The 55498-nt window shown below is 67.3% G+C and carries 58 protein-coding genes (1 of these 58 cut by a window edge); 20 read left to right on the top strand and 38 right to left on the bottom strand.

Annotated elements, in window-relative coordinates:
- The 3 genes from gspD to gspG form a co-directional block, all read right to left on the bottom strand.
- Window positions 1-1586, bottom strand: partial view of a type II secretion system secretin GspD gene (gene gspD / locus E1J50_RS05550; RefSeq protein WP_132251228.1) — the 5' portion only. Its footprint begins 781 nt before the window's first position; the window shows 1586 of its 2367 coding nt (coding positions 1-1586); its start codon is at window positions 1584-1586; its stop codon lies beyond the left edge, outside the window.
- A 184-nt stretch (window positions 1587-1770) separates the two neighbouring features.
- Window positions 1771-4995 (bottom strand): AbfB domain-containing protein, encoded by a 3225-nt coding sequence (locus E1J50_RS05545; protein WP_165937793.1) that lies wholly within the window; start codon window positions 4993-4995, stop codon window positions 1771-1773.
- Between the two features lie 49 nt (window positions 4996-5044).
- Window positions 5045-5488: a type II secretion system major pseudopilin GspG gene (gene gspG / locus E1J50_RS05540; RefSeq protein ID WP_132251224.1), complete on the bottom strand. Its 444-nt coding sequence runs from the start codon at window positions 5486-5488 to the stop codon at window positions 5045-5047.
- Between the two features lie 183 nt (window positions 5489-5671).
- On the opposite strand from gspG, the gene E1J50_RS05535 reads away from it, so the two are divergent.
- The gene (locus E1J50_RS05535; RefSeq protein ID WP_245516442.1) at window positions 5672-6472 is read left to right on the top strand and encodes a hypothetical protein; all 801 of its coding nucleotides are present in this window, start codon (window positions 5672-5674) and stop codon (window positions 6470-6472) included.
- A gap of 27 nt (window positions 6473-6499) precedes the next feature.
- Here E1J50_RS05535 and E1J50_RS05530 read toward each other — a convergent pair whose 3' ends face one another.
- The gene (locus E1J50_RS05530) at window positions 6500-7051 is read right to left on the bottom strand and encodes an SCO family protein (protein ID WP_132251222.1); all 552 of its coding nucleotides are present in this window, start codon (window positions 7049-7051) and stop codon (window positions 6500-6502) included.
- 87 nt (window positions 7052-7138) lie between these two features.
- Here E1J50_RS05530 and E1J50_RS05525 point away from each other — a divergent pair, with 87 nt between their 5' ends.
- The gene (locus E1J50_RS05525) at window positions 7139-8071 is read left to right on the top strand and encodes a type II secretion system minor pseudopilin (protein ID WP_165937792.1); all 933 of its coding nucleotides are present in this window, start codon (window positions 7139-7141) and stop codon (window positions 8069-8071) included.
- Window positions 8072-8097: 26 nt separating this feature from the next.
- Here the strand turns inward: E1J50_RS05525 and E1J50_RS05520 are convergent, their stop codons facing one another.
- From E1J50_RS05520 to E1J50_RS05495, 6 genes are all read right to left on the bottom strand, one after another.
- Window positions 8098-8730 carry a prepilin-type N-terminal cleavage/methylation domain-containing protein gene (locus E1J50_RS05520; RefSeq protein WP_132251218.1) on the bottom strand — a complete coding sequence of 211 codons (633 nt, stop codon included), beginning with the start codon at window positions 8728-8730 and terminating at the stop codon, window positions 8098-8100.
- Entirely contained in the window at window positions 8723-9100 is a 378-nt protein-coding gene (locus tag E1J50_RS05515) for a PulJ/GspJ family protein (protein WP_132251216.1), read from the bottom strand. Before E1J50_RS05515 ends, E1J50_RS05520 begins: the two co-directional genes overlap by 8 nt.
- The gene (locus tag E1J50_RS05510) at window positions 9097-9570 is read right to left on the bottom strand and encodes a GspH/FimT family pseudopilin (protein ID WP_132251214.1); all 474 of its coding nucleotides are present in this window, start codon (window positions 9568-9570) and stop codon (window positions 9097-9099) included. Before E1J50_RS05510 ends, E1J50_RS05515 begins: the two co-directional genes overlap by 4 nt.
- 804 nt (window positions 9571-10374) lie before the next feature.
- Window positions 10375-12348, bottom strand: coding sequence for a glycosyltransferase family 2 protein (locus E1J50_RS05505; RefSeq protein WP_132251212.1), 1974 nt, complete (start codon window positions 12346-12348; stop codon window positions 10375-10377).
- A gap of 5 nt (window positions 12349-12353) precedes the next feature.
- Complete coding sequence (locus tag E1J50_RS05500; protein WP_132251248.1) at window positions 12354-13565, bottom strand: hypothetical protein; 1212 nt, start codon at window positions 13563-13565, stop codon at window positions 12354-12356.
- Window positions 13566-13603: 38 nt separating this feature from the next.
- Window positions 13604-15418 carry an HlyD family secretion protein gene (locus E1J50_RS05495; RefSeq protein ID WP_132251210.1) on the bottom strand — a complete coding sequence of 605 codons (1815 nt, stop codon included), beginning with the start codon at window positions 15416-15418 and terminating at the stop codon, window positions 13604-13606.
- 1111 nt (window positions 15419-16529) lie between these two features.
- Here E1J50_RS05495 and E1J50_RS05490 point away from each other — a divergent pair.
- Window positions 16530-16961: a hypothetical protein gene (locus tag E1J50_RS05490; protein ID WP_132251204.1), complete on the top strand. Its 432-nt coding sequence runs from the start codon at window positions 16530-16532 to the stop codon at window positions 16959-16961.
- A gap of 251 nt (window positions 16962-17212) precedes the next feature.
- Here the strand turns inward: E1J50_RS05490 and E1J50_RS05485 are convergent, their stop codons facing one another.
- From E1J50_RS05485 to E1J50_RS05440, 10 genes are all read right to left on the bottom strand, one after another.
- A complete protein-coding gene (locus E1J50_RS05485) occupies window positions 17213-18043 on the bottom strand; it encodes a glycosyl hydrolase (protein ID WP_132251202.1) in 831 nt (276 codons plus the stop codon).
- Between the two features lie 128 nt (window positions 18044-18171).
- A complete protein-coding gene (locus E1J50_RS05480; protein ID WP_165937791.1) occupies window positions 18172-19845 on the bottom strand; it encodes a DUF4214 domain-containing protein in 1674 nt (557 codons plus the stop codon).
- Window positions 19846-20230: 385 nt separating this feature from the next.
- Entirely contained in the window at window positions 20231-21352 is a 1122-nt protein-coding gene (locus E1J50_RS05475) for a glycosyltransferase family 4 protein (RefSeq protein WP_165937790.1), read from the bottom strand.
- Between the two features lie 114 nt (window positions 21353-21466).
- Window positions 21467-22621, bottom strand: coding sequence for a glycosyltransferase family 4 protein (locus E1J50_RS05470; protein WP_132251196.1), 1155 nt, complete (start codon window positions 22619-22621; stop codon window positions 21467-21469).
- A gap of 196 nt (window positions 22622-22817) precedes the next feature.
- Window positions 22818-24293, bottom strand: coding sequence for an oligosaccharide flippase family protein (locus E1J50_RS05465; protein ID WP_165937789.1), 1476 nt, complete (start codon window positions 24291-24293; stop codon window positions 22818-22820).
- 95 nt (window positions 24294-24388) lie between these two features.
- Window positions 24389-25666 carry a hypothetical protein gene (locus E1J50_RS05460; RefSeq protein WP_132251191.1) on the bottom strand — a complete coding sequence of 426 codons (1278 nt, stop codon included), beginning with the start codon at window positions 25664-25666 and terminating at the stop codon, window positions 24389-24391.
- 99 nt (window positions 25667-25765) lie between these two features.
- Entirely contained in the window at window positions 25766-26692 is a 927-nt protein-coding gene (locus tag E1J50_RS05455) for a glycosyltransferase family 2 protein (protein ID WP_132251189.1), read from the bottom strand.
- Complete coding sequence (locus E1J50_RS05450; protein WP_132251186.1) at window positions 26689-27741, bottom strand: glycosyltransferase family 2 protein; 1053 nt, start codon at window positions 27739-27741, stop codon at window positions 26689-26691. The genes E1J50_RS05455 and E1J50_RS05450 overlap by 4 nt, the downstream gene beginning before the upstream one ends.
- A 112-nt stretch (window positions 27742-27853) precedes the next feature.
- Window positions 27854-29260, bottom strand: coding sequence for a GumC family protein (locus tag E1J50_RS05445; protein WP_165937788.1), 1407 nt, complete (start codon window positions 29258-29260; stop codon window positions 27854-27856).
- A gap of 212 nt (window positions 29261-29472) precedes the next feature.
- Window positions 29473-30168, bottom strand: coding sequence for a sugar transferase (locus tag E1J50_RS05440; RefSeq protein WP_132251181.1), 696 nt, complete (start codon window positions 30166-30168; stop codon window positions 29473-29475).
- Window positions 30169-30650: 482 nt separating this feature from the next.
- On the opposite strand from E1J50_RS05440, the gene E1J50_RS05435 reads away from it, so the two are divergent.
- Window positions 30651-32084 carry a mannose-1-phosphate guanylyltransferase/mannose-6-phosphate isomerase gene (locus E1J50_RS05435; RefSeq protein ID WP_132251179.1) on the top strand — a complete coding sequence of 478 codons (1434 nt, stop codon included), beginning with the start codon at window positions 30651-30653 and terminating at the stop codon, window positions 32082-32084.
- Between the two features lie 249 nt (window positions 32085-32333).
- Window positions 32334-32630 carry a hypothetical protein gene (locus E1J50_RS05430; protein ID WP_132251177.1) on the top strand — a complete coding sequence of 99 codons (297 nt, stop codon included), beginning with the start codon at window positions 32334-32336 and terminating at the stop codon, window positions 32628-32630.
- 18 nt (window positions 32631-32648) lie between these two features.
- Here E1J50_RS05430 and E1J50_RS05425 read toward each other — a convergent pair whose 3' ends face one another.
- Complete coding sequence (locus E1J50_RS05425; protein WP_245516440.1) at window positions 32649-32915, bottom strand: pilus assembly protein PilZ; 267 nt, start codon at window positions 32913-32915, stop codon at window positions 32649-32651.
- Between the two features lie 410 nt (window positions 32916-33325).
- Between E1J50_RS05425 and E1J50_RS05420 the strand changes: the two genes are divergently transcribed.
- Both E1J50_RS05420 and E1J50_RS05415 read left to right on the top strand, forming a co-directional pair.
- Window positions 33326-33970 (top strand): response regulator transcription factor, encoded by a 645-nt coding sequence (locus tag E1J50_RS05420; RefSeq protein WP_132251175.1) that lies wholly within the window; start codon window positions 33326-33328, stop codon window positions 33968-33970.
- A gap of 120 nt (window positions 33971-34090) precedes the next feature.
- Window positions 34091-34306: a hypothetical protein gene (locus E1J50_RS05415; RefSeq protein ID WP_132251173.1), complete on the top strand. Its 216-nt coding sequence runs from the start codon at window positions 34091-34093 to the stop codon at window positions 34304-34306.
- A gap of 59 nt (window positions 34307-34365) precedes the next feature.
- On the opposite strand, the gene E1J50_RS05410 is transcribed toward E1J50_RS05415, so the two are convergent.
- Window positions 34366-34602 carry a hypothetical protein gene (locus tag E1J50_RS05410; protein WP_132251171.1) on the bottom strand — a complete coding sequence of 79 codons (237 nt, stop codon included), beginning with the start codon at window positions 34600-34602 and terminating at the stop codon, window positions 34366-34368.
- 223 nt (window positions 34603-34825) lie between these two features.
- On the opposite strand from E1J50_RS05410, the gene E1J50_RS05405 reads away from it, so the two are divergent.
- Window positions 34826-35173, top strand: a complete 348-nt coding sequence (locus tag E1J50_RS05405) for a hypothetical protein (protein WP_132251169.1) — start codon at window positions 34826-34828, stop codon at window positions 35171-35173.
- 162 nt (window positions 35174-35335) lie between these two features.
- On the opposite strand, the gene E1J50_RS05400 is transcribed toward E1J50_RS05405, so the two are convergent.
- On the bottom strand, window positions 35336-35569 hold the full coding sequence (locus E1J50_RS05400) for a hypothetical protein (protein ID WP_165937786.1): 234 nt from the start codon (window positions 35567-35569) through the stop codon (window positions 35336-35338).
- Between the two features lie 166 nt (window positions 35570-35735).
- Here E1J50_RS05400 and E1J50_RS05395 point away from each other — a divergent pair, with 166 nt between their 5' ends.
- The 3 genes from E1J50_RS05395 (at window position 35736) to E1J50_RS05385 (ending at window position 38014) form a co-directional block, all read left to right on the top strand.
- Entirely contained in the window at window positions 35736-37121 is a 1386-nt protein-coding gene (locus E1J50_RS05395; protein WP_132251165.1) for a methyl-accepting chemotaxis protein, read from the top strand.
- Window positions 37122-37251: 130 nt separating this feature from the next.
- Window positions 37252-37632 (top strand): hypothetical protein, encoded by a 381-nt coding sequence (locus E1J50_RS05390; protein ID WP_132251163.1) that lies wholly within the window; start codon window positions 37252-37254, stop codon window positions 37630-37632.
- A gap of 73 nt (window positions 37633-37705) precedes the next feature.
- Window positions 37706-38014, top strand: coding sequence for a hypothetical protein (locus E1J50_RS05385; protein WP_132251161.1), 309 nt, complete (start codon window positions 37706-37708; stop codon window positions 38012-38014).
- Window positions 38015-38036: 22 nt separating this feature from the next.
- Here E1J50_RS05385 and E1J50_RS05380 read toward each other — a convergent pair whose 3' ends face one another.
- On the bottom strand, window positions 38037-38363 hold the full coding sequence (locus tag E1J50_RS05380) for a hypothetical protein (RefSeq protein WP_132251159.1): 327 nt from the start codon (window positions 38361-38363) through the stop codon (window positions 38037-38039).
- Between the two features lie 222 nt (window positions 38364-38585).
- On the opposite strand from E1J50_RS05380, the gene E1J50_RS05375 reads away from it, so the two are divergent.
- The 3 genes from E1J50_RS05375 (at window position 38586) to E1J50_RS05365 (ending at window position 40303) form a co-directional block, all read left to right on the top strand.
- Window positions 38586-39317 (top strand): helix-turn-helix transcriptional regulator, encoded by a 732-nt coding sequence (locus E1J50_RS05375; protein ID WP_132251157.1) that lies wholly within the window; start codon window positions 38586-38588, stop codon window positions 39315-39317.
- Window positions 39318-39410: 93 nt separating this feature from the next.
- A complete protein-coding gene (locus E1J50_RS05370) occupies window positions 39411-40067 on the top strand; it encodes an acyl-homoserine-lactone synthase (RefSeq protein WP_132251155.1) in 657 nt (218 codons plus the stop codon).
- Window positions 40068-40105: 38 nt separating this feature from the next.
- Window positions 40106-40303 carry a hypothetical protein gene (locus tag E1J50_RS05365; RefSeq protein WP_132251153.1) on the top strand — a complete coding sequence of 66 codons (198 nt, stop codon included), beginning with the start codon at window positions 40106-40108 and terminating at the stop codon, window positions 40301-40303.
- Between the two features lie 380 nt (window positions 40304-40683).
- Here E1J50_RS05365 and E1J50_RS05360 read toward each other — a convergent pair whose 3' ends face one another.
- The 7 genes from E1J50_RS05360 to E1J50_RS05330 all read right to left on the bottom strand — a co-directional run bounded on the left by E1J50_RS05360 (window position 40684) and on the right by E1J50_RS05330 (window position 45225).
- Entirely contained in the window at window positions 40684-40935 is a 252-nt protein-coding gene (locus tag E1J50_RS05360) for a DUF6894 family protein (protein WP_132251151.1), read from the bottom strand.
- A gap of 277 nt (window positions 40936-41212) precedes the next feature.
- Entirely contained in the window at window positions 41213-41944 is a 732-nt protein-coding gene (locus E1J50_RS05355; RefSeq protein WP_132251149.1) for a Crp/Fnr family transcriptional regulator, read from the bottom strand.
- Window positions 41945-42131: 187 nt separating this feature from the next.
- Window positions 42132-42383, bottom strand: a complete 252-nt coding sequence (locus tag E1J50_RS05350) for a hypothetical protein (RefSeq protein WP_132251147.1) — start codon at window positions 42381-42383, stop codon at window positions 42132-42134.
- A 38-nt stretch (window positions 42384-42421) separates the two neighbouring features.
- Window positions 42422-42649, bottom strand: a complete 228-nt coding sequence (locus E1J50_RS05345) for a hypothetical protein (protein ID WP_132251145.1) — start codon at window positions 42647-42649, stop codon at window positions 42422-42424.
- A 23-nt stretch (window positions 42650-42672) separates the two neighbouring features.
- On the bottom strand, window positions 42673-43326 hold the full coding sequence (locus E1J50_RS05340; RefSeq protein ID WP_132251143.1) for a hypothetical protein: 654 nt from the start codon (window positions 43324-43326) through the stop codon (window positions 42673-42675).
- A 43-nt stretch (window positions 43327-43369) separates the two neighbouring features.
- Entirely contained in the window at window positions 43370-43639 is a 270-nt protein-coding gene (locus E1J50_RS05335) for a hypothetical protein (protein ID WP_207919152.1), read from the bottom strand.
- A gap of 350 nt (window positions 43640-43989) precedes the next feature.
- A complete protein-coding gene (locus tag E1J50_RS05330; RefSeq protein ID WP_245516439.1) occupies window positions 43990-45225 on the bottom strand; it encodes an adenylate/guanylate cyclase domain-containing protein in 1236 nt (411 codons plus the stop codon).
- A 232-nt stretch (window positions 45226-45457) separates the two neighbouring features.
- On the opposite strand from E1J50_RS05330, the gene E1J50_RS27140 reads away from it, so the two are divergent.
- Window positions 45458-45607, top strand: a complete 150-nt coding sequence (locus E1J50_RS27140) for a hypothetical protein (RefSeq protein ID WP_165937785.1) — start codon at window positions 45458-45460, stop codon at window positions 45605-45607.
- A gap of 188 nt (window positions 45608-45795) precedes the next feature.
- A complete protein-coding gene (locus E1J50_RS05325; protein ID WP_132251141.1) occupies window positions 45796-46416 on the top strand; it encodes a class I SAM-dependent methyltransferase in 621 nt (206 codons plus the stop codon).
- Window positions 46417-46515: 99 nt separating this feature from the next.
- On the opposite strand, the gene E1J50_RS05320 is transcribed toward E1J50_RS05325, so the two are convergent.
- Together E1J50_RS05320 and E1J50_RS05315 are read right to left on the bottom strand one after the other, a co-directional pair.
- Window positions 46516-47691 (bottom strand): MFS transporter, encoded by a 1176-nt coding sequence (locus E1J50_RS05320; protein ID WP_132251139.1) that lies wholly within the window; start codon window positions 47689-47691, stop codon window positions 46516-46518.
- A 106-nt stretch (window positions 47692-47797) separates the two neighbouring features.
- Entirely contained in the window at window positions 47798-48037 is a 240-nt protein-coding gene (locus tag E1J50_RS05315; RefSeq protein WP_132251137.1) for a hypothetical protein, read from the bottom strand.
- Window positions 48038-48131: 94 nt separating this feature from the next.
- On the opposite strand from E1J50_RS05315, the gene E1J50_RS05310 reads away from it, so the two are divergent.
- Both E1J50_RS05310 and E1J50_RS05305 read left to right on the top strand, forming a co-directional pair.
- On the top strand, window positions 48132-48776 hold the full coding sequence (locus tag E1J50_RS05310; RefSeq protein WP_132251135.1) for a DUF47 domain-containing protein: 645 nt from the start codon (window positions 48132-48134) through the stop codon (window positions 48774-48776).
- 8 nt (window positions 48777-48784) lie between these two features.
- Complete coding sequence (locus E1J50_RS05305; protein WP_132251133.1) at window positions 48785-49792, top strand: inorganic phosphate transporter; 1008 nt, start codon at window positions 48785-48787, stop codon at window positions 49790-49792.
- 119 nt (window positions 49793-49911) lie between these two features.
- On the opposite strand, the gene E1J50_RS05300 is transcribed toward E1J50_RS05305, so the two are convergent.
- Window positions 49912-51081: a hypothetical protein gene (locus E1J50_RS05300; RefSeq protein WP_132251131.1), complete on the bottom strand. Its 1170-nt coding sequence runs from the start codon at window positions 51079-51081 to the stop codon at window positions 49912-49914.
- 85 nt (window positions 51082-51166) lie between these two features.
- Window positions 51167-52186 carry an SDR family oxidoreductase gene (locus E1J50_RS05295; RefSeq protein ID WP_132251129.1) on the bottom strand — a complete coding sequence of 340 codons (1020 nt, stop codon included), beginning with the start codon at window positions 52184-52186 and terminating at the stop codon, window positions 51167-51169.
- A gap of 302 nt (window positions 52187-52488) precedes the next feature.
- Here E1J50_RS05295 and E1J50_RS05290 point away from each other — a divergent pair, with 302 nt between their 5' ends.
- Both E1J50_RS05290 and E1J50_RS05285 read left to right on the top strand, forming a co-directional pair.
- A complete protein-coding gene (locus E1J50_RS05290; protein ID WP_132251127.1) occupies window positions 52489-53175 on the top strand; it encodes a PspA/IM30 family protein in 687 nt (228 codons plus the stop codon).
- A 36-nt stretch (window positions 53176-53211) separates the two neighbouring features.
- Window positions 53212-53484, top strand: a complete 273-nt coding sequence (locus E1J50_RS05285; protein ID WP_132251125.1) for a YiaA/YiaB family inner membrane protein — start codon at window positions 53212-53214, stop codon at window positions 53482-53484.
- A gap of 42 nt (window positions 53485-53526) precedes the next feature.
- Here the strand turns inward: E1J50_RS05285 and E1J50_RS05280 are convergent, their stop codons facing one another.
- The 3 genes from E1J50_RS05280 to E1J50_RS27765 form a co-directional block, all read right to left on the bottom strand.
- Window positions 53527-53730: a DUF2934 domain-containing protein gene (locus E1J50_RS05280; protein WP_132251123.1), complete on the bottom strand. Its 204-nt coding sequence runs from the start codon at window positions 53728-53730 to the stop codon at window positions 53527-53529.
- Window positions 53731-53781: 51 nt separating this feature from the next.
- The gene (locus E1J50_RS05275; RefSeq protein ID WP_132251121.1) at window positions 53782-54696 is read right to left on the bottom strand and encodes a manganese catalase family protein; all 915 of its coding nucleotides are present in this window, start codon (window positions 54694-54696) and stop codon (window positions 53782-53784) included.
- A 195-nt stretch (window positions 54697-54891) separates the two neighbouring features.
- The coding region (locus tag E1J50_RS27765; protein WP_207919151.1) for a sulfur globule family protein at window positions 54892-55498 on the bottom strand (607 nt) is incomplete at its 5' end.

Below are 55498 nucleotides of genomic sequence, written 5' to 3'. Positions count from 1 at the left end.
TTGAGGCGCGAGCCGCCGTTGGCGAGGAACCACTGCACGCCGAATTCGAGGCTGTCGTTGAGGGTCACCTCGGCGATCACGGTCTCGAGGAGGACCTGCGTCGGCATCGCGTCGAGGCGGCCGAGGATCTTGAGGATCTTGTCGTACTGGTTGCGGGTGGCCGAGATGACGAGGCTGTTGTTGGCCTCGTCGGCCACGATCCCGATCAGGTCGCGCCGGGGGCCGGCTCCGCCCGCGCCGATTCCAGGGTCGCTGCCGGAGCCCGCCCATCCCGCCCCGCCGTACCCGCCTGCCCCGGCCAGCGCCCCCGGCGGATCGATCCCGTAGCCGGCACTCGGCCCGAACCCGGTGCCCGCCGCGCCGAGGGAGTCGAGCCCGCGCGACGGCGGCGTCGCGGAGAGGCCGCCCGTGCCGCCGAAGCCCGCAGGCGAGAGGCCGTTGCCGAGGCCCGGCGCCCCGCCGAGCGGGACCGCTGCGGAGCCGGGGCCGCTCCAGCCGTAGCCCCCGCCTCCCGGGGCGCCGTAGGTGGCGCCCGCGAGCCCAAAGCCCTGGCCGCCGAAGCCCTGGCCGCCGTAGCCCTGATTGGCCATTCCGGCGCCGGTCTCGGCGGCGACGACGCCCTGGAGCACGGAAGCGAGGTCCTTCGCCGAGCGGTTCTGAATCCTGTAGACGAAGAGCTGGCGCTCCCGCTCGGCGGCGAGATCCTCGAGGCGCGCCACCCATTCGCGGGCGCGATCGAGATAGGCGGCCCGCGCGCTCACCACGAGGATGGCGCTGAGCGGCTCGTTCGGCACGAAGCGGATGATGTCGCCGCTGGCGGTCGCCTCGGCAGCGAAGATCTGGGTGAGATCGCGGGCGATCGCCGCCGGGTTGGCGCTGCGCACCGGCAGGATCGCCGTCGACATGCCGCGCATCCAATCGACGTCGAACACCGCGATGGTCTGGCGCAGGGCCTGGATCTGCGCGGCATCGCCCGACAGGATCAGGAGATTGCGGGCGCGGTCGGCCCGCAGCACCACCTCGCGGGGCGCCACCGCGGCGAGGATCGCCTGCATCTCCGCGGCGGAGATCCAGCGCAGGGGAACCGCGTGGGAGCCCGGCCCGGCCTCCGCTGCTTCGGCGAGGCGGCGGACCGGAGCGAGGCCGCCCGGCGCTCCGGCCGGCAGGATCTGGGCGCTGCCGCCGCGCCGCCGCAGGACGGCGCCGCGGCTCGCGAGGGCCGTCTCGAACAGGGCGAGGAGGGTCTCGCGCCGGACCGGACCGCCCGTCTGGAGCGTCAGGCTGCCGGTCACCCGCTCGTCGATGGTGTAGCCCCAGCCGAGGGTGTCGGCGAGGACGGCCTTGGCCGCCACGGCGACCGGCACCTCGACGAGGTTGAGGCTGACGGCGCCGCCGGGGATCGGGGCCGCCTGCGCCGCCTCGCCGCCGATGAACTGGTCGGTGCCGCGGCGCAGGAGCGGCCGCCCCGACGCCGGCCCGAGCCCGGGGGTGCCGATCGCCTCGGGCTCGGCCGCGTCCGCCGTCGGGCCGAGGAGGGTCGCGAGGAGGAGGGGCGCGAGGAGAAGGGCGCGTGCTGACCGTCCCATCCGCTCCCTCGCACCGACCAAACCGTACCTCGCCTCAGTCCAGTGCTAGAGATTTATGGTTAATCTGGCTTTAATTGCGCCCCCATCCCAAGCATTCGGCCTTCAGAAGAGGCGATATACTATTTTCGGTTGCATATCATTGCCCATCAACTACTCGAGCGATGCGGACAGGGCCCGCACTCGTTCAGCGCGCCGCGGCGGTCGCGGTCATGACCTCGCAGCTTTTCACGGTGCCGTAGATGGGGTCGCCGAACACGCCGTTGTTGCAGCCGACCGAGCCGTTCACCGTCCGCGTGGCGTACTGGCCCTTTGCCCCGTAGCGAACCGTCTGCGTGCCCGTGACGGAGCAGGTCCCCCCTTCCGGGGCGCAGGCCGTCCAGCTCGCGGCCGGCGCGCTCGCGGGCGGTGAGGCCGGTGTCGCACCCGGGGTCTCGGAGAGCGGCGGCGCTTCGCAGAAGGACGCGTCCTGCCGGAACGCGGCGGTGCCGTCGTTCTGGCGCATGAACACGCCCCCATTCTCCCGGCGCAGGTAATGGCCCCGCCAATCCACCGACTCGTAGCTTTGGCAGCTGCCGCTGCAGGAGCAGGCGCCGGCGAGCGCCGGGAGCGGCGTGAACGTCGCCCCCGCCTTGAAGATCGCGCCGCCGTCATTCGGCCCCTGCCAGATCTGGAACGCCGCGTGCCTCAGGTATTGGCCGGGATTGAGTGCGGATTCGAAGGAGACGCCGCTGCCGTTGAGCCCCGCGACCTTGCGATAGGTCGCGCGGTTGCGATCCGCACGCGTCGCGGGAGCGGTCAGGCGCACGCCCGCATCCGTGCTCGTGACGTACTGAGCCCGGTCGGCGCTACTCTGCAGGCTCAGGGGGCCGGTGAGGCTCGCGCCCCCCTCGCCGCCGAGGGCGGCCCGTTCGCAGAAGGAGGCGGATTGGATGAAATCGGCGGAATCCTGCCTCGGGTCGATGCAGAGCTGCCCGCCGCGGTTCCGGATGAAATAGCCCGGCCAACTCACCGATTCGTAGGACAGGCAGGCGCCGCTGGCGCATCCGCAGGATGGGGCCAGGGCGGCGCGGCGCGTGAAGCTCGCATCCGCCTTGAACGTCCCGCCGGCCGTCTCGCCGCGCTGGTAGATCGTGAACCACGCGTGCATCAGATGCTCGGCCGGCTTCGCCACCGAGCGGAAGCTCACCCCGGAGCCCGACAATCCGGGGATCAGCGTGTAGGCGGCCGCGGCCTTGTCGGCGGCGCTCGTCGCCTGCGCGGCGGCCACCGTCAGGTTCGCATCGACGGGACGCGCGTAGTAGCCGGGCGTGCTCGCCGATTCGAGGCTGACGGCATTCGTCGGGAGCGGCGGAACGCCCGAGCCGGTCGACGGAGGGGCGTTCGCCGTAGCTACCGTCCCGTTGCGGCAGAGCAGGCCGATCCGGTTGCCGTTGGCATTGCCCTCGCCGAACAGGCCATAGGCCGAGCCGCCCTCCGGGCACGGCGAATCCGCGGCGGCATTGCCGCCGCCATTGCCCACGGCCGCGAGCTTCGCGCCGCCGCCGGCCGAGCCGTTGGCGGCGTTCATGGGGCTGCAGGTGACCACGAGTTGCGTCGCCTGCTCGCTTGCCTGGCCGCCGATCGCGGTGATCGCCTGATCGCGCGGGCAGTCGCGCGTGAAGGGCGGGCGGCCATCGAGGCCGGCGCCGAAGCTCCGGGGATTGGCGGTCCACCGGCCTCCGGCCGCCGTGACGCAGCGCGCGCCAACGCCGCCGATGCCCGCGTCGGCGGTCCCGTAGAGGCCGGCCATCACCTCGCCGTCCTCACACCGGATGTTCCAGAGGCCGCCCCGGGTGGTCCCGACGGCGGCGGTCCAGCTGTTCGAGAGGCGCGAGCCCGGTGCGATCCGGTCGTCGGCGCCGGTCGGCACCGGCACCTTGACCATCCGGCCCTCGGAGGGGACTCCGCGACCGTCGAGGACGAACAGCATGTAATAGCCGGGGGTCGCGACGACGGTGTTGGCGGGCGCATCGACGCTGAGCGTGTTGCCGTTCGCGCGGAAGCCGAGTTCGATGAAGCGCTGGTCGAAGTTCATCGAGTGCGTGACAGCTCCGGCCTTGACCAGCGTCACGCGGGAGATGCCGCCGCTGCCCGTCGCGCTGACCTGGAAGCTCTGGCCGAGCGTCAGCAATCCGGGCGCGGCCGTGATCGCGGGCCGAGGGGCCGGGTTGCCGGCATCGTCGAGAAGGTAGCCCGGCGTGTAGATCTCGACGTCGCGGTTGGTCTCGGGCCCCGGGATGCCGCCGCCGCCCGAGAGGACGCGGCCATCCGGGAGCAGGATCGCGACCGAGTGGTAGAGCCGCATCTTCGCTTGGCGCGCGTCCTGACGCCACGTGCCGGTGCGGGGATTCCAGATCTCGGCCACGTAGGCCGGTCCGCGCCCGTCGTTGTCTCCCGCGGAGCCCCCGGTCATCAGGACCTCGCCGTTTGGCAGGACCGTGGCCGTTCCCCAGTGCCGGGGGAAGGCCATCGGCTCCGTCTCTGTGACGACCGGGGCGCTGCCGGTGATGTCGATGAGGGTCGCGGCGCGGCTGCCCTCCGTGGTCACGGCGGTGTTGTAGGGGCTGCCACCGCCGGCCTGGAGGATCCTGCCCGGCTGGTACATGACGGCGGTCGAGGTCGCGCCCCAGTTCGAGCGGTTGAAGGGCTGCAGCCCGGAGATGCTGCCCTGGCCCGCGACGTCGAGGTAGAACATCGCCTGCCCGGCGATGGTGAAGAGCTTGGAGCCCGAGACGGGCCAAGCGTGGACATAGTTCGCGCGCCCGTCGGCCGCGAGGCGGCCGTAGGCGTCCGCATTCGCGGCGCCCGGCAGTTCCGCCCAGCCCTGGCCCGGCGTGTAGAGCTCCGGGACGATCGAGTGGGTGTCCCAGCCGACGATCGTCATGCCCCCCTGGATCGCGATGCGGCCGTCGGGCATCGTCGTGAGCGTCGCGTACCAGCGCGGATAGCGCATGAAGCCGACCGTGCGCGTCTTCAGGGATTGCGAGTCGTAGAGGGCTGTCCCGGTGAGGCTGACGCCGCCCGCCGTCATCGCCACGCCGTCCCAGGACTGCAGCATCAGGCCGGCGCAGAAGCTGTCAAAGTTCAGGTTGTTCGCGAGCGTGAGATGGGAATCGGCCCCTATTCCACGCTTCGGCTCCCAGAGATCGAATTCGAGCCCGGACTGATAATCCCCCGCTGGCGAGCCGTAGGTCAGGAGGCGCCCGTCCGGCATGATCATCGCGTGAATCGGGATGCGCGGCCAGGGGATCACGCCGGACCAGCGACCCAGCGAGGCAGCCTCGGCGACGGGGACCGCGAGCAGGCAGGCGGCGAACGCGGACGCGCCGAGCGCCGCCCATCGCATCGGGGCCGAATTCCGCTTGGTCATGGCCGGATTCCTACGCTGGACATCATTCGGATCGGGGAATGAGCATTCGTCAGTGGCTCGCGACATCCGCCCTGTCGCCGGAGCCGCCCGCCTTGCCATCGGATCCCAGCGAGTAGACCTCGTAGGGCGTGCCGCCGAGGCCGGGCGAGCGGTAGAGGTACGGATGGCCCCACGGGTCGGTCAGGCCGCGCGCGTCGCGCAGATAGGGGCCGCGCCAGCCAGCGCCGCCGGGCGGCTGCGTGACGAGGGCGGCAAGTCCCTGACCCGTCGTCGGATACACCCCGCTGTCGAGGTAGTAGAGTTCCACCGCCTGGGCGATGTTCTTGACCTGGATCCGCGCCGTCTCGCCCTTGGCCCGCCCGAGATAGCCGAGGACCTGTGGCGTCACCATCGTCGCGATCATCCCGATGATCGCGAGGACAACCAGGAGTTCAACAAGCGAGAAGCCGGATTCGGATGTCTCGCGCCGCCCTCTCGCAATCCGCCTCATCATCCATCCACACGCAAAGGTTGAATTACTTCTGTATTTCAACTTTTATACCAGACACCCGTAAACAAACTCTCTGGTCAAAGCCCGATAATATTCCGGCTTACGCCGACTCGGAACGCGGTATTGGAGATTTGTTCACGGGCTCGGGCCGATGGTCGGCGGGGGCGAGGGGAGCGCGGCGGCACGATGAGGACGGGACAGCTCTTCCTCGCGGCAGCGCTCCTCACCGGCCTCGCTGCAGGGCTGCCGGCCTGCTCGGCGGCCCTGAGCGCCCCGCTCGCCCTGCCCCTGCCGGACCCCCTGCCGCCCGTGCGGCTGCTCACGCTGCTCGTCGGCCTCCACCTGATCGGCCTCTGCTTCGGCCTCGGCGGAGCGACGATGCTCGATTTCTGGATCCTGCGCTGGATGCGCTGGGGCGGGATGCCGCCCGAGATCGAGCGAACGTTCCACTTCATCAGCAAGGTCGTCGCGGTCGGGATCGGCCTGCTCTGGCTCTCCGGCCTCGGCTTCCTCGCCCTCTACAGCGTCGAGTCGCCCGAGAAGCTCGCCAACCCGAAGCTGTGGGCGAAGGTCACGATCGTCGCGGTGCTCACGGTCAACGGCGCGCTGATCCACGCCCTCGTCCTGCCGAGCGTCCTGCAGGACGTGCGGCGCCCGATGCTGGCCGGCGTCTCCCGCGTCGAGACGGGCGTCTTCCTCGCCTCCGGGGCGATCTCGGGCGTCTCCTGGTACACCGCCTTCGCGCTCGGCCTCGTGCGCGAGTTGAACGACCGGGTGCCGATGGCGCTGCTCCTCGGCCTCTGGCTCACGGCGCTCGCGGCCGCCTGCCTGGGGGCGGCCATCCTCTGGCGGCACCTGCGCCGCGCCGCGGCGCGCGGGTCCCGCCTCCGGTCGCCCCTCGACGAGCGGGAGCCACGCCCCGACCCGATCCCCACGCACCGGTTCGTGATCGTGCGGGAGCGGCCCGGTGCGGCAGCGACGGCCTGATCGGCGATGAGCGCGCGCCGACCTCGATCACCCGCCGAGAGCCGCCCGGATGCGCGCCGCGAGGGCGTCCGGCGGGAGGTCGTGGCGCACCCGATCCGGGCGCCCGCCCTCCGGGCGCAGGAGAAACAGGTCGGTGGTGTGATCGACCGCGTAGCCCGCCACGCCTCCGTCCGGATGCCGGACGATCAGCGCGCCGAGGCCCCAGGCGAGGTCGTCGATCGCCTCGACGGATCCCGTCAGGGCGAGGATGCGCGGGTGGAACGCGTCGAGGTAGGCCCGCAGAACCGGCGGCGTGTCCCGCACCGGATCGGCGGCAACGAGGATCGGCGCGACGCGCTCGACGAGTTCCGGCGGCAGCCTGTCGAGGGCGCGGCTCAAGGTGTCGAGCGCGGTCGGACAGGCATCCGGGCAGTGGGTGTAGCCGACGTAGAGGATCCGAAGCCGGCCCGCGAAAGCCTCCGCCGCGACGGGCGCGCCGTTCTGATCGACGAGGCCGGAGGGAAACGTCTCGGCTCCGGCGGACCAGGACAGCGCGAGGCCGGCGGCCACGATGAGGGCGCGGAGGCGGGCGAGCGGCATCGGATTCGTCCAGCGCCCGGTCACGGGCGGGTGCGCGCCGAGGGTCCCGCCGGCATGGTTAGCGGCCGGTTAACGGGTCCGCCGGCCGTGCGGCGGCCGCTTGCCGCGACCGGACCGGACACGCGGGAGGCGTCGCAAGCCGGGTTCGTCCTGCCGACCGTGCTCGCGGTCCTCATCGTCGTGTCGGGACTCGCCGCGGCGATCACCCTGCGCACCCGCGCCACCCTCGCCCTGACGGCGGCGGCCCGAGACCGGATCGTGCTCGACGCGGAGACGGACGGGATCGTGAACCTCGTCGGCCTCTGGCTCGCACAGGAGGCGCGCGGGCGGGCTCCGGCCTCCGGCCTGCCGCTCGACGGGCGCGCGATCCGCTGCCCCCTCGACGCGGGCCGCACGGTCACGGTCGCCGTGCAGGACCAGGGGGGCCTGATCGACCTGAACGCCAGCCCGCGCCCCGTGCTTGAGGAGGCGCTGCGCCGGCTCGGGATCGGTGCGGGGGACGCCCTGGCGGTCGCAGCGCAGATCGTTGATTTCCGCGACCCGGACGACATCCCCGAGCCGAATGGGGGCGCCGAGAGCCGCCGCTACCGCGAGGAGCGCCTCGGCTACGGGCCGCGCAACGCACCCTTCGCGAGCCCCGACGAGATCGACCAGCTGCCGGCCATGACGCCCGCGACCTACGCGCGCCTGCGGCCCGCGCTGACCGTGCACGGCGGAACAGCCGGCTTCGACGCCGCGCGCATGGAGTGGCGTCTCGCGCCGCTCCTGCCGGCGGACGCGCTCGGCCCGCTCGCGGCCTCGCGCCCGTCCGACGGCATCCGGTTCGAGGTGACAGCGATGGTGGTGGCCGGCCGCGGCGCCCGCTCGATTCGGGCGGGGATCGTCGCCCTCGACGACCCCGCCCGGCCCGCGGGCGCGCTCCTCTCTTGGCGGCGTCCCACGGAGTGGAGCGCGGGCGAGCCGCTTGCCGGCCATGCGGCCTGCGGACCGATCGTCGCCCTGTTCGGGGCGGCGGGCTGAGTATCCCGCTCCCCCGCGACAAGGCGCTAGCGGCCGGCCGCGACCGGCACGAGGAGCGGCATCCAGCGCCGCCCGTCCTCCGCCGGAAAGGCGACCTCCACGGAGACCAGCGCCGGCAGGCGGTCCGGTGTGGTCCAGGTCTCGCCCCAGCTCGCCAGCGGCGTCGGCCCGCGCCGGCCATAGTAGCGCACGCGCAGGGCGGCGATGCCGCGCAGAAGCGGCTCGGCGAGGACAGCCTCGGCGGCTGCACCGCGGTCGAGCCCGCGCCGCTCCAAGAGATCGAGCCCGCGCGCGCCGGCCGCGGCGGCGAGATCGACCCGAACCTGCCCCCCGGTCTCGACGAGGCGCTCGGCCGCGGTGACGAGGGTGACGCCGTCCGGCCGGCCGGAGAAGGTCGCGCGGCGCCCGCCGGCCACCTCGCCCACGGCGTCCTCCAGCGTCCGGCGGAGATGATCGCGCGCAGCCTGCACCGCAGCCTGCCGTTCCGCATCGGCGAGGAGGCGTGCGACCCGCGTCGCCGTCCAGACGCCCTGCAGCAGCAGGAGGGAGAGCAGAGCGACGAGGGCGAGAGCTACGAGCATCTCGACGAGGCTGAAGCCCGCCTCGTGCCCCGTCCCGGAGCGCGGACGGGACCTCCTTCGATCGCCGGGCTCAGCCACCGGAGACGATCGTGCGCAGGAGGAGCCGACCGGGCGCGGGGCCGGCGCGCAGCATCACGCGATACGAGCCGGTGCCGATGGCCGCCCGCCCGAGCGAGGCGCCCGCATCCTCGACGATGAGGAGGTAGGGCGTGCCGTCGCGGAGCCGGCCCTGGCGCGCTCCGGGGACGAGAGGCCCGGCCGCGAGCGCGGCGATCAGGGCTGCCGCCTCCTCCGTCTGCCGGAGACGGTCCCCGGATCGGACGAGGCGGGATGCCGATTCCCCGAAGACCTGGAACGCCGCGATCATCGTCAGCGAGGCGACGGCGAAGGCCACGAGGACCTCGACGAGGCTGAAGCCCGCCTCGCCTCCATCGGGCGACGCGCTCACGCGCTGCTCCCACGCCGACGCCGCACGGTGCCCGTCAGCCCCTCGACCTCGACCTCGCGGACCTCGCCGCCCCGCCTCAGGCGGAAGATGCCGCCGCTGCTGCGGCCGTCCGGCAGGAAGCGCACGATCGACCCGCGGACCCGTGCGTTCCGCGCCGGCACGAATACGACCGCGATGTCGGCTCCCATGGACAGAGGCGGGCTCCCGGTCTCTCCCCGAAAGACGCGCGCCTGCGGATCGAATTCGAGAGCCAGCACGGCATTGCCGCGGATCGCCGCGGCACGGGTCAGGACGAGTCGCTCCGCGAGGGATTCGGCGAGCCCCTCGACCGCCCGGTCGGACCCGACCCGGCTCAGCACCGGGCCGGACAGGATCGCGGCGAGGGACAGGATCGCGAGAACGCCGAGCATCTCGACGAGAGAGAAGGCGCTCTCTCCGGAGCGAAACGGGGTGGGGGGAGGAGCGTTCACGTCGGAATCACCGGCGTCGATTCGGCCCGGCAAGTGGAGCAGATTGCCCCTAACACCCGATTGATGCGGGCGGCCGCCCGCAGGCTCCTCGTGCGTGGCCCAGCGCACAGTCCTTTCCAATTAGACCAAGGCCGGAAATCGTACACAACCTGCATCGCGCGCTCGATTCAGCGGCCCATTGTTGCGGTGCAACAGCTGAGCCGTTAAGCATGATCCGTTGATCAGCAAACGAGGACTTACGCGTCACGGCTCGGCCGTGATGCGTGTGGGCGGCCGGCAGAAGGCTGAGGCTCGCGATCGGAGGCTGAATGAGACTCAACATTCTCGCGACATCCGCTGTTCTTGCGGCCATCGTGACCTCGCTGACGAGTGCGCTGACGCCATCCGCACGCGGGCTCTGGGACAAGGAGAAGGACCGAGCGGCTTGGGCACGCCTGAGCACCTCGGTCTGCCTGGACTGTGAAGCCGGACGGCCCATGCGCGGATCGGCACTCACAAATCCGCTGGACGTCCTGGCAGCCTCACCGAAAGCCTTCGAGACCCAGGTCGCGAGCCTCGTTCGCCGGCCCGCGGCGCGACCTGCCGCGGCCCGGCGAGCCGATGCATCCGCTCGTCGGCGCTCAGCTCAGCGGTATGCGAGCAAGAGGCACCGAGCGCGGCCGCACGAGGCGGGCTTGAAGCGCGCTCGCCGCATCCAAGTGGTGGGCAGGAGCGATGCGTCCTTCCGTGAGGAGCGCGAGGAGGAGAGCCAAACGGGCTCCGCCCTGCTTCTCCAGGATCGGGACTAGTGCTTTGATCCTCGCATTAAGCTGCGCGGAAGCAGCGGTGTGCGAGACCTCGCAGCGCGACACCGAGGCTCGCCGTTCGGGCGATGGGATCGACGGCCGTGGTGTAGAGACGAAGGATGAGGGCCTTGCGCTGCGCCGGCTCCGGCTCGAGGCCGAGGCCCACGGCATTGCCGTTCACATGCTCGACACGGGCGACGATCCAACCGGCACGCTCGACGTAGAGGTGCAGGCGCATCGCGGGCACGAGCGTCGGTGCCCCGGAGCGAAGGTGCAGGATAGCGGAACCCATGCCGATGCGGTCGATGGTGCACGCGTGTGCCTTGCCGTCCAGGCCGATCCAACTCGCTTCGTCGATGCGGAACGCCTCGGGCTCACGGGGCCGCTCGAAGCAGACGAGGAGCGCGACGAAGGTGAACATCATCGCAACTCCAGCCCAGAGCAGGTTGAAGTAGTCGAGCGGTGAGATCTCGCTGGCGCCGGAGGGCGAGACGAACGACCAGACGATCGAGCCGGCCGACAGGAGCGAGATCGCGCCGAACCCGGCGGCCATCCGCCAGCGCACCATCGAGACGGATCGGTCTCCGCCCTTGTCCGTCACCTTGAACGGCCGCCCGAAAGGGCGGATCGCGGCCGAGACTAGGGTCAGGGTTATGGCGAGCGCCGTCATCGTATGGGTGACCTCCATGAACAGAGGCAGCGTCCGCCCACCCGAGACCCAGCCGCTGTAGATCCAGAGGGCCATCAGGGCGGGCAAGCCGTAGCGCAGGAAGGAGAGATAGTCGGCGTAGAAGGCCGGCATGTCGAAGAACCAGTAGATCGACGGCGCCACGAGCATCAGGACGATGAACGGCTTGCACAGCCAGTTCAGTATGCCGTGCAGGTAATGCAGGCGCTGCATCAGCGTGTAGTTCGGCCCCAGAAACGGCCCGACCTTCAGGAGCGCCACCTGGATGGTGCCGAGGCACCAGCGGGTGCGCTGGGTGATGTATTCCGGCAGCCCCTCGGCCGAAAGACCGGCGCTGAGGCGCTCGTTCAGCCAGTGCGTCTCGTAGCCGTCGCGCATCAACGTGTAGGTCAGGTTGATGTCTTCGCAGATCGCATCGTGCGGGAACCCGCCTGCGGCCGTGACCCGGTCGCGCCGCACCAGAAACGAGGTGCCGACGCAGAAGGCACAGCCCCACGCGTCCTTCGCCGGCTGGAACACGTCGAAGAAGATGCGCTGATCGTCGACCCAGGCCTCCGCAGCCATCAGGTTGTGCTGGATCGGATCCGCGTTGAAGAAGAATTGCGGCGTCTGCACCACCGCCGCCCGCTCGTCGTGGAAGAGCCCGACGGTGCGGCGCAGGATGTTCGGCGCGACAGCGAAATCCGCGTCGAGGACGAGGATGATCGGCGCGTTCGTGCGCCCCGCCGTATGGGCGAGGGCGTTGTTGAGGTTGCCGGCCTTGGCGCCCTTGTTGTCGGGCCGCGTGACGTAGTTCGCGCCGACCCGCTCGCAATAGTCCTTGAGCCAGCCTCGCCGGGTGTCGTCGCAGACCCAGACCGTCGCGTTGGGATAATCGACCGCGAGGGCCGGGATGATCGATTTCTCGACGACTTCCTGAGGCTCGTTATAGGTGCAGATGAAGATGTCGACTGCGGGCCAGTCGCCGCTCTCAGTGAGCCGCGCCTCCTCGCGGTCGGCCTCGGACGCGCGATCCTTGAAGCGGAACAGGATCACGATCGACATCAGCGTGTAGAGGATGGCCACCATCTCGAACGAGAAGAACAAATAGGGCCACAGGTGATCGAGACCGGGCTCGAAGCGCGGCAGGGTGTCATGCCAGCGCCACGCGGCGTAGCAGAGGATCAGGGTCGCGGTCGCGGACCCGAACAGGATGCGGGCCGCGGCGCTTGCGCGATCGAGCAGCCCCGCCATGACGAGGAGGCCGAGCAGGATGCCGATATCGGTCGTCAGGACCGCGGAGACGTCGGGGGACGAGGGAAACATGACGGCTAATCCACGCTCCGTCCGGTGAAGGGATTCCAGCCGAGGGCCGCGAGCGCCCCCCAGGCGGTGGCGCCGAGATGCGGGCGCCGGTGGTAGAAGAAGTCCGGTTCGGGGCTGGCAGGGCCGATCGCGATACCGGTGGTGATCCGGGGCTCGCGTGCCGCGAACAGGTATCCGGACGGAGAAACCTGGCCGGACAGCGTGGCGAGGAGGCTTCGCGCATCCTCGGTGCGTCCCAGGGCCTTCAGGGTCAGGGCGGCCTGTGCCGTGCCCTCCACCCAGAGACCGTCGCGATCTTCGTTGAAGTCGAAGCCGCCCGGGACCGCGAGGCGCTCCTGCGCGCCGGCAATCGCGCGACGCCAGGCATCCGGCGGCGTCGCGACGCCGAGAAGCGGCCAGAGTTGCGTGTCGAGGGCGAGGTGCTCCAGGGGCTGCAGGCTTCCGTCCGGTCGCGTCCCGAGCCGGAACAGGCCGGGCCCCTGCGCGAAGGCAGCGTCGAGGAAGCCTCGGGCGATGCGAGCCGCCTCGGCGCTCTCGGCGCTGCCGTTCAGGCGCAGGAGCCACGCGGCGAGGGCGTGAACGTCGAGATTGTGCTCCGTCGATTTCCATTGAAGCTTCGTCTGGGACGGGTCGAAGCCATCGACGCCCCCCGAGAAGCCCGCGGGCTCGCGCTGATCCCGCGTGTTCGCCGTAATCCAGCCGAGCATCCGCTCCGCTCCCGCGCGGTAGCGCCGGTCGGAAGCGTCCTGATCGAGCGTCAACAGCGCGAGCGCCGCCCAGGCGACGTTTCCGGTCGCCGTTCCGTCCTGATAGGCATCCTCGGCCCAGAGCTTCTGCCGTGTATCCCACCAGCCCGGCAGGGCCGGAGGGCCCGCTTCGAGGGGACCTGCGCGGTAGGCGTTCCGGACACGGCCATCGTGGAAGGTCCGATCCTGATCGAGAGCCTGCAGCAATGCGTCCCCGATTCGTCGGGCTGGCTCGCGCGCGCCGCACGCCGTCAGCGCGATGGCGGCGAGTGCGTTGTCGTAGGTGAAGGCCGACTGGCGCAGTGCTGGCGGAAGCGCCTGTTGATCGGGTCCAGGCCGGTAGCTCACGAGGAAGACCGGCCCGCCCTCCTTGCCGCCCGCCGTATCGACGGCGGAGGCGAGCGCAGCACAGAGCGTTCGCGCGAGCGGCCCCTCGCCGACCTCCGGTTTGGCTTCAGCCAGCCGGGCCATCATGACGAGCGTGAGGAGGCTGAGGGCGACGCGGCCGATCAACGGGCGTTCTCGACCCGACGTCCGTCCTTCTCGGTGGCTTGGGCCGGGGCAGTCACTTTCGGAGCCGAGGCCTTCTCGACGAGCGCCGAGACACCCCGCGTGACAAAGCTCACGGTGCGGCCCGCGCCATCCGAGACGGCCCCCCACGCGTCCTTCGCCTCCGGCGAGGTGACCGTCCGCACCACCGACGCCGAAGCGGTGGACACGCCGCCGGCGACAGCGTTGAGGGCGTTGCCTGCCTCCTTGCCGGTCAAGCCATCCGCGACCGTCTTCCACGCGACGGAGGCAGAGGGCAGCCAGCTGTTCTCGCGGGTGATCGTCACCCATTGGCCGACCGAGCAGGGGCTGCTCTGCGTCGGCGCGAGCACGCTCGCCGCCGGCCGGGCCGCTTGGTCGCGGTCGATGCTGACGAGGACGTACATTTCCCGTCGCTCCGTCTGCGGGAACGGGACGGCGTATTGCTCGTCGGTCTTGTCGCTCGTCTTCGGCAGGATCTCACTGACCGTGCCCCGGCGAGGACCGTCCGGGTCCGATCCCGAGATCCGGACCGGGGTGCCGACGGCAAGGTCCTGCGCCTGCCGGTACGAGAAGATGCCGACCACGAAGGACTGATCGCAATCGATCAACGTCGCCACGGAGTCGCCGGGATTGACGTGGCGGCCCGGCGCCACTCCCAGGTTCATCACGACGCCGCCGTTCATGGCGCGCATCTGCGCGTCGGTGAGGCTGTCCAGCCGCTTCTTCTCGGCGTCGAGGAGCATCTTCTGCGCCTTGAGGCTCGACGAAAGCTGGCTTTCCTCGATCGCGAGACGCTGCGCATCGAACGCGAGATCCCGACGCTTCTGGGCGAGCACCGCGAGGCTGTTCAGCTCGTTGCCCACGAAGACGCCCTTCTTCACGCCCTCCAGTTGCGCGAGCTTCTGGTTCAACTTCGCCGTCTCGGCATCCTTGTCGAAGCGGGCAGCCTCCAGCTTGTGCTGGGTCGGCCGGAGAAGATCGATGCTGGCGGTGTTTCGATCGACCATCGCCTGCTGTCGGTCGACCACAGCCTTCGTCGACTGGCCCTCCGCATCTGCCGACGAGACGCGAGCGCGCGCTTCGGCGACCTCGCCCTGTAGCCGGGCGGCCATCTGCTCGGTCTGTTGGCGGATCTCGCCATCGAGGGCCGCGACGTAGCGAAGGTCGGACTCCTTCTTCTCGCGGGCTGCGATGAGGGAGCCCTCGAGTTCGTCGACCTTGCTGTCGAGGCCGATCAACGTGCTGCGATCGACGCGGCCGTTATGAAGATAGGCGACCGCTTGACCGGGTTCGAGCCGCTGACCGACACGGCCGAGGAGATCGGTGACCTCGCCGGCGATGGGTGCCGTGAGGAGCGTGATCGGCGCATTGATGACGGCCCGGTCCGATTGATCGGCGAGAAGCGGCGGCAGCGTCGCTGTGGTCATCAGGAGGGCCAGCACGCCCGCGACCGAATACGAGGAGATCCGGACGATCCGGGTGTGCGTCCTGTGGCGGTTGGCTTGCGCTGAGCGGTCGGACGCTGCGCCGGCGTCTGAAATGGGCTTCTGCGGCATCGAAAGCTCCGGCAGGACTTGTGATCGAAACGGCACCCGGCCGTGAGGCGGGCAAAACGGCCAACAAAGTCGATGGCATGCGCGGAAGATGAACGTCCGGCACAGACTAGGCCTGAACACGACTTCCGATTTTGAGGAGAATTTTAGATAACAGCTTTTATTGCGGTGCACAACCGCGGCAAAATTGCACATCAAAATATATTTGCTGATATATAGGCAGAACAATAACAGCCGCATCCAGTGAAGCACCGGTTACGACACAGAAGTGAATATTTAGGATTACAGGTGTTATTATAAGATTGTAATCGGATCGTGGTCCGAGGTGATTTTTAATTCCGATTTTGTTTCCAAAATTGCCGTATATAACTTGAATTAATGAATTTTATGTCGGTTTTGCTATACCTCACCTGATACTAATCGTCGTCCAACCCGAGGAACGGCACCGCACCAAAAACCGTTCCGAAAAATTAATCGGCGCTCGCCGCAGGCATGTCGTGAAACGGAGCCGCACGGGCCGGGGCCGGAGATGCGATGCGGTCATGGGACGAATTCGGATCAGCGGGTGGCGATGCTGCGCGCGGCCGATGCGGAGGCAATGCACGCTCCGCCCGACGCCCGACTCAGCACGCCCCTCAGCTTCGCGTGCCCGGCCGCTGCCGACATGCCAGACCTTGGGCGCACCATCGCTCACCGGAAGGCGTGATATGGGGGTCAAGCCGTCGGCAAACAATCTGCCGATGGCTGCGAACCGTCCCGACTGCGATGTGAGGCGGCGCGAGATCGCGATTGAAGTTGGCGAGCCCCTCGACCTGCATGGGGCCGGGCTCAGCCCCTCAGACCACCCGTCAGCAGACGATCGCCCAGCATCACCGCATGAGTCCCGGACCCGAGCTTGCCTGCGGCGTTGCCGGCGAGAAATCCTGTGTCAGCCCAGCGCGAATGCAGAAGGCCGAGATGTTCCGATCGCACATGACGAGGAGCAACAGATCCCTTCTGACCTTGACGGCGCCGCGAAATGAGATCCCGACTCGTCAGCGGGTCGGGCAGAGGGAGCGGCTTTCACCGCCCGGCGGGCACCTGCGCTTTCACAAATTCGTGTCTGCAGCCCGGCTGCACCGTACACGATCGCGACCGGCTCGCTCAGCCGAGGAGGGAGATCACCGGCGACAAACTCCTTAACGCCCGGAATTGAGAACCAAATTTCACTTTCCCATGCTGACGCCGATTGAACTCAATGTCAGATTTCACAAAAGCATCACTGCGTACGTTTAGCGACATAAATCTGTAGATTGATTGACAACTGTTCATTTGCTTTCCAATTTGACTAAAAAATTATCATGAGGCAGTCATGAATTTCTCATACGTCGAAGCAAGCCGCATCCGACAGAATGATCGTGGATCCTACAGCCTCTATGCCGATGACATCGAAGTGATTTCTGGCCTTGATCGAGAAGATTTAGCGGCATTTTACAGTTCGGTGCTTGATCCAGCTCCTGCAGAAATAGCAAGTCATCAAGCCGGAAGGCAATCCGAGTTTCTCCAAAGTCAGCTCGGAAAGAGTTCAAGCTGCCACAGGGCTGAAGCAAAGCATCCCACAAGCAGGGCGCGTCGAGGGCGCCGGCTTTCCCTTCTTCCCCACGCTGACTTGGTCAGGGCGGCGCTCCAGCAACGACCGAGCATTCATCCCCTGTCGATGGCACTGGTCCTCAAACAGGCTGGCGTGAAGGTTTATACTTTAGGTCCGGTTCGAAACATCATGGATTATTGCAGCCGACAGTAATGCACGGGATTTTTCTAACAAAATGAACCTCACTATAAGCCGCTGGCCAAATGCGGATTTCTCGATCCGCATTACAATGCTGATCGCAGCATAAGACGAAGCCGTTCCGGACGGGTGATGACGCTCCTGCAGACGATGTCTGCTGCCACCGCGATGCCGGCGTCATCTCTGATCCAACGAGACATCGGGGCTGTACGACGATCGCTCACGCAGAAGGGTATTGGCCCGCGGATGTTTGAATGCGACGTCGGTCAGGCTCTCTCACCGAAAGCCAGCCGGAAGGCTTCGCCGGTTCCGCGGTAGCGACCTCCGCTGAGCTTACCCGGATAATCCGCATCGCTGTCCCAATAACTCTGGAACAGAACTCCGTTGACACTGCACCACCGTGCCATTTCCTCGACGTAGAGCATCATGCCGTCCGTTCGCACACCCCATTCCGGAATGCAGATCGGCTTGCGCTGGCGCGAGGCAAAATCGGTCAGCCAGTCGAGACCGAAGTCGCGCGTGCGGGTGGAGTGCCAAGCCGCCAGCGGTCCCTGGGGATCGTGCGGCTGATGGTAGAAGTCCATGCCGATCGCATCGACATGCTCCGAGCCCGGAAAGGACGGCACCGGGTCACGCTGGCCCAGGTTGGGGCACCAGATGAGGCGGGCGCGCTCGGAGCAGGTTCGAAGCACGGTCGAGAATCGTCGGAACGCGCTCGCGAAGACCTCTTCCTGCCCCTGGGCGGCCCATTTCATCCAATCGCCGTTGAACTCCCAGCCGGTGCGGAAATAGACCGCGGCGTCGCGCGGCCGCGCCGCCAGAATCGTGGTCACCACGCCACAATAGATGTCGTCATAGGTTCCAGCCGCCGCCTCTGAGAGCCTCGCCCCCGACCACAGCAGGGGAACGGACCAGACGGCAGGCCTGTCGACGGCGTTGACGACCGTGTTGGCGAACCAACCCGGGGATCCTGCGAAATCCTTCAGCGATGCCTCGCCGGTATGTTGCGAGATCAGATCCACCGGCCGCCCGAGCCAAGCTTCGAAGGCCCGGACCGCCGCAGGATCGTTGCTACTGTGGATCCCGAGCTTGACCATCGATCCTCCTGTGTGAGGTTCGGCCGCTCGGAGGATGCACAGGACGGACCAGCCCTCCAATCCGGGCGCCGGTTCGAAAGCCAGCACACCGTCGCGGCAGGCCCGCTGCGACCGCCGGCGCAGCCGGATCAGACGAGGTGCCAGCCGCTCTCGATCACCGGGACCAGATGAACCTGTGCCTCGGCGCTCTCGGCGATACCCACCGCCAGATCCGCCCGCGTCGCACCGTGAGCCAGGGCGGTGAGCCAGCTTTGGGCGCCGCCCGGATCCGGTGCACGGCCGAGCGCCTGCTGGTACAGCATGTCGACGTATTGGGCATCCGTCAGAGGGCCCGGATGCCGGGCGGCATACTCGCCCGAGGCGAGAAACTCCTGCGCCATGGCCGAGAGTGACATGCCGCCCTGCGCCGAGCCAGCCCATTGCTTCAGTCCGCCCGTGTCGGGCGCACGGTCCAGCAGGGCGTAATAGAGACGGGCGACATCCGCCGTGGCCGCATCCGCCACGAAGACGCCGGCGTCGAGCGCCGGCTTCAGGTGCCCGACATGTTCCTCCGAGAAGACAAAGGCGCTCGCCACGTCGGCACGGCCCATCCCCCGGCCCAGTGCCGCGATCCAGGATTGCAGGCCGGCAGCATCTCCCTCTCGACCGAGCACCGTGTCGTAGAGTTGAGCGACGAACCCGGCACTGTCAGGAGAACCGAGCTGGGATTGCGCCTCCGGAGCGCTGAGAAATCCCTCCACGACCTCGTGCACCGTGGCGCCCCGGCTGAGCGCCATCGCCCAATCCGCCGCGCCGAGCGCGTCCGGGACGCGTCCGAGCAGCCCCTCGTAGAGGGCGTACACCGTTCCGCCGATCTCGTGAACATCGTGACTGATCGTGCCGAAATGGAGTTGCCTCTCCTGGTCGGTGGACGGGGCAACCACGGGGGCCCCGGGTGCAGGCATCCCCGTCCAACTCTCCCTCGGCGCGAAGGCGGCCTTGTACGCGGCCGCGGCGGCGGAATACTGATCCTCACTGAGCCGACCAGCGAAATCGCTATTCGAGTCCCAGTAGCTCTGGTAGAGCACATCGTGTCTCTGGAACCACTCGGCGGCTTTCTCGATGTAGGCCGCAGCGTCCGAATTGACGCCCCACTCCGAGTAGGCGGTCGGCTTTCCATGAGACGCCGCGAAGGATTCGAGCCACTGCAGACCGTAGGGCCGCTGGACCATGTAGTTCCATGCCTGCACCGGATCCTTCGAATCCCAGGTGACGTTGTAGTAGAAGTCCATCCCGACAACATCGACGTACGCGTCTCCCGGATAGGCCTTCGCCGGGTCGACACTCCCGCCAATATTCACGTTCCATTCGAACCGGAATAAGCTCGACACCGATCGGAAGCTTTCGACAAAGCTCCGAAATGCTCCAATGAAGTTCTGCTCATCACCTTCTGCTGCCCACGGCATCCAGCCGCTGTTGAACTCCTCTCCGACGCGAACATAGATGACCTCATTCGTCGGACTGGCTGCGAGCAGCCTTTGCGCAGCCTGCACATAATAGGTATCGTAAGCACCCGAGGCCGCTTCCTCCAATGTGCCGCCGTTGGCGAACATCGGAACATTCCAGTATAAGGGAAGCTTGAGGTTCGAGAACTGGCCCGCAAGCCATGAGAGACTGTTAACGTAGTCAGACCAGTCGGCCCGCCCACCGTGAGCGCGTATGAAGTCGGGCTTCCCGCCGAACCAAGCCTCGAACCTCTCGACGTCGGACGGATCGTTCCCTTCAAAAATCCCGACGGCAGTCATCTTGGCAACCCGAGTCATGAACAGCTCACAACTCTGAGATGCGATAGATTGAGAGTTCATTAAACAGACAACAAGATATCCTTTTCGGCGCCGCATTGCTGAGATTTCACCAGCAGCATTATTGCGGAGGATTTCTTTTTATTCCCGTTGCAAGATTTTTATCAGATCACCCGGTCCCGACGTGGAGGGCGGCCATTTGTCGACGCCAGTCACGCCTCGAAGCCTTGAGCCTGCGATCCGGTTGACTTGCTTCAATAGCTCGCTCGCCCCGCAAAAGATATCGGGACCACGATGACCGGCGACGTCTCCATGGGAGGGCATTCAACCGGCCTGCATTCGCGGCCAAGCTGCATACCCGATTGTCTCAGCAAATCATCGGGATCCAAGATTATTATGGAGAGGCCTAGACGCCCTTCTGAGCGCTTTTAGATTTATGATCGCGCCGTTGAGCATAGAACGACAGACGATCTTGCGCCGCGCGCCGCCATGTCATGGATCTGGCTGTCTCAAGAGCCGCACTTTTCATACGATCGAGTTTTGCGGTGTCCGTTACAAGCTGCAATATTGCCGACTGATAGTCAAGTTCGTTGTCAAGATCGACAACGATACAGTCGAATCCGTCACTCAGATCCACAGAGCAACCCGCGTTGTTACTGACGATCGGCACCACGCCATGCGCCATCGCCTCAAATCTCGACAACGACCAGCCCTCGAACATCGACGGAAACAGCGCAATTCTCTTGCTGGCAAGCAACTCCGACAATTGCGAGCGGTCGAAGCTGGGCACGATCGTGATCCGCGGATGAAGATGCGGCGGATAATTCTTCAGGATCAGGTCCGCCTCGACCTGAGTTCCGATCAGCGACAGACTGACATCGGGACAACGGTTCAGGACCTCGCTCATCGCCTTCGCCGTGTGATGCGCGCCCTTGCGCCAGGAATAATCGCCAATCTGAACAATTCCGATGCGTAACGAACGATGGTGAGCCACTGGCGGTGATGCCCCCTCAACATCCACCCCCCACTTCCCCCGAAGGATGTCGCAGCGACCGAGGCCAGCTTTGGCCACGATGTAGCCGACCTCATCATCATTCAGCGCAATGACGCAATCCGAGGAGCGAAGCGACATCTCGACAAGCTTCAATTGCAGGCCATGACGCCAGAGTTTTTTCTTGAGGGAAACTTTGCGCCCGTGGGCATCAGCATCCTGGATCTCCACCTTTGAGGCGAGGGGCTCAAGACCATGACTATGTGTGACGCGCAACGTCGTGCGGAGGGAGGACAGATTATAGGCCAACCATCCGTCGCCGGTTGATGCATCAACCACGTCGAAGCTGTTGCCAGATCGTCTCACGCGGCTCGCGAAATACAGAGGATAGATGATCTGCCTGATCGGCTTCGGAACCCAAGAGGGTAGATCATCGAAGGACAGAATTTCGACATCATGGCCTGCGTGTCGATACTCGTCTGCCATCCGCAGCACGGCCCCTGCGGCGCCTGCATTTCGGCTGAGAGGCGCGTGCACGGATAACAGGATCCTCATGACCCAGCCTCTCTAGGGCAGACCGATACTTTCACGGGGCGAGTAAGTGGGAACCCATGCCGTCACAGTCTAGCTCTTGGACTTCTCGCACCCTTATCACGGCCTAATCCTGAGGTAGACATCGGATGTCGCCTCCGCGATGTCACGCCAATCCGGTATCGACGCTGAGAGGGCGCGCAGGTTGTTCGCCATCGCCGTGCGCGTTGCCGGAGACCGAACGAGCCTCGTCAAAGCATGGCCCAACGCCGGAGCGTCTTCCTGCGGGACCAAAAATCCGTGCTCCCCATCGACGAGCATCTCTGCGAACAACCCGATATTGGATGCGACGATCGGCCGGCCCGTCGAAAGCGCCATCATCAAGACACCTGACGCATCGATCTCGCGATAGGGCATCGCGGTGATGTCGGATCCCGCCAAAATGGCCGGTATCTCTTCCTCACCCACGAAACGGAGATCCCATTTAATGAGATCTTCGACGCCGCTCGTTCGAGCAAGGGCCATCAGAGGGTCCACGTCCATCTGTGGTCTGCCCACGATATGGACGCGTATGATGGACCTCACATCATCCGGCAGATATTGAAGCGCGCGGATCAGCACGTCCACGCCCTTGTACGGCTTTATCTGCCCGAAGAGCAGTACGACGACAGCATCATCAGCCTTCTTTTCTTGCAGAGGAACGAGGCCCGTCGGCACGCATTGACCAAGCACTCCGTGATCAATCCGCGAGATCCGGTCAGCCGCCAACCCATACCTGATCAGCGTACGCCTGGCAGCGTCCGTATGGACGATGAGGTGATCGAACCTCCTCATGATGCTTATCGAGCCGAAGGCTTGCAGACGTGATTTTGGGTTGTTGTTGAAGGGAGACGAGTCATGCACAGTCAAGATGACGGGAGCGATCGTGCGAAACAATGGCACGAACCACCGATCGACGACCGGCAACGGAGTCCATTGAAAATGGATGGCGTTTGGTTTCTCTCGGCGCAGCTTGAGCCACAAGGACATCAGACCGGCTATGTGGGCGAGACCTTTTGCCAGGAGGAACAGCGTGCTCGGAAGCCGTCTCGCGACCGCCGATTGGAGACCGGGATAGAACAGCTCCCGCACGTAATCGTGGCCTGCTCCCGGTTCGGCAGGAGCGAGATGCTTGGTGTAGAGGACCACCTCATGGCCGTTCTGCTGCAATCCTTCGACGAGGGCTTTGTCGTAGGGCCAGGTGAACAGCGACGGATCGAGCAGGGCGATCTTCATGAATTCGACCTGAGCGAATCGCGGGCAGGCGCGTCCTCAGCGATGCCCAACAGGTGATTGGAAGTCCCCTTCATCGTCACGTCACCGAAACCTCGTTCCTTCGCCAAACCCGACGAGGGAGTGACAGAGGCAGAGACGGACTTTCGGGCCGCGTTCCGTCCGGCCCCTGTGGGGCCACGCCCTTGCACTCTCCGGGTCATGCGACGCCTTGGGAAGGTGCCGGTGCGATCCTCCCGCGGCCGAGATGGGCGAACGCGATGAGGCGTCGCAACGCTCGGTGATCCAGCGCGAACAGCGCGGCCGTGTACAGCAGGGCGCCGCACAGAACCATGGCGGCGAGCCGATGCGCAATCGTCCAATCGGCAAATGGCCCCCACCCGAGGCCGCGAACCAGAGCCATCATGAGAAGGGCTGCGGTAAGCGGTGCGCCGATCCCACGAAGCTGCTCCCGAACGGGCAGGCCCGTGCATCTGCGTATCAAGGCGATTTGCACCGGTACGCTCGTCGCGAGACGAAGGACCCAGACCGCCACGGCGAGCCACAGCGCCCAGGTTCCAATGCTCAACATTCCGATCACGATCGTCGCTACGGACACGATCAAGACAGGCGTGAATTTCTGCGGCGATCCGAGTGCGCTGATGAGTTCGCTGCCATAGAGTTTCGGGAAGTAGAAAATTGTCAGGAGGGCGAACACCGTCACGTAGGGAACGGCTGGCACCCATTGGACGCCGAAGACGAGTTCGACCACCTCCGGTGAGCAAGCAGCGAGCCCGAGAAAGATCGGAAAACTCAGCATGCATGTGAAGCTTACGGCTTCTGCATAGGCGCCGTTCAATGCGTCGCGATCCTGAGCGATGCCTCGGAACAAGGGTAGCGCCAGCTGGCTGGCGGCGCCCGCCAGTACATCGCGGGGCATGTCGACGATGCGGAAGGCCAGGTTGATGTAGCCGGCGGCCGTCGGACCGAGCCCGGCCGCCACCATCAGCATGAAGATGCGGACTTCCGTCATCTGGAGCGCAGTGTTGGTCAGGCTCGCGCTTCCGAACCGCATCATCTCGGCCAGACGCCGGGGCACGATGCGCAGGCGCGGCCGATGGGGTGCGAAGTACCAGAGCAACCCGCTCGCGAAGGCCCCCATCGCGATTTGCTGGGCGACGAGGCTCCAGATCCCTCCCCCACGGAGCGCCGCGATGATCCCGATACCGGCGCCGATAAGACGTCCGACCAGGGAGCGTAGGGCGAGGACGCGGAACGCGAATTCGCGGCGCTGGCGCGCCATCAGAGTTCCGCCGAGGGCCGACGCAATGAGACTCAGGCTCATCACGGAGAGAACGCGGCCAGCATCCGGTTCGCTGAACAGCCGCGAGATTGCGTCCGAGGACAGAACGCAGCCGCCGCTGAGCAACAGCGAGAGGATCAGTGAGGCGGTGAAAGCGGAATCGTAATGTTCGTCCCCCGTATCGGGCCGCTGAACGAGCGCGTCGTGAAAGAGCATCTCCACGGGCAGCGTCAGGATCTGTATGACTCCGAGCGCGACCGTGAAGACACCGAGTTCGGCTGGCGTGACAAGCCGCGCCACCACGACGAGCGTGACGAAGGAAAGGACGGAGAGACCTCCGCTTTCCAAGGCGGTCCAGACCAGCGATCGTGCTGCCTTCAGGCGCAGGGACATGATCGACAAACCTCTGCCGGCGCGGCGCGGTGTTTCGGATGGCAGGTCCGATCGGGGCATTCTCGCGAACGTCCCGAGCCTGCTCGCAGGCGTGATCAGGCAGGCTTTGGGCGCCTGCTTTCGACCGATAGGATCGGCATCTCCAAACCGGGAAAGCGAATGGATCGATTGTCTTGATTGTAGATCCCCAGAACCAAGATCAGGCTGATGACCGCCACGTCTGTCAAATACCCGCCCAGAAAAAGATACGTGACCAGCAATGGCAGAAGGAACGAGCGGTTCGCCTGTTTGAGGGTGACGTATAGAAAGCCGAAATAGCTGATGAACCCTACCAGCCCGTACTCGAACAGCAGCTTAGCCCAGGTGGGATCGAACATCAGGAACGGCATGCGTTCATAGTATGTGGTGATCGTCCCAGGTCCCTTGCCGATCAGAGTGGCGGCGAGATCGGAGAAGGTCACCCGGTCGAGCAGCGTGAACGCCGACACGAAGCGAGCATGTCCGCTCGAGTTCGGTGTCGTGAACTCGCCCATCCGGCTCGTCAGCGCGTCGATCTCCAGGGCAGTGCCGAAGAGCAGGACGACGCCGATCGCTCCGAGCGCGCCGAGGACGTAGACGAACTGACCTCGAGCGACCGTCCAGACGCAGCCGAACAAGGCGAGCGTGATCAATCCGGTGCCGGAATAGCTGCAGAGGAGCGCCGCCGCATAGATGCCAAGCCGGACCGGACGCCGCAACGTCAGCAGCTCGCAGATGGTAGCAAGCCCGACGAATTGGCTGAAGAACGCCGGCTCCGCAAAGAACACCCCGTTGCTTCTGAGGATCTCCGATCCATAATATATCGGAACGATGTTGTTGTATTTATCCAACAACATTCCCGCCGGAAAATAGAAATCGACACAGAATGCGAGCTTCGTTCCGACGATCCTTTGGAGAACGAATTGTGCTATGCCTACGACGCTGAAGAGGGCCATCACGTCGCGGAACAGGGATAACCCACTTCGGCAACCGCCCTGCGTCACAGGCCTGAAGATCAGAATGCTTTGAACGGCGCAAACGAGCGCGAGTGAGGCCGGGGAGACCTTCTCGGCACCCGCGTTCAGAACGAATGATGCCGCAGCGGCCAGGACGAAGATTGCGAAGAGAACGAATGCTTGGCTGTCGAGTCGGAGCCGGCCGCACAGCCAGCAGAGCAGGACAAGACTTGGCACGAGCGCGGTCGTGACCGAGAGGGCGTTCGCCGTTCCCGGAAGGGCGATCTTCTGAAGCAAGGTGATCGCCAGGATGATGGCGAGACACAGGCGATAGCCGGAGTTCCGGTTTCCGGCGTTGAGCGCCGGGCCTGCCAGGCGCGGAAGAGCCTCGCCGGTCATCGGATCAGGCCCCCGACACCGCAGGAGTGCGCCGAAGTTCGCGAAGCGGCACGGCTATCGGCCAATCGGGACCGGTCGCGGAGGCGGTTCCTGCATCCCTCATATCTGCCTCGGTCGGCTGATCACGCGCTGCCGTGCGAGAACGGTCATGGCCCACGCATGGAGGGATGGACGGAGGAGTTCCCGATACACAACGAAGCACGAGAACAGAGCCAGCGAAACGTTCTTCGGGCAGCGCAGGTTGATCTGCCGCGCATAGGCGGTGAAGAACTTATCGTAGAAGTACTTTGTGTAGTAAATCGACCAATAAATCCTGTCCCATTTCCTGACGCGCTGCCCGCCGTGCCTCGTCTGACTGGCGGGCAGATGCATGCTATGCACGTCGTTCGTCACCCCGATCCGATACCCCAGGGTGAAGATCTGCATCTGAAAGTCCGTCTCCTCGCGATAGCCGTTCCCGCGCGCGTAAAATCCGTCGAAGGGATGCTTGAGCAACAGATCCCGCCTCGTCAGGATGACGGCATTGGTGATCGGTTGATGGATATCGCCCGTGAATCGTGCGCCGTTGACATATTCACACAGGATCGGCCGGAACGTCGGACCTCCGCGCAGTCCGGTTCCGAACCGAGCCAGGGCTTCACCGGGCGTCTCACCGTCCATCATGTAGACGCGGCGGCCGGAGACGGCTCCGAGACTCGGATCGGCGCGAAGCTTCGCGAGGCACACGCGGGCATAACCGGCCTCGAGGTACTCATCGTCGTCGACGAACAGGATATAATCGTTGGAAGCCCGGTCGACACCGATGTTGCGGGATCTTGAAGCGCCTTGCCGCTCGGCATTCTCAATGACGACCAGAGCAATGTGTGGGGAAAGCGCGGATATCCCGTGCACGACCTCGGTCGTCTCGTCGTCGCCTGCGTCGTTCACGAAGATGATTTCGGTGACGAGATCCTGCTCGAAGTAGGAGGGGGCCACACGCCGCAGAGTGTGAGCTCGGTTCCGGGTCGGTACGACGAGAGTGATCATCGCACTCTCCTCTCCGCCCCCGAAACAGGGTTTCCCGAGACACTCCCCTCAAGCGGCGCCAGAAAAATCCTTGCCAGGAATCCAGCACCCCACGTGAGATGCATGACCGGAAGAGCGACCGTTGCGCCGATGCTGCAACGGGATCTCTCCCGACGGAAAGCGATCGCCGCCGCCGACGTCACGAGCGCAAGGTACAGACCGAGCGGCACAAGCAGGAGGGCCGCGACCGCGGGAGGCGCGAGGAGCGTCGCAAGGGGCAGCAGCCCCACATACGCGACCAGACCAACCGGGATGATTTGGCGCAGTTTCAGTCCGGCCCGATGCTTCAGGAAGTTCTGGCCACGGCCCCAGCCGTAGCGAAAGTATTGCCGCGCCAGAGAGACGGCACTCCGCCTCGGGAAGTAGGTCACTTCCAAATCGGATGCCAGCCAGATCTTTCCGGCAGCGGATCTCAGACGAAAATCGAACTCGGCGTCCTCGTTGGCAGCAAAGCGCTCGTCGTATCCGCCAAGGGCCACGAAGACCGTGCGGCGAAATCCGGCGTGGTGCCCGTGATCGACGTAACCGGAGCCGCCATCCATGCGATGACGGGCGCCGCCCGTCCCGATGACGCCGTTCGAGACGGAAGCAATCGCCTTCTGGAAGCAGGTATGCCCTGCCGTGGTCAGCCGCACGACGACGCTGTCGGCGCCCGTCCGCACCATCTCCCGCACGACATCCACCACGAAGGACGGCCGGTACCGCGCATGCGCATCGACCCGCACGATGATCTCGGAATTGGGGTTCGCCGCCCGAACAGCGGTGTTGATGCCCGCCGACTGGATGCGCCGAGGATTGTCGAGGAGACGGATCCGGCAGTCCGCCTTCATCATCTCGAAGACAATGGCACGCGTTCCGTCGGTGCTGCCGCCGTCCACGATCAGAATCTCAAGTATATTCTCGGGCGCATTCTGAGCAATCCGCTCGATCGTTTCGCGAATGTGCTCCGCCTCGTTCAATGTCGGGATGACGACTGAGGTCGGCGGTAGCCTGCAAAGCAACTCTTCCATCGTGCGACACCTCGGAAATTGCAGGGAGCCGTTATTCAGCGTGATACATGCTGTTTCCGGCGGGCTCGAAGGGCTTGAGACCTAGTCGGCAGGATCGCCGTCCATCTTTCCGCTACCGCCCGACAACCTCCTCGACCGGAAGGCTGAAACGGGCTCCGAAGCCGGCATCTCGCCGGACCGCCTCCCGAGGCGCAAAACCCTTCACCGATGCGCGATCGCCAGTCCGGAGCAGGTCCGCCAGGATCGCGCACGCGCATCCGAGCATCAGACCGACCAGAACCGCGAGGGGCATGACGATGCTGGCACGCGGGAAGATCGGGCGAATCGGCGGCGAGGCGCTGTGCACGATCTGCATCGTCGAGAGTCGTTCGTTCGAGCGCCACGCGTTCTCGATCTGCGCCTCAGCACCCTTGCGCGTATAGAGCAGGATGTTCGCCTCATCCTGCTCGACCTCTCGCTCCAAGCGAGCGAATTCGGCGGCCTTGCCGGCGAGTTGCTGGAGTTCGAGGTTCACCTGATCCAGGTCGCGCTTCTGATTCGACTCCTTGAGTCTGAGACCGGCGAGTTCGGCATTGATATTGATGATCCGAACTGCACTCTCCTGATATAGCCTGACATGGAGGAGAGGAGGATCGGCTCCGAAACTGGCCGATGGTGCGGCCGCAGGACCGCTAAAGTTGTTATCGCCGAAAATCTCAGTCGGAAGCGTAATTTTGGCTTTCAGGCTCGCAAGCTGCGTGCGAAGCGATTGAAGCTCGCCGGTATTTTTTCCAATCATATTTCGCGTGTTGGACAGCTCGGTAATGATCTTGTCACGCCTCGTCAGATACAACTTGCGCTGCGCTTCAATCGAATAGGCGCCGTTGTTGATGGAAAATTCTTCAAGGCTTTTATTCGCAGCGCCAAGCTTTTTGCGATACTCGTCCTCCTGTTCACGGAAAAACTGGGAGGCGAGAGGATTGCTCGAGAGCTTTGTGTGAAGGTCGATGAAGCTGCCCGCGATCTGATTGGCCATGTCGGCCGCTCGAACCGGGTCGCGATTGCGATAGGATATCCTGAGCAAGTCGGTGTTGGCTTCCGCATCAACGCGCAGGTTTGCCTGAACCGCCAGAGGATTCTCGTCGCTCGCATGGATGCGGGGTGCGCGCTGGAAGAGGCTCGTGATCTGGTCGAACAGGCTGGATGCCTCCACCACCTCGCCGCCCGTCGGGATGGCAGGGTTGGGATCCCCGGTCTCACGCGTCTTCATGCGCTTGAGTGCATTCACGAGCACGATGTCGCTCTGCGCGATCTTGGCCTGCGACTTCAGATAACGCTCCTGCTGCGTACCCGCACTGAAGCTATCGCCTGCCTGCTGCTTCAGGGATCGACTCTGATCGACGAAGATGAGGAGGTCTGCTTCATAGATCCGCGTCGCGAACTTCTGGACCGCGACGCCCGCAACGACGACGGCGTAGAAGACGACGATGAACAGAAGCTTGTGTCTCCATACACTCCGAAAGATGTCAGCGGCAGTCATCTGAGATCCCATTCGGTCGCCACCACATCTTGGCCGCGGTAGCCATGCGTGATCGTTCCTCGTTTCGGATCAGCTGTCGCGCTTGCGGCGCAACCCGGCAAACCTCCCCGCGCTTGGGAGACGCGCCCATGATCCGACCTCTCGGTAGAAACGCGAAGACTTCGGTATATTCGATCGGCCGCCGGCAACTCGGATCGCATTCTGCGGTTCCGTCAGTATGACCCTCTGGCGAAGAACACGGCTGGGATCGTGCGCGCGACGATGATCATGTCCTTGGCGAGCGACCATGTTTCGACATAGGCCCGATCCAGACGGACGCGTTCGGCGTAGGTCGTGTCCGAGCGTCCGCTCACTTGCCAAGCACCGGTGAGTCCCGGTCGCACGGAAAAGTAGATCGTTGCATCGTGACCATATTTCTCGATCTCGCTGGAGACGATCGGACGTGGTCCCACGATGCTCATCTCCCCCAAGATGACGTTGATCAACTGCGGGAGTTCGTCGAGGCTCGTCTTCCGGAGAAGATAGCCGATGGACGTCACACGCGGGTCGTCCTTGAGCTTGTGGGACCGCCGCCACTCATCCATGGCTGCCGGGTTATCGCTCAGGTAGCGCGTCAGTATCGCCTGACTGTCGACATGCATGGTTCGGAACTTCAAGCAATCGAAGCGCGTGTTCGAGCGCCCCAAGCGCGGGTGGCGGTAAAAAGGGGAGCCCCCGTCACTGAAACGGATCAGGATGGCGATCAAGCAAAACAGTGGCAGCAAGACAATCAATGCCGCCACGGCAACAATGATATCGAACGTCCTCTTCGAGCGACTGTCGCAGCAGCGGACGGAATCGGGCATGTGCTGCGATACGTCGCTGCGGCCCAACTCGGCATCGGACGCAACTCTGGATGGCACCAGCATGCAGCGCTCCCAAGTCTAGGAACCCTATTGGTTAACACTCACTTAACTTTCGGCATCGTTCCATGTCGCAATGCACCATTCAAGTACTAAAGATGACCAATAACGAACAATCCTTTGGCAAATTGCATTTTTATTGTTCATTACCAATGTTCGATTCCGTACGAAAGGCTGATATGGAGGACTTCATTTGCGTAAGCTGCGGGAGGTCTTTATCTGTTACCGACGTGTGGTGCGACGCGCCCGATCGCGCTCGCGAACACGATTCCCATTGCCATTCATGGTCGCCGCCTCAGGCGGGTGACTTCACTCGAGAGCCTTGGCCGGCTCGACTGTGTGCAATGCAGCGGGTATTCGGGGAGGGTGTTCGGTCGAGGGTGGAGGCCTGCCGCCTTGACCGGCGCATTGTGCGACAGTCTCGTCCTGGCGGTCTCTATGCCATGGCATCGGCGCGGTGACGGTTTCCGGTTGAGGGAAAGGACGTGATGGACCTCGATCAGAGCGCTCCGATCCTCCCCGTGATCCTGTGCGGCGGCTCAGGCACGCGCCTGTGGCCGGCCTCGCGCGAGAGCATGCCCAAGCAGTTCTCCCGCCTCGTCAGCGAGCACGCCTCCACCTTTCAGGACACCGCGGCCCGCGTCGCCGACGGCACCCGCTTCGGCCGCCTCGCCGTGCTCACCCACGCGGATGCCCGCTTCATCGTCGCCGAGCAGCTCGCCGAGGCCCGCATCCCCGCCGACATCCTGCTCGAACCCGAGCGGCGCGACTCCGCCGCCGCCGTCGCGGTCGCGGCGCTGCACGCCGCCCGCACCGACCCGCAGGCTGTCGTTCTGATCCTGGCCGCCGACCACGTCATCGGCGACACGCAGGCCTTCGTCGCGGCCGTCGAGGCGGCAGCCGTCGGCGCGCGCGCCGGCCACATCATGACGCTCGGCATCGAGCCGACCCATCCGGCCACGGCCTACGGCTACATCCACCCGGGTGAGGCGATCGAGGCGGCGCCGGGCACCTATCGCGTCGCCCGCTTCGTCGAGAAGCCGGACCGGGCCGGCGCCGAGCGCCTGATCGCGGAGGGGGCGGTCTGGAATTCGGGCTACTTCCTGTTCCGCGCCGACGTGATGATCGGCGAACTCGAGGTGCACGCGCCCGCCGTCCTCGCTGCGGCCCGAGCCGCTCTCGAGACCGCATTGCGCGACCTCGACTTCGTACGCCTCGACGCGGAGGCCTTCGGACGCGCGCCCAAGACCTCGATCGACTACGCGGTCATGGAGCGGACGCGGCACGCGGGCGTGCTGCCGGTCTCCTTCGCGTGGTCGGACGTGGGCACCTGGGACGCGGTCTGGAGCGTGCTGGAGCAGGACGCGAACGGCAACGCGGTGCGCGGCCGCGTCGAGTTGCTCGAGACCCGCGGCAGCCTCGTGCACAGCGAGGGCGAGCACGTCACCGCGGTGGTCGGGCTCGACGACGTGGTCGTGGTCTCGACTGCCGACGCGGTTCTGGTGACCTCGAAGGCGCGTTCGGGCGAGGTGAAGACGCTGGTGGAGCGGCTTCGGGAGAAGGCCTATCCGGAAGCGGACGCGCACCGGCGGATGTACCGGCCCTGGGGATGGTACCAGCGGATCGACATCGGCGAGCGCTTCCAGGTGAAGCGGATCATGGTGACCCCGGGCGGGCGCCTGTCCCTGCAGAAGCACTATCACCGGGCGGAGCATTGGGTGGTCGTGAAGGGCACGGCGGAGGTGACGCTCAACGAGCGGCTGGTGCTGGTGCACGAGAACGAGGCGATCTACCTGCCGATCGGCTCGATGCACCGGCTGACCAATCCGGGCAAGATCCCGCTGGAGTTGATCGAGGTGCAGGTCGGCTCCTACACCGGAGAGGACGACATCATCCGCGTCGAGGACGTCTACGGACGCTGAGCGCCGCGAGGCGTAGCAGCGCGGACCCGCCGCAACAGACTTGGGCGTTGGCAAAAAATTTCAGCTTTTGCGCGATAAGGACGCCTGATAACGAGAACGTTCCTCGCACCAAGTCGAGGACGAGGAAGTGGCGCGTGCCGTGAGACGTACGATGGTCGCCCTTGACGACTCCCGAGCGATGACGTCGATCTTAACGAAATCTAGGCGCGAGCACGGGACCGCGGTTTAGGTTGTTGGATGGTGCCCCTCATGTTGATTCCGGCGCTGTTCGCAGTCTTCGGAGCCTTATGCGGCCTCTGGCTCTCGGTGGTCGGAGTCGCGTTCACGACGCTCGGGCTGATCGTCGTCTGCGGGCTCGCGAGCTACGTCTTCAACGGACCCTTCACACCGCTGCTTCTGCTCGGCTGCGCCCTGTCCCTGCAGGTTGGCTACGTTCTCACAGTGGCGCTCAGGAGCCTCGTCCTGCACATGCGGAGGGCGCGGGCGGCCGGCAAGCCGGTGCGCAAGGATCAGGCGCCGGCCAAGCTCCCGAGCGAGCAGAGGTGAGCAGGCGTCGCGGCCTCCTCACCCGCCGAACTGCACCGTCAGCTTGCGCCCCTCCCGTCCCGTGACCCGGCAGGCCCGGTCGAGCGACAGGTCGGCCGATTCCAGCCGGAAGAGGTTCGGGGCGATGGAGTGCGGCTCGATCTCGAGGATCGCGCCGTCGCCCGTCAGCTCCCAGACGAGGCATTCGAGGCCGACCGGCTCGCTGTCGAACCGGATCACGCCGAAGCGGAACGCGTTCCGGCGGCCGGTCGGGGTAGTCAGAGCAGCCTCCCCGTCTGCCGGCAAGGCCGCCTGCGGACGGGCCTCCGAGAGCGTCGCCGCTCGTCGGCCACAGTGCGCTCCCACCCGGAACAGTCGCGCGTGAGCGCGCGGGCGTTGCGCCTGCAGCATGCGACGGGGACTGTGAGGCCGGATCGTACCGCCACCCGGAAAGCCTTCGGTCAGGCATCTAAGCCGTTCCTCGATATGCATGCCGTCCGCGCGCGATCCAGCGGGCCGAGCGCCCACCGTCGGAAATGAGTTTTTCGCTCGCTCCCGCCGTATCGGCTCGGCGCGAGTCGGAAATGAAACGACGGTTTCGGACCATCGTCGGAGGAAGTCTCCCACCTTGTGCCGTATCCCGCGCCCGGGCCGCGTGGAACCCTGTCGACATCCCGCGCGCTCAGGATGCCGCTCGGTGAGGACCGGTGGCGGCCATGTTGAAGCTCGCGCGCGTCGCGCTCATCGCATCCGGGAACGACGAGCGTCGGCACGCCCTTGTCGCCCTCGTGCGCGCCCGGGGTTGCTTCGTCGAGGTGATCGAGTGCTCCTCCCTCTCCGAGGCGCGCCGCGTCGTCAGTAGCCGGGCCGACGTCGCGCTCGCGATGCTCGATGGTCAGGATTTCGAGGCGGGGCGCACGGCAACCCTGCTCGACCTGCGTCTCGTCTTCCCGGGCCTGCGCGTGGTGGTGATCGCAGCTACGGACGAGCGGGATGACGTGCTCGCCTGCCTGCAGGCCGGCGCACATGGCTACCTCCCCGCGGATCTGCCGCCCGAGGCGCTCGCGGCCGCGGTCGCCAGGATCTGCGAGGGAGGCGTCTTCGTCCCGTCCTCGCTCAGCCGCCTGCCGGCGCCGAAGCCGGACGAGCGCGCGAGCGAAAGCTCGCCGCTTCGGCAGGGCCGGGACGCGGGCTTGACGGCTCGGCAGAACGACGTGCTCGGCCACCTGCGCGCCGGGCGCAGCAACCGCGACATCGCACACCTTCTCCACCTCGCCGAGAACACGGTGAAGGTTCACACCCACACCATCTTCCGCAAGCTCGGCATTTCGCGCCGGAAGGACCTGATCGACACGCCCTGATCCGAGGCGGCCCGGGAAATCTCACGGCCGCCGGAACGATTCTCTCCGCGCGCCGTCATGCCTTACAGAACCGGCGGTTCCGCGAAGCGGGCGGCGGCCGGCACCCGGAGGAACGCGCAGATGCTGGTCCACGAAGTGACCGATGCCCTCGGAGGCAGCAAGTTCGTCTTCGACGTCACCCGGCCGGTCCCGGCCTTCATCGGCGCGGAGGAGCCGGAGGAGGAGCGCACGGCCTTCCCGGCGGACGGGCGGGACAGCCCCCGCGAGCTGTGCGATCAGGCAGGGCGGCGCGCCTGCGGACGCCGATCGCCGGAGTCGATCTCCACGCGGCGCTGACCCGCATTCGGCGCGAAATCGGGGCCCCGCGCCCGTTGCCGGCCTTGAAGTAGCACAGTTCAGCCGCGCCCGATTTCCAGGCCGGCCGGCGGCAGGAAGCTCAGGTCGGCGATGGCGAGCGCGGCGCGGATCGCCTTCAGGGTCCGCTCGTCGGCGCCATCCTGAAGGGCTTCCGCCAGCAGCGCGGAGATCGCGAAGAAGAGATCATCGCGCTTCGGGTTGCCCCTCAGGAGCTGCTCGTCCTCAAGCAGCGCCGCCAATCGGACCATCATCGGGCAGGATATGTCGAGGGGCATCTACACTTGCCCGTTTATTTCCAACGCGAAAAGTATTTTATCAGTATTTCCCGGCACGAAAACCTACACTTGCGTACTAATCAGGCCTAGCTCAACCCATCGGAAGCCGGTTACAGGAGAGCACACCGGCGGCCGCATCGAGTCGGGCACCCCCGCGGGAACCGGAGGGTCGGGCTCCGCGTCATTCCAGCATCCCCGGCCCGCCCAAATGACGAGGACCGTCATGCGCGCTTCGCCCCTCTACCTGCTCGCCGCTCTCGCCCTCGCGCATGCCCTGCCGGCCCAGGCGCAGGGGCTGCCGAGCTCGAACCTGAACAGCATCAACGACGCCCTCGCGGGCCAAGCCCAGATCCGGTCGCTCCAGCAGCAGCAGCAGGCGGATCGAAGCGCGCTGCGCATGGATATGCAGCGCAACGTCCTGTTTCGGCCCGACGCCGGCTATACGGCCCCGGTGATCCTGCGGCGCGGCCACGGCTTCGGCGCCTCCGGCCCGCACCACCCGGGCGGCATCCGGAGCGGGCGCACACGGCTCGATCGCAGCCTCGACACAGGCATCTGTGTCGGCTGCTGAAGCCATCGGCATCCTTGAGCGTGGTCCCGGGCGCCGACCCCGCGCACGGCGCTGCGCCCTGATCGGACCCGCCCCGTGCGGCTCGCGCGTGAGAATGCCTGTGTCGGCAAGGCTGTGGATTCGGACCGAGGCCGAAGAGGTGTGCGCCGCCGCTGAATATGGTCAGGCCGCGGCTTCCGGCTCCCGGGTGCCATCCTCGATCGCCGCCTCGACGGGGCCGCAGAGACCCGCGGCGATCTCGGCGAAGCCACGGCCGTAAGACTTCGACACCGCTTCCCAGAAGCCCGCCCCGCCCCCGTCGGGCAGGGACTTCAGACGGAGATTGATCGCGTCGCGCGCGGCCTCGGCCAAGGCCTCGACCTCCTCGGCGGCGATCCCCATGAACCTCTGCATCATCGGCCCCCGCGAAGCGTCGCTATTCCTGCAAACGCCTCGCCGATGAAACCGATCCCCCCATCGCCTGCCTCCGTACCGACCGCATAGCCGGCGCAGCACCAACGTCAGGTAGAAATTAACGATCCAGGCTCATCCTGCCCACGAAGAATTGCGGAGGGAGCGCAGCATGTTTCGGTCGGCCATCGGGAGCTTTCGCGCATCACAGGCGCCGGCCGAGCCCCTGACATCGGAGCCGCAGCCGATCCGGGAGGAGGCGCGTCTCCTCGCCGCTGTCGAGCGGCTGATCACGAGCCAGAATCTTTCCGCCGCCGATCTGCCGGCCGGCCCGGTATCGGACGCGCTGCGCCGTCTCGAGACCGCCCGGAGTGCGAGCCGGCGGCGCGATCTCTCCGCCATCGCGCGGCTCGGCCGGGAAGCGTCGGAGGCCGCCATCAACGTGGGCTGGACCACCTACGATGTCGGCCAGATCGCGGGCTCCTCGCAGACCATCGCCAGCGCCACCGAGGAGATGGTCGCCTCGATCGCGCAGGTCGCGGAAACCTCCGAGGGCGCCGGAGCCCGCGCGCAGGAGGCGCAGGCCGCGATGACGCTCTGTCTGCGCGACGTGCAGCAGACCCGGGAGGCGATGCAAGCGATCCACGATCGGACGATGCAGATCGACGAACGCCTCAAGGTGCTCCAGGGAGCCATCGCGCAGATCGGGACGATGGCGGCCACCATTGCCGGCATTTCCGGCCAGACGAACCTGCTCGCGCTCAACGCGACGATCGAGGCGGCCCGCGCCGGCGAGGCGGGGCGCGGCTTCGCCGTCGTCGCCGCCGAAGTGAAGGCGCTCTCCGGGCAGACGGCGAAGTCGACGGAGGAGATCCGCTCCTGGCTCGGCACGCTCCAGACCGAGATGGCGTTGATCTCGGAGGCGGTGGGCGAGAGCCGCGAGGCGGTGGCAAGCGGAGGTAGCATCGTCGCGCAACTCGGCTCGCGCATCGCCGAGGCCGAGACCGGCATCACCGAGACGAGCAGCCTCACCCACGCCCTCGCCCAGACGCTTGGCCAGCAGCGCACGGCGACGGAGGAGATCGCGCGCAACGTCCAGGAGATCGCCGAGAAGTCCGCCAAGACGCGCACCGAGATCGACAGCATCACCGAACGGCTCGCCAAGGCGGAGAATACGGCCCAGACCGCCCTCGACGCCGTCGCGGAGCCCGACCCGGTCTACCCGCTGCTGCGCCTGCCCGCCGACATCGGAACCTGGAAGCGCCGGCTCGCGCGGATCCTGGCGGGCTTCACTCCGCCCGAGCCGGGCGCGGCCGCGATGCGGCCCGGTCAGACGCTTCGGCTGAGCCAGATCCTGGCGCAGGGCCCGGAGGCCGGGCACCCGGCACTCCCGGCTTTCGGCCGCGCCGAGGAGGCAGCCCTGCGCGAGGCCGAGCAGATGGTCCAAGCCATCGCGCGCAGCGACTGGGACAGCGGCACGCCGGCCTACCGCGCGGCCTCGAAGGCGATGAAGGACATGCTCGACGCCGCCGAAGCGATCACGGGCGTGACCCGCTAGGCCCCCGCTACGCACCCATTGCTCCGGCCGCGCGATGCTTTGCGCGCGGCCGGGCAAAATCCTGTATCCTGTATGCAACCGCATATCGCAGCAGACGTTGGAGGCTGCGGCTATTTGGGGGCAGCGGGACATGACGAGAACCGCACTGGCGATCGCAGCCGTGCTGATCGGGACCGGCCATCCGCTTGCGGAAGAGATCCGCTACTTCTGCGCGGAGGACGCCAAGGTCGCCCTGACGGGCAGCGAGGCGAGCGTCACGGCCGCGCGGCAGGAATCGCGGCGCTTCGACGTCGAGATCTCGGACGACACCATGTTCGTGAAGGGCGGCTACCCCGGCATCTACCGCTGCACCACGGCGGAGGAGGGCAAATCGAAGATGACCTACTGCCGCTCGGCCGACCGGAAGGTGATTTTCGCGATCGATGCGTCCAGCCTGCGCTTCTCCCTCGCGCGCCTCAGCACCGAGGATACGGCAGCGCCCTTCGTCTCGGCGGGGAAATGCGTCGATTGACGCGGCGTCCAACCGTTTAACGTCTCGCTCACCCTGACGGCAGGGAAATCGCCGGCCTCTTCCGGAAGCGTGCATGATGCAGGCTTGGGAGGTGCTCATGTTCGTGCTGATGGCGATGGCGATAGCCGGCGGCCTGATGACCGGCGCGGCCCTGGCCCCGCAGGGTTTCCTGATCGCGATCCTCGGTGCGCCGCTCGGCGGCAGCCTGTGCGCCGCACTCGCGGCGTTCGTGCTGATGCGGCGGCGGGGCGCCGATTGGCGCGAGGATGCCGATCTCGACGCGCGGACCGACGCGATGGTCGCCTCGTTGCGGGCCCTGGCGGAGCGAGGCCGCAGCACGGACGAGGTCCCATCCGCTTCGGCGGGGACTCGGGCCGCTTGAGACGGCCGAGTCGGACTCTCTCCTAATCCGGATCCGGCCCGTCCGCGGCGCGTCCCCCGAGAACCGGCTCGGCGCGCCCCTCCGTCTGCCGGCGGCAGATGGCCTCGACCGCGCGCAACGCCTCGAGGCGCGCGTCCTCGTCCTGGATCGCCTCGAAGGCCTTGTGCAGCCGCAGGCTGTCGAGCAGGCGCTTGCGCTCGATTGGGGGCGCAGCCGCACCGTTCGAGGGCGGCGCACCATCCCCGTCCATGCGCGCGGGCGGCGGCGGATCACCGAAGAACAGGGCCGGATTCATTTCGAGCGCCGCCGCGATCCTGTGAAGCAGCTCCCACTCGTAGTCTTTCGACATCGCGGCTCACCTCTCCGAACGGGGGCTCGGGCACGGCCCGACATGGCGGGATGCAGGGGGCGAGCACCGCGTCAGGAAGACCCGGCGCCTACCGAGGAGGAAAACGAGCCTGTTCATACAATTTCCCCGGGCGTCATCCAGCCCTGGTGAGGACACCACGTTAAACTATCTCGTGTGTTTCTGGTTTGGTACAATCAGCGGTCTCCATCGCGATCGTCCTGCGTGCCCGATATCCGACAGACCTCGTTCGACATCATCCACCGTCTGCGGGCCACGAAGTCGCGCGCGGACGTCTACGCCGAGTTGCGGGCGGCGGGGGAGGTCTTCGGCTACGACGCCTTCCTGATCGGAGGCTTGCCCCAGACCGAGGCCGAGGGCCTGCTCGATTGCGCGATGATCACGGGCTGGCCGGACGCGTGGTCGCGGCGCTATCACCGCCAGGGTTACCTGCACCAGGATCCGGTGATCCGGCAGATCCGCCAGACGGCCGAGCCTTTCCTGTGGACGGAGGCGGCACGGGTACACGCCGACGCCCGCGGCATCCTCGTGATGGACGAGGCGCGCGGCGTCGGCCTGAAGGACGGCTTCTGCGTACCGTTCCACGATCTCGATGGACGGGAGGCCGGGGTCAGCTTCGGCGGCGAGCGGCTGAGCCTGTCCGAGGACGAGCGGGCCGGCCTTCACCTCGTGGCGATCTACGCGATGTCGAAGGCGCGCGCCGTCTCGGCCTTCCGCGGCAAGGGTGGCGGCGACCCGATCAGCGGCCTTACCGAGCGCGAGATCGAGTGCCTGAAATGGTCGGCAGCGGGAAAGAGCGCCTGGGACACGTCGCAGATCCTGACGATCTCCGCGCGCACGGTGGAGGCGCATCTCGCGAGCGCCGCCCGCAAGCTCAACGCCGTCAACCGCGTCCAGTCGATCGCCGAGGCGCTGCGGCGCGGGATCATAGCCTGACGCGGGCACCCGCTTCCACTCCGTAAATCTACGAATACGCCGGCGCCCTCACCTGCCCGACCCTGCCGCGGAGGAAGGCAGGAGCGCGCGAGCATGTTCAAGCTGTTGAGCGGTGAGGCCGGGTCGGAGGATCCGGGCCTGATGGACAGGGTCTACCGGTTTCGCCACGATTTCTTCGTCGAGCACCTGAAATGGGAAGCCTGCCGCAGGCCGGACGGGCGCGAGACCGACGCGTTCGACACGCCCGAGTGCTACCATGTCGTGGGGCTCGACGGAGAGGAGGTCGTCTCCTATTCCCGCCTTCTGCCCACCACCCAGCCGCACCTGCAGACCCATCTCTACCCCGAGATCCTGAAGGGCGCGCCTGCCCCGTCCGGGCCGCGGATCTACGAGTGGACGCGCTGCGCCGTCGCACCGGGCAAGCGTGAGAGCAGCCGCGGGGCCGATGCGGTCTCCGGCCCCTCCTTCACGGCGGTGGCCGAGGCGGCCGAATTCCTCGGCCTGGAAGGCCTGCTTGTCCAGACGCACCCGATTCTGGTGAGCCGCCTGATGACCTTCGGCTGGGATGTCGAGGCGCTGGCGCTCCCCTGCCCCTACGACGGCTCGACGATCCTCCCGATCTGCGCGCGCCTGCTGCCCGAGACGATCGAGACGCACCGCCAGATCTTCGGCCTCACGCGGTCGGTCCTCGACATCGAGACCGTCGATCGGTCCCGCCGTATCGAGGCCCCGCGCCGCCGCTCCGCCTGAGGCGTCCGACGCCCAGGCTCCTCGAAGGGGACACGCCCATGCCGCACGCCTCCACACACGACGGCGCCGAATCCGCCAGCGCGGCGGCGCGCGCCGCCGCGCGCTGCCTCGAAGCCCGCGAAGCGATCCGGCAGATCGGGGATCCGACGCTCCAGGCGGTGTTCGACCTGCTCCTGTTTCAGATCGGCCGGGAACTCGCCAAGGAACTCGAGAGCGACACGCGCCCCCTCGAATGAAGGGCGGGGTGCGAGCGCCCGAACCGATCCGGCAGGGAGGTCCGGAAACGGCTTTGACGCCGGGCCGCGATCGGCCGTAGCCTGTCCGTGGAACGGAATGCCCGACGACCCGGCCCGCCTCGCTTCCTTCGAGGGCAGGCGGCGACACGGATCGGGGCGCCCGGTCGTCGGGAGGCGTGGGAATGTTTGCCGGATTGCGCGGCCCAGTATCGCTGCGGCTCGTTGATGCCTGCCCCGTTCTGGAGCGTCATCTGACACCGCGCCGCCGCCGTGCCGCGAACGACAACGCACGGCGCTCCGTCGACAGGCGGTTGGCGCTCTCGGGCGCCGTGTTCTGCGCGCTCGCCCTGATTGCGGCCCTTGCCGGACCCTGGCCGCTGCTAGGATGAGCGATCGGGCTTCGCCCACTCGCCGGCGAAGCTGAGCGTGCCGCGGTAGAGGATCGCTCCCGCCTCGTCGCGCACGCGAACCAGGAAGACGCGGCCCTCGCCTTCGGTGATCTTCTCGCGCGCCATATCGGGCAGCATGGCCGTCGCGAGGCGTTGTGCGGTCACGGCGTCGGGCAAGTCCTGCCCTTCCTCGTCGTGAACATGCAGCTCCCCGTCGTCCGAGTCGATGAAATAGCGCGGCATGTCCCCCTCCCCCGAGACGCGGGAGAAGAACAGAACGGTGCGACCGCGGTTCCCACCCATCAGCATCGTGGAACACCGAGACGCCTGCGGGGACCGCCCGCCGGCAGCAACCGTGAGTGTTGTCGTTACTCCATCACCTCGTCCGGGACACCCTGAGGCCGGTCCGTGCGCCCCTTGCCGACGGCGTCGCCACCCTCGAGCCTCGACGAACCGGGATGAGGCAAGGATTGTCGGGAGAGTGCGGTGCGGCGGTCCCGAACAGCCGGGCCGCGCCATGCTACCGTTCGAGCCCGAGATAGGCGGGATCGAACTCGGAGATCCGGACGAGAGCCTGCCAATCCTCGAGCACCAGGGTGCTGTTCTGCAGGCTGACCAGCTTCTGCCCCCGCAGGGTTTGCAGGACGCGGTTGACGTGGACGTTCGACAGCCCGAGCGCGTCGCCGAGATCGACCTGCGTGACCGGCATCGGGCAGCGTCCGTCCCCCGCGAGGCCCACAGCGCGCAGCTTGAGGTACAATTCGCAGAACAGGTGCGCCATGTTCTCGAAGGCGGAGCGGCGCCCGAGACCGAGCATCCAGGCCCGCAGGACCGCCGCATCGATGAAGGCGCTGCGCCAGAAGATGGCGGCAAGCCCGGGATGGGTCGCGATCAGCTCTCGGAGAGCCTCGTGCGAGATGCAGGCGATCGTCGCCTTGGTCAGCGTCGCGACGCTGTGGTCCATCACCGGCCTCTGGAGCCCCTCCAGATCAGGAATGTCGCCGGGAATGTGGAAGGAGAAGATCTGCCGGCGTCCGCGCGACAGCAGCTTGTAGCGGCAGGCCCAGCCCTGGAGGACGAGGCAGCACTGGCCCGAGCGGTCCCCGTCGCGAGCGATGTCCTGCCCCGCCGACAGGACGCGCACGGTGGCCGGCAGCCCGGCGATGGCCTGACGTTCCTGCGGCGTCAGCGCCCCGATGGTCTCCAGCTTTCGGCAGAGAACATTCAGCGACTGTTCGGCAGCCGAAACCACGCGTCCTTGCCCCGCTCCACGCTCCGGAGCGCCCGGACGTTGCCCGCCGCTAGCGCTCGCCCTGGTTGTACCGAGGGCGAAATCTAGCTAGCGCGCGAGAAGGCGCTTTTGGTTGACCCAGGTTAAAAGGCGCAGCGTTTTCCCACTCGGAAGCGCCTCACCCCCCTCTCCGGGCCTCGGCGCCCTCTCATCGGCAGCCAGCGCAGATTCCGTCGAGAATTGGGTCGAGCTCTCTCTGTCGCCGCGTCCGCTCGGTGGGATCGCTCGTCGGCGCGGAGGCCGCACCCGGTGGCACGGTCTGGCCGGAGGGCGCCGTGAACGGCGCCGTGATCGTCGTCTCCGGGCCGCCGCCGATCCCGGTGACCGCCTCGGAGGCGCTTGCCGGGCTCAGGAAGAGGCCGGTCATCAGGAGGGCGGCGGCGTAGTGCGTGCTCGGCATGGTCGTCGTCAGGCCCTCTACTTCTCCGGGATCCGTTCTCAATGGGCCGAAACGGCAGAGGTCTGGCTGCCCTGGTGCGGGATGGGGCGCTGGGGCGTCGGCCGCTCCACGGGCACCTCCACACCGAGCAGTTCCCCGTGGGGTCCGGGGTAGATCATCCACTCCGCCAGCTGCTCGACGGGGCGGGCGCGGGTATCCGCGACGGCCGTGCCCACGAGACCGGCGATCAGGCCGGCGAGCCCGGCGGTGCCGACAAGGCGAAGCATGGGATTCTCCGGTGGTTGGGTGTTCAGGGTTGCCGGTCGAGGGCGTTGCGGCCGGCTTGCGTGATCGTCCATTCGCGCCGCCCCTCCGCATCGAGGCGCCCCGTCGGCTCGACGAGGCCCCGATTGCGCAGGGCCTGGATCTGCGTGTCGCTGGGCGCGTAGCCGCGGGGCGACCGGGCGAGGATGCCGAGGCGGTAATTGGCGAGGGGCGCGAGTGCCGGCTCGTCGGCCTCCGCCCGCTCCGCGCGGACCCATTCGGCGAACTCGGTCCAGGGATCCGCCTCGTCGGACCCCGTCTCACCGCCCGCCTCGGCGCTGTGGCGCAGGATGTCGGCGAGGATGTCGGCCCTGTCCCGTTCCCTCAGATGGTTCCAGTGCGTGCGGAGCCAGCCCGTGCACAGCCTCGCCGCGTCGCGCGGGCGGCTCAGGCTGTAGCGGACCGCCGCCAGCACGATGAAGCCGGTGTCCCCGCTCGCGGGATCGATGCCGCGACCTTCGTGCCACTGGCCGATCTCGGCGTGAAGGATCGATTCCACCGTTCGCCACTGCCCGATGGTGAGCGCGACCGCGGGCCGCACCGCCTCGCTGCGGCACCGGGAGCGGCACACGGCGAGTTGCCGCTCCACCTCGGCCGCGACCCCACGGCGCTGACCCCTCTCCTGCATGTCACCCGTCATTCAGCCCCGCCGCATCCTCGTCGCCCTCACCGATGTCCGCGGCTCAACGCACCCGCCAGCCTGACGCCCAGTGCGGCTCGACGACACGGGGAGCCGCGCGATGGGCACCCGCACGCTCGGAGAGCATCGGCTGCCCGAGGATCTGTCCGGTCGCGCGGCGCTGCGAGTAGAGCGAGCGCGGGTCGTGCTCGGGGTGGTGCACGAAGGAACTCATATGGGCGCCACCCGCGGGCTGGCGGCTTCCCTCTGCGGCCGCCGGTCCGGCGAGGCCGATCATCAGCGCGAGGGCGGCGGTCGCGGCGTAGAACGTCATCTGCAAACTCCTGTCGCTTGTTGGGATGATCAGTCGAATGATCGGCTGAAATCTGATGATGTTCTAGATAGAGAAAGATCAATTTTACTCAAGTGACATAAGTCACACCGGACCTAATCTGCTTTAATCCCGCGCGTAAGTCTTTCGTGTGACGCGACGCACGAGATAATTGATCCGGAAAATCCAGAACAGGATTAAAGCACGCCGGCTCGGCGCATCGATCAGGCTCGTCCCTGGCATGCCAAATACCGGAAATGACCGAGCTCTTCTCGACCTGATCTGCCGGCAGGCATCGCGCCCGCGTGCGGCGGCGCGGGTCGCATGCGGCTCACCTTGATGGGTGGCCCGTTTCAGTCGAGGGTGAGGAGGGGCAGCGCCTGGCTCGCGCCGTCCTGCTCGCGGACCGGCCTGAGCCTGGGACCCTCGTCCGGATCCTTCTCGAGCAGACGGGCAAAATCCTTCGATACCGCCAACTCGAGACCGGCGGCCTTGGCCCGGCTCTCGATGCGGGCGAGCTGATTCATGGCGGTTCCGAGAACGGTGAACTCGGCCCGGAATCCGTCGTCGAACACGCCGACGAGCACGTCGCCGGCATGCAGGGCGACGATGATCGACAGGGGGGGCGCCCCGTCCTCTTCCCGCTCCCGGTTGAGGTCCCGGAGCCGCCGCCCGATCGTGCGCGCGCTGCGCAGGGCGGCGCGGGCCTGATCCTCCGCCCGTCCCGACACGAAGAGCGCGAGGATGGCATCGCCGACATACTTGTCGACGATGCCCCCCTCCTCCGTCACGGCCGCATGGGTCAGCGCGCGGATGTCGAGGAGGGCACGCACCACGTCGTCCCGAGCCTGCGCCCGCGTGAAGGCCGAGAAGCCGCGGATGTCGAGGGCGAACAGGCAGGCGTGGCGCAACTTCGCGGAGCCGAGCCCCCCTTCCCGGGCAAGGTCGGCGGCGACCTTGCCGGGTACGAAGCGTGCGAGCACCGCCTTCTCGTGCTCGACGCGCAGCGCCGTCGCCACGGCCGCGCGCAGGCGCCTCGTCCCGTCGATCACGACGAGACTCGCTGCGAGGAAGGTGAGGAGGCCGGAGACCTCCTCCGTCAGCGAGATCTGCGGCCCGAGAAGTCCGCTCTCCGGGACGAGGGCGGCGAACACGATGGTGCCGCCCCAGGCGAGCGTCACCAGTCCGGAGAAGAGGATCGTGTGCGCGACCCGCATGGCGAGGCCGGTCTGGAGGAGGAGCAGGAAGGCCGGCAACCGGCTGACCGCTGCGACCGCGTCCTCCGCCCCCGTGCCGGCACCCGCCATCATGTGCTCGACGACGAGGTAGAGGGCGATGCCGGCATTGAGCAGGGTAGAGGCGCGGGCGAGCCATTCCGCCTTGGAGGCGCCCTCCTCCTCGCCGGGTTCGGCAGGAGCGTCGTGCCGATCCGCGAGGCCGAGACCGATGGAACAGACCGCGTAGACCGCGAGCACCACCCAGTAGCTCGTCGCGTGGAGCGTGCCTCCGGCGGCGAGCGCGGTGGCGAGCAGGACGAGCACGATGATCAGGTGCAGGACGAGGGAGCCCCTGCCCGCCGCAACCCGCATCGGCCGAAGCGCGGCACCGTTTCGGCCATTCCCCTGCACCCGCTCCGACACCGCCCCGCGATCTCCACGCTCCGCCCGGCCCGCGCCGGCCCCGTAACACATAGGCCCCGGATCGGTCGCCGCGGCGGGACCGGATCACGAAACAATCAGGGAGGGGAGAAGAAACACCTCGGCAACCTTGAGAGGTTATGACCGTCCCTGCTCCGTTCGGGAGCGTCGAGAGGAGGCCTGCATGCCCGCTGCCCGCCCGCTCCGCCGGCTCCTGCAGCCGATGTCACGGATCCTCACGGCGGCCGGCCGCGCAGTGATCGGCGCCGCGGAACGCGACCGGACCCTCCCGCCCCGTGCTCCCGGCGAGGTGGTGTTCCGGCACTACGTCTGAAGGCGCGGCGATCCGGACGGTTGTCGCGAGGCCCTCATCGTCCGCGAGGGGCTCGACCTGCCCGGCTTCGCGGCCGACCCGCGGTGCCGATCGCTGCGGGACATGCGCAGCTGGCGCGGTCCTTCTCGCGCCGCACCCGGAGATCGCCGCCCGGTTCGGGAGGCGAGTTCACGAGGCGGGAGGACGACATGGGCTTCTACGAGCGGCATCTGGGCCCGCGCCTCGTCGGCTGCCTCTGCGGCCTGGCCGACATTGCCGCCGAGCGCGAGCGGCTGGTGCCGCGAGCCAGCGGCACCGTCCTCGAGATCGGGTTCGGACCGGGCCTCAACCTGCCCTACTACGATCCGGAGCGGGTGACGCGGGTGATCGGCGTGGATCCGAGCGCCGCCTTCCTGCGGCTCGGAGCGGAGCGCCGCCGCGCCGCCCGGGTTGCGCTCGATATCCGTCAGGCCCCCGCGGAGGATCTGCCCCTGGCCGACGCCACGATCGACACGGCGCTGGTCACCTTCACGCTCTGCTCGGTCGCGGATCCGGCGCGGTGCCTGTCGGAGATCCGGCGCGTGCTGCGCCCGGGCGGGAGCGTGCTCTTCGTGGAGCACGGGCTCGCCCCGGACGCCGGCGTCGCGCGCTGGCAGCGGCGGCTGAACCCGCTCTGGCGGGCGCTGGCGGTGGGCTGCAACCTCACGCGGCCGGTCGCGGACAACTTCCGGTCGGCGGGCTTCTCGCTTCCCGAACTCGACGCGTTCTACATGCCCCGGAGCCCGCGCCCGCTGAGCTACATCAGCCGCGGCGTGGCCCGGCTCTCGTAGAGACGCTTGCATGATCGCCGAATCATGGACGCTGCCCCAACCTCTTGATGCAGCGCATTCTCTTCAGGCGAGCCGGAACCCGCCCCGCTTAGACCTGCGCTAGCGCACTCGCCAGAGCGCTCCGACGAGACCGACATTCGCGAGCGCGAGGGCGGCGAGGATCGCGAACAATGCGTCGGCCCCGCCTTCTGTCACCACGAAGGCGCCGACGAGGGGCGCCAGAGCCTGCGCCACCAGCCCCGGCCGCGCCAGGCGCCCGATCAGCCTCGCGTAGCGTTCCGGCCCGAAAAGGGCGAGCGGGACGGTGCCACGGGCAATCGAGTAGATGCCGTTGCCGGCGCCGTAGAGGACGAGCGCCAGCGCCACGGCGGGCAACCCATTGGCGAGGAGCAGGATGCCCAGCGCGATCAGGCTCATCGCGGCGGTGAGCGTCCAGAGGGGATGATACCGGCCCCGTCCCGCCATCTCGAGGATCCGCGCGGCCACCTGCGACGGACCGATCAGGGCACCGTAGGTCACCGCGGAGGCGAGCGGCACGCCGCGAGCCTGGAGCAGCGTGACGAGATGCACCGAGGCGAGTGTCATCACGGTCCCGCCGAGCGTCAGCACGCCGGCCATCAGGAGGAAGGCCCTGCGCTCCCGACCGCCGAGAGCCGTCGGAACCGGGGCGGAAGGCTCCCCCTTGCGGAGGGGGTACGGGGCCGGGTTCGGTACGAGCGCGAGCACGAGCGGCAGGGCCACGCAGAGCTGCAGGCCGGCATAGGCGAGGCAGGTGCCGCGCCAGCCGGCCTGCTCCACTAGGAAGGCGGAGAGCGGCCAACTCACCGTGCTGGCGAAGCCGCCCCAGAGGGTCAGCGCCGTGATCGCCGGCCGCGCTTCGCTGCCGTAGAGACGGCCGAGCGTCGCGAAGGCGGGGTCGTAGAGCCCCGTTCCCATGCCGAGGCCGAGGAGCAGCCAGCCGCCGAGGAAGGCGGGCAGAGCCGGTGCGAGGGCGAGGACGACGAGGCCGGACGCCGTGACCAAGGCCGAGAAGGCCAGGACCGGCCGGCCGCCGCGCCGGTCGACGGCCTCGCCGATCCGCGGCGAGACGAGGCCCGCCACGAGGAGGCCCGCCGAGAGGCCGCCGACGACGCCGGCGAGGGGCCAGCCCGTTTCCGCCGCGATCGGTGCCGCGAGAACGGAGAGGAGGTAGAAGGTCGAGCCCCAGGAGAGGATCTCGAAGATCCCGAGGGCGCCCACGACGACGGAGCGGCTGCGGTTGGAATGCGGGCTCATCCGAGCGCCCCCCATCCGCGGTCCCGCGCCGGCCCACACCTGCGCGGAACACCCGGGGGCTGCCCCGCCCGATGCCGCGTCATCGCCCCCTTCACCCGGCCCCTCCTCAGATCGCGCGGACCTCGCCGGGGCGGAGATTGATGGCCTTCGTCGTCCGAGGGGACAGGCTGCCGACGACGGCGATGCGCCCTTCCCCCTCCAGCAGGGCCCGGACCGCCGCCAGCGCCTCGCCCGGACTCTGCAGGACGGCCGCGTAGACCGCGTCGGCCGGCTGGCTGTCGCTCTCTGAGACGGGCGTCACGGCAACGAGATAGGCGGTGTAGCGTTTGTGCTTGTCGTTCGCCATCGGGAACCGTCTTGCCACGCCGCGGGATGTGGAACAACAACACGGTCGGGGAAGAGATCTCGGGCGAGATCGTATCGCGTTTCGGAGGGCCTGGATGCTGGGGTGGTTTCGGGCCTTGATGCCCCGGGAAGACCGGTTCTTCGACCTGTTCGCCAAACATTCCGAGACGCTGGTGGCCGGCGCGGCGGCGCTGCAGGAGGCGCTGAAGGGCGGCGAGGCGGTGCCGCGCTGGTGCCGCGTCATCAGCGAGCGGGAGAACGAGGCGGACGAGATCACGCGGGAGGTGCTGCTCGCCGTGCGGCGCAGCTTCATCACGCCCTTCGACCGCGGCGACATCAAGGACCTGATCCAGTCCATGGACGACGCCATCGACCAGATGCACAAGACGGTGAAGACCATCACGCTCTTCGAGATGCGCAGCTTCGACCCGCTGATGCAGGAGATGGGCGGCACGATCGTCGAGGCCGCCAACCTGACCGCCGAGGCGATTCCGCTCCTCAAGGGCGTCGGCACGCACGCGACGCGGCTGAGCGCCCTCACCGAGCAGATCACCCGGGTGGAGGGCCGCTCGGACGAGTTGCACGAGCAGGGGCTGAAGGCGCTGTTTCGCGAGCACGGGCAGTCGAACCCGATGGCCTACCTGATCGGTAGCGAGATCTACGAGCACTTGGAGAAAGTGGTCGATCGCTTCGAGGACGTCGCCAACGAGATCAGCGGCATCGTGATCGAGAACGTGTAGGGCAAGCCATGACAGACGCTGCCCTCGCCTTCCCCCTGCTCGTGGGCCTGATCGGCGTCGCGCTGCTGTTCGATTTCCTCAACGGCCTGCACGACGCCGCGAACTCGATCGCGACGATCGTCTCGACGCGGGTCCTGCGGCCGCAATACGCGGTGTTCTGGGCCGCGTTCTTCAACTTCATCGCGTTCCTGTTCTTCGGCCTGCACGTCGCCCAAACGCTGGGCACCGGCATCGTCGATGCGGGCATCATCGACGCGCGCGTGATCTTCAGCGCCCTCGTCGGTGCCATCGCCTGGAACGTCGCCACCTGGATCCTCGGCATCCCCTCCAGCAGTTCGCACGCCCTGATCGGCGGGCTCGTCGGGGCGGGCGTGGCGAAGGGCGGATTCGACGCCGTGATCTGGGGCGGCCTGACCAAGACGGCGGCCGCGATCGTGCTCTCGCCGCTCTTCGGGCTGCTGCTCGCGCTCATCCTCGTGCTGATCGTCTCGTGGATCTTCGTGCGGGCGACGCCCTTCGCCGTCGACAACACCTTCCGCACCCTGCAATTCGTCTCGGCCTCCCTCTACTCGCTGGGGCACGGCGGAAACGACGCCCAGAAGACGATGGGCATCATCGCCGTGCTGCTCTACTCGCAGGGCCATCTCGGGGGCGAGTTCCACGTCCCCCTCTGGGTCGTGATCTCCTGCCAGGCGGCGATGGCGCTCGGCACGCTCTTCGGCGGCTGGCGGATCGTCCACACGATGGGCTCGAAGATCACCCGCCTGAACCCGATGCAGGGATTCTGCGCGGAGACCGGGGGCGCCATCACCCTGTTCACGGCGACCTGGCTCGGCGTGCCGGTCTCGACGACGCACACGATCACGGGCGCGATCGTCGGCGTCGGAGCGGCGCGGCGCACGTCGGCGGTGCGCTGGGGGGTGGCCGGCAACATCGTCGTGGCCTGGGTGGTGACGCTGCCCGCCGCCGCCCTCATCGCCGCAGCCTGCCACTGGCTCGTCGGGCTCGTGGCCTGAGCTCGCATCGGACCCCGCCTCAGCCCTCTCGGAGCCGTCCAACCGTGGCTGCGCGCGGGCGTCCGTCCCGAAGGAGCGACCGGGATTAAGGCGCGCGCGCAGCGCGCGGACGCCCCGCCTCAGCGCAGATAGATCACGCTGTAGAGCGTCCGCTTCAGCTCGTCCTCGGTGAGCCAGACGCGCCCGTTATCGCAGCGCTCGCGGATGCCCGCGCGCATGCGGGCGCAATATTCGCCGGTGTTGTCCTGGACGAGGTACTGGCAGGCGCCCGCCTCACGCCGGCGGGCGACGATCGCGCTCGAATGGTCGGCGGCGACGTCCGGGTCCTTGGGATCGCGCTCTTCCAGCACGTACCAGCTGTAGCCGACGGTGGGCGCGCGGCCATGGTCGAGGGCGTAATCGACCATGGCCAGCATGCGCGTGACGGTTGCCGGGGCCGGCGCCCGGCCCTCCTCCAGCATCTCCATGAACGCGAGCTGGTTGGCGGCGATCCGGAAGGAGACCGGCAGCAGCGGCACCGGCGGCGGCCGGCGCCGGCAGAGCGCCTCGGCCTGCGCGAGCCACGCGGCGTTGACCGCATCGGCGCGGCGGCTGCGCAGCTTGTCGACGGTAGAGCCGACGCTGCGGAAGCTCATGTTCGGCGCCCGCACCGGGGCGCTGTAGCGGAGCGCCGCGAAATAGGGCGTGAAGTGCGCGTAGCCCTCGTGCGAGGGCAGGTCCCGCTCCTCGCAGAGGCCGCCGAGATTGTAGAGAAGCGCCGCCGCGTCCTCTTCGCCGCCCTCCAGCTTGTCGAAATAGGGTTGCAGCTGCGGGTTGCCGTCGTGGCTGATATCGGCGGCGTTGCGGCTCCAGGCGATGTCGGCGAGATACGCCGGATGGGCTCGCAGGTGGTCCCGAATCCGGGTGTCGCCGATCTCCGACAGGCGAGCCGGATCGGCGAAGTAGAACTTCGCGGCGACGTCGAGGGGGGAGACGGCCACACCGACGCGCTGGGAGATCATGTCGGCGGTGGCGTAGGCGAAGCAGATGGCGCTGTCGCCCTGGCCGACCGGAATGTCGGCCGGGCGCGGCGAGATCCGGTTGCTGCCGGGCAGGCGGTGGGTCGCCGGCGGCATGGCGATCGTGACGGGCCGGCAGGCGGCGTTGCGCACGTAGCGAGGCTTGGCCGGCAGGATGCGCGGATCGAATGCCTCCGCGCGGGCCGCCAAAGCCGCGAGCGACATGGCGAGGGTGAGACTCAGCGCGCAGGCCGCCCGGCCCAGCGCCCATCCTGATCCCCGGTCCCCCATGTCCCACCGACTGCCAAGCTCGAGCCCGGCGGCCGGCATATCACGGGTCGGCGCGGTCGGACATGCGGCCCGGGGGTGCGGGCGTCTACGGCCGGCGCCCGCCGCGCGAGCCGCCCGTCAGCATCAGGGCCGCGGTCATCGCGACGCCCGCGGCCACCATCCCGGCGGTGGCCAGCGGGTTCAGGCTCGCCCGCGTGTAGGCGCTGGAGCGCATCACGTAGCCCGGATGGCTCCCATGCGCCTGCCCGTCGCCGCTCGGCCGGTGGAGCGCGCCCTCCGGGTTGCGCGGCGCCTCGTTCCGCTTCTGCAGGCTCGTGACGGCGGGCGCCAGGAGATCGTAGGCGCCGGGTGCGAATTCCTTCAGGCCCGCGAGGATCTTGCCGCCGCCGCCCACGAATATGTCCCGCTGCGGGTGCACGGCCGCGTGAAGGATCGCGTGCGCCACCTCCTCGGGCGGGTAGACCGGAGGCGGCAGCTTCGGCTCCCGGTCGGTGTAGTTGCGGGCCCGCTGGGGCAGCGGGGTGTCGATCGAGCCGGGCTTGATCAGCGTGACGGAGACGGGCGCCCCGACCTGCAGCAGTTCCATGCGCAAGGCGTCGGTGAAACCCTTCACCGCGTGCTTGCTGGCGCAGTAGATCCCCTGGAGCGGGAAGGCGAGGTCCGAGGCGACGCTGCCGAGATTGATCAGGGCGCCGCCGCGCTCCCGCAGGTGCTCGACCGCGACGAGGGACCCGTGGATCGTTCCCCAGAGGTTCGTCTGCAGGAGCCGCGCGCTGTCCTCGTCGCTGACCTCCCAGAGGTAGCCGTAGATCGTCAGCCCCGCGACGTTCACCCAGGTGTCGAAACCGCCGAACTCGGCCAGTGCCCGGTCGGCGATGGCCTGGACATCCGCTCGGACGCCGACATCGGCGACCACGTCGATCGCGCGCCCGCCTGCCCCCTCGATCTCGCTCCGGACCCGGGCGAGCGCCTCGCCGTCACGGGCAGCGAGCACCACCCGCGCCCCGCGCTCCGCCGCCATCCGTGCCGTGGCGAGGCCGATGCCGCTGGAAGCACCGGTGATGATGATCACCTGTTCGTCGAGCGGCTTGTGGATGCGGTTCATGGGCTCGTCTCTCGGGTCGGCGGCGCTTGCTCGAACCATCGCGTCGAACGCGGGCCGCGGGCTACGGGACTTCGGGTTGCACTTTTCGCCTTTAATGCAACTCGCGGATGCCAACTCGGCGAGGCGTCGACAGTTGCCGATCGGGGCTGCGGCGGATGGGCTGTGTCCTGAAGATGGACGAACGAGGCGGACGGCCAATCGCGGACCTACCTCTTTGCACGTCGTGCAAAAACGCACTTGAACGACGTTCAAACGTCTGCGAGACATCGGGTGTGAACACCGTTCAATCAGCGGAGTACCCGATGCTCAAGATGCTTCGTCTCCTCGCCCGCGGCGCCGCCGCCCGCGCCGCCGAGGACCTGTTCAATCAGAATGCGCTCCTCATCCTCGACCAGCAGATCCGGGAGACCCGGGCCTCGCTGGAACGCAGCCGCCAAGCCCTCGCCGTCGCGATCGCCGGCGATCGGGCCGAGGCGCGCCGGGCCGAAGCCGCCGAGGCGCGGGCCAGCGATTTGGAGATTCGTGCCGTCGCCGCCCTCAGGGCCGGTCGTGAGGATCTCGCCGCGGAGGCCGCCGAGACCATCGCGGAGCTGGAGAGGGAGCGGGACGCGATCCGCACCGCCCGCGCCACCTTCGCGGCCGAGGTCGCCCGCATCCGTGAGACGGTGGCCGATGCCGGCCGCCGCCAAGCGGAGCTGGAGCGCGGCCGCCGGGTCGCGGCGGCTTCCGAAGCCGTGCGGCGCCTCGGCGCCGGTACCCGCCCGCAGGAAACGGCGACGCTGCGGGAGGCCGAGGCGACACTCGCACGCCTTCGGGAGCTCCAGGCCGAGGCTTCCGACACCGAGGCGGCGCTCGCCGAGGCCGAGCCCGGCGCCGACATCGCCGAGCGCCTGAGGCGCGAGGGCTTCGGCGACGACGACCGGCCGACCGGAACCGCAATCCTCGAACGCCTTCGCCGCTCGGCGGGTCTTGCCGCCGAGCCCGCCTGATCACGGAACCCGCCCGCTACTGAAAAGGACAAGACCATGACCAACGAGACACCCCGCCACTCGAGCGCCTGGGTCAGCTTCACCTACGCATCCTTCATCGGTGCCGCCGCCATGGTCGGCTTCGGCATCCTGTTTCTGCCGGTCGATTTCTGGCTGAAGGGCTACCTCGCCATGGGCGTCGTGATGCTGGTGCAGTCCTGCGTGACCGTCACGAAGACGGTCCGCGACGTCCATGAGGCCAAGCGCATGGTCAATCGGATCGAGGATGCGCGCACCGAGCGCCTCCTGATGTCCGTCGGCAAGGAGTGAGGCCCAAGCCTCTCCACCCCGCTCCGCAGGCCCGGACACCGGCTAGCTCGAAGCCTCCTCCACGCCGGAACGGCCACCCGTTTCCCCGCCCCGCTTGCGCTCGCGCTCGGCCCGCAATTCGCGCTCGGCGAGAAGCCAGAACTCGATCTCGAACCCGGCCGGGCGGTGGTTGCGCTCCCAGATCTCGTAGGCGCGCTCGCGGATCTGGTCGAACGGGATCGCGGCCTTATCCGTCAATGCTTCCATCCTCGCTGGAAAGGACCCGGGCGGCACGGGCCGCGCCGGGTCCGGCCTGGATCAGCGGCTCTTCTTATAGAGCTTGCTCGCCACCTCGAAGATCTCCTCCGGCGCATAGTTCGGGGCGAAGGCCCCGTAATTTCCGTCGAGCTCGGGAATCTTGCCGCCCTCGGGCAACCCGTCCACCACCTCCAAATTGCCCGGCGGGTCGCCGGGAAGCGCCACCTCGTCGTTCGACCAGATTCCGGCGGCCTCTTGGTAGTCGCTCGGGCTGAAGCGGTAGAGGCGCCGGTGCGAACCTTCCTGCAGGTACTTCTGACACTCGGGGATCTTGTCGAGGACGATGTTGGGCGTGGGCAGCATCTTCTCGATCTCGACGCCGGTGAGCTTCTTGAGCGCCAAGGCATAGGCGTGCGCGTGCACCGAGCCCCGCACGAGGAGGTAGCCGCAGACCTCGCGGCCCGTGGGGTCCTTCAGGGTCTCGTAGACGCGCAGCTTGTGGAGACGGGCGCCGCACTCCAAGTGGAAGTTGTGCAGCAGATCGATGATGATGTTGCCCGTCGTCGTGACCATGTCCATGTTCCACGACGCGGCGTTGGAATTCATCGGCATGGCGCCGCCGCCGTTGCTGAGGAAGCTGCCGGCAAGCCGGATGTCCTTCATCTCCTCGAAGGGAGCCTTCGAGACGTCGACATCCTCGGTCTGATCACCGGTGCCGTTGTTGAGCATCGCGACGCCGGTCGAGACCAGCTCCACGTGCCCGAGCTCTTCCGCGAAGATGCTCGATACCAGGCTGTAGAACGGCCGTAGCTTCGATTTGTCCCGGAAGTTGAAGCTCTGGAACATGTAGTTCCCGAGCGTGGACATCTCGCCGTATTTACCGCCGAGGAGCTCCTGCAGGGCTGCTGCGGCGTTCGGGTCGGGCTTCTTCGGCTGGGGCAGTTCGGCCTGGAGGCGGTCGATCCTCATGAACATGCGCGGCACCTTTCCGGTTTGGGACACCGGTGGGGCGACTCTACAACCGCTGGTATGTTCCACGGAGGCGGGAATTAACCCGGCCCTCGACGACGCACGCGCGGTGCCGGGACGATCGCGCGAATGCCCGCGAGGTGCCCGGAGGCTTTCGGGGAAGGCCGGGGCGGGAGGGGTCTCTCCGCCCCGGCCTTTCGCTTACGGAACGTGCCGCGTGGGGTCGCCGGTGCGATGGGTGAGGAACAGGATCTCCTCCGCCTCCCGCGCCTGCTCGACCAGGTTGCCCTTCCCCTCGTCGAACAGCCAGGTCCGGTAGCGCGGCCGGCTCGCACCGGCCTCGTCGCCGCTGACCCGCAGCACGATGTCCCCACCCTGGATCGAGCGGATCACATCCTGCGCCAGCACCGGGCGGTGCGCGATCCCCGAGATCAGAGATGCCCGCGCACCCAGCGCCTGCGCCCGCAGCGTGTCGGCGGTCACCGCGCCGAGGGTGGGCAGGCTGATCCCGGCGTCGAAGCGCCAGAACAGCTTGCCCTTGCGCGACCCGATCCCGCTGAGGCCCCCACCGTCCGTCACCGTGTCGCCGCCCGTGCCCAGGCCGGTCCACAGGCCCGCGACCGCCGGCCAGCCCGCCCACGCCGCGTAGGGGTAGGCCGCGCCGTAGGGATACGCCGCGCCGTAGGGATACGCCGCGCCGTAGGGATACGCCGCACCGTAGGGGTACGCCGCACCGTAGGGGTACGCCGCACCGTAGGGGTACGCCGCACCGTAGGGGTACGCCGCACCGTAGGGGTACGCCGCACCG

Source organism: Methylobacterium segetis, assembly GCF_004348265.1.
In the GTDB taxonomy this organism is placed as follows: Bacteria; Pseudomonadota; Alphaproteobacteria; order Rhizobiales; family Beijerinckiaceae; genus Methylobacterium; species Methylobacterium segetis.
The sequence above is the reverse complement of the archived record's forward strand: the minus strand, read 5'-3'. Positions and strand labels throughout refer to the sequence as shown.

Coding starts and splice junctions, on each gene's coding strand:
- E1J50_RS05415 (WP_132251173.1), top strand. CDS start 34,091: ATGCTGGTCCACGAAGTGACCGATGCCCTCGGAGGCAGCAAGTTCGTC.
- E1J50_RS05460 (WP_132251191.1), bottom strand. CDS start 25,666: ATGACCGGCGAGGCTCTTCCGCGCCTGGCAGGCCCGGCGCTCAACGCC.
- E1J50_RS05480 (WP_165937791.1), bottom strand. CDS start 19,845: ATGACTCGGGTTGCCAAGATGACTGCCGTCGGGATTTTTGAAGGGAAC.
- E1J50_RS05530 (WP_132251222.1), bottom strand. CDS start 7,051: ATGCCGCTCGCCCGCCTCCGCGCCCTCATCGTGGCCGCCGGCCTCGCG.
- E1J50_RS05455 (WP_132251189.1), bottom strand. CDS start 26,692: ATGATCACTCTCGTCGTACCGACCCGGAACCGAGCTCACACTCTGCGG.
- E1J50_RS05365 (WP_132251153.1), top strand. CDS start 40,106: ATGCCGCACGCCTCCACACACGACGGCGCCGAATCCGCCAGCGCGGCG.
- E1J50_RS05445 (WP_165937788.1), bottom strand. CDS start 29,260: ATGACTGCCGCTGACATCTTTCGGAGTGTATGGAGACACAAGCTTCTG.
- E1J50_RS05385 (WP_132251161.1), top strand. CDS start 37,706: ATGATGCAGGCTTGGGAGGTGCTCATGTTCGTGCTGATGGCGATGGCG.
- E1J50_RS05275 (WP_132251121.1), bottom strand. CDS start 54,696: ATGTTCATGAGGATCGACCGCCTCCAGGCCGAACTGCCCCAGCCGAAG.
- E1J50_RS05485 (WP_132251202.1), bottom strand. CDS start 18,043: ATGGTCAAGCTCGGGATCCACAGTAGCAACGATCCTGCGGCGGTCCGG.
- E1J50_RS05440 (WP_132251181.1), bottom strand. CDS start 30,168: ATGCTGGTGCCATCCAGAGTTGCGTCCGATGCCGAGTTGGGCCGCAGC.
- E1J50_RS05390 (WP_132251163.1), top strand. CDS start 37,252: ATGACGAGAACCGCACTGGCGATCGCAGCCGTGCTGATCGGGACCGGC.
- E1J50_RS05305 (WP_132251133.1), top strand. CDS start 48,785: ATGACAGACGCTGCCCTCGCCTTCCCCCTGCTCGTGGGCCTGATCGGC.
- E1J50_RS27140 (WP_165937785.1), top strand. CDS start 45,458: ATGCCCGCTGCCCGCCCGCTCCGCCGGCTCCTGCAGCCGATGTCACGG.
- E1J50_RS05345 (WP_132251145.1), bottom strand. CDS start 42,649: ATGCTTCGCCTTGTCGGCACCGCCGGGCTCGCCGGCCTGATCGCCGGT.
- E1J50_RS05280 (WP_132251123.1), bottom strand. CDS start 53,730: ATGGAAGCATTGACGGATAAGGCCGCGATCCCGTTCGACCAGATCCGC.
- E1J50_RS05450 (WP_132251186.1), bottom strand. CDS start 27,741: ATGGAAGAGTTGCTTTGCAGGCTACCGCCGACCTCAGTCGTCATCCCG.
- E1J50_RS05325 (WP_132251141.1), top strand. CDS start 45,796: ATGGGCTTCTACGAGCGGCATCTGGGCCCGCGCCTCGTCGGCTGCCTC.
- E1J50_RS05400 (WP_165937786.1), bottom strand. CDS start 35,569: ATGATGCAGAGGTTCATGGGGATCGCCGCCGAGGAGGTCGAGGCCTTG.
- E1J50_RS05380 (WP_132251159.1), bottom strand. CDS start 38,363: ATGTCGAAAGACTACGAGTGGGAGCTGCTTCACAGGATCGCGGCGGCG.
- E1J50_RS05430 (WP_132251177.1), top strand. CDS start 32,334: ATGTTGATTCCGGCGCTGTTCGCAGTCTTCGGAGCCTTATGCGGCCTC.
- E1J50_RS05335 (WP_207919152.1), bottom strand. CDS start 43,639: ATGACGTTCTACGCCGCGACCGCCGCCCTCGCGCTGATGATCGGCCTC.
- E1J50_RS05405 (WP_132251169.1), top strand. CDS start 34,826: ATGCGCGCTTCGCCCCTCTACCTGCTCGCCGCTCTCGCCCTCGCGCAT.
- E1J50_RS05395 (WP_132251165.1), top strand. CDS start 35,736: ATGTTTCGGTCGGCCATCGGGAGCTTTCGCGCATCACAGGCGCCGGCC.
- E1J50_RS05495 (WP_132251210.1), bottom strand. CDS start 15,418: ATGCGGCTGTTATTGTTCTGCCTATATATCAGCAAATATATTTTGATG.
- E1J50_RS05330 (WP_245516439.1), bottom strand. CDS start 45,225: ATGCGGGTTGCGGCGGGCAGGGGCTCCCTCGTCCTGCACCTGATCATC.
- E1J50_RS05360 (WP_132251151.1), bottom strand. CDS start 40,935: ATGCCGCGCTATTTCATCGACTCGGACGACGGGGAGCTGCATGTTCAC.
- E1J50_RS05300 (WP_132251131.1), bottom strand. CDS start 51,081: ATGGGGGACCGGGGATCAGGATGGGCGCTGGGCCGGGCGGCCTGCGCG.
- E1J50_RS05310 (WP_132251135.1), top strand. CDS start 48,132: ATGCTGGGGTGGTTTCGGGCCTTGATGCCCCGGGAAGACCGGTTCTTC.
- E1J50_RS05420 (WP_132251175.1), top strand. CDS start 33,326: ATGTTGAAGCTCGCGCGCGTCGCGCTCATCGCATCCGGGAACGACGAG.
- E1J50_RS05500 (WP_132251248.1), bottom strand. CDS start 13,565: ATGGCCCGGCTGGCTGAAGCCAAACCGGAGGTCGGCGAGGGGCCGCTC.
- E1J50_RS05320 (WP_132251139.1), bottom strand. CDS start 47,691: ATGAGCCCGCATTCCAACCGCAGCCGCTCCGTCGTCGTGGGCGCCCTC.
- E1J50_RS05350 (WP_132251147.1), bottom strand. CDS start 42,383: ATGCCGAGCACGCACTACGCCGCCGCCCTCCTGATGACCGGCCTCTTC.
- E1J50_RS05435 (WP_132251179.1), top strand. CDS start 30,651: ATGGACCTCGATCAGAGCGCTCCGATCCTCCCCGTGATCCTGTGCGGC.
- E1J50_RS05490 (WP_132251204.1), top strand. CDS start 16,530: ATGAATTTCTCATACGTCGAAGCAAGCCGCATCCGACAGAATGATCGT.
- E1J50_RS05545 (WP_165937793.1), bottom strand. CDS start 4,995: ATGACCAAGCGGAATTCGGCCCCGATGCGATGGGCGGCGCTCGGCGCG.
- E1J50_RS05505 (WP_132251212.1), bottom strand. CDS start 12,348: ATGTTTCCCTCGTCCCCCGACGTCTCCGCGGTCCTGACGACCGATATC.
- E1J50_RS05285 (WP_132251125.1), top strand. CDS start 53,212: ATGACCAACGAGACACCCCGCCACTCGAGCGCCTGGGTCAGCTTCACC.
- E1J50_RS05290 (WP_132251127.1), top strand. CDS start 52,489: ATGCTCAAGATGCTTCGTCTCCTCGCCCGCGGCGCCGCCGCCCGCGCC.
- E1J50_RS05295 (WP_132251129.1), bottom strand. CDS start 52,186: ATGAACCGCATCCACAAGCCGCTCGACGAACAGGTGATCATCATCACC.
- E1J50_RS05340 (WP_132251143.1), bottom strand. CDS start 43,326: ATGACGGGTGACATGCAGGAGAGGGGTCAGCGCCGTGGGGTCGCGGCC.
- E1J50_RS05410 (WP_132251171.1), bottom strand. CDS start 34,602: ATGCCCCTCGACATATCCTGCCCGATGATGGTCCGATTGGCGGCGCTG.
- E1J50_RS05315 (WP_132251137.1), bottom strand. CDS start 48,037: ATGGCGAACGACAAGCACAAACGCTACACCGCCTATCTCGTTGCCGTG.
- E1J50_RS05535 (WP_245516442.1), top strand. CDS start 5,672: ATGAGGACGGGACAGCTCTTCCTCGCGGCAGCGCTCCTCACCGGCCTC.
- E1J50_RS05470 (WP_132251196.1), bottom strand. CDS start 22,621: ATGAAGATCGCCCTGCTCGATCCGTCGCTGTTCACCTGGCCCTACGAC.
- gspG (WP_132251224.1), bottom strand. CDS start 5,488: ATGATGAGGCGGATTGCGAGAGGGCGGCGCGAGACATCCGAATCCGGC.
- E1J50_RS05370 (WP_132251155.1), top strand. CDS start 39,411: ATGTTCAAGCTGTTGAGCGGTGAGGCCGGGTCGGAGGATCCGGGCCTG.
- E1J50_RS05465 (WP_165937789.1), bottom strand. CDS start 24,293: ATGTCCCTGCGCCTGAAGGCAGCACGATCGCTGGTCTGGACCGCCTTG.